The organism is Pseudomonas chlororaphis (assembly GCF_001921865.1).
Lineage (GTDB): Bacteria > Pseudomonadota > Gammaproteobacteria > Pseudomonadales > Pseudomonadaceae > Aquipseudomonas > Aquipseudomonas chlororaphis_D.
The window spans coordinates 1-56,520 of sequence record NZ_MSCT01000022.1 but is presented as its reverse complement, the minus strand read 5'-3'; the positions used below and the strand labels follow the sequence as shown (position 1 = coordinate 56,520).

At 61.8% G+C, this 56,520-nt stretch carries 51 protein-coding genes, 2 tRNA genes and 2 rRNA genes (1 of these 55 only partly in view); 23 read left to right on the top strand and 32 right to left on the bottom strand.

Annotated features, from left to right (window positions below; genetic code table 11):
- Positions 1-133: the end of a heme o synthase gene (gene cyoE, locus BTN82_RS27575; RefSeq protein ID WP_075122182.1), read on the top strand. Its footprint begins 767 nt before the window's first position; the window shows 133 of its 900 coding nt (coding positions 768-900); its start codon lies beyond the left edge, outside the window; it ends in the stop codon at positions 131-133.
- Positions 130-765, top strand: coding sequence for an SCO family protein (locus BTN82_RS27570; protein ID WP_075122181.1), 636 nt, complete (start codon positions 130-132; stop codon positions 763-765). The genes cyoE and BTN82_RS27570 overlap by 4 nt, the downstream gene beginning before the upstream one ends.
- A 303-nt stretch (positions 766-1,068) precedes the next feature.
- Here BTN82_RS27570 and BTN82_RS27565 read toward each other — a convergent pair whose 3' ends face one another.
- The 7 genes from BTN82_RS27565 to zur form a co-directional block, all read right to left on the bottom strand.
- Entirely contained in the window at positions 1,069-1,842 is a 774-nt protein-coding gene (locus BTN82_RS27565; protein WP_075122180.1) for a MetQ/NlpA family ABC transporter substrate-binding protein, read from the bottom strand.
- Positions 1,843-1,897: 55 nt separating this feature from the next.
- Positions 1,898-2,572 carry a methionine ABC transporter permease gene (locus BTN82_RS27560; RefSeq protein ID WP_044460444.1) on the bottom strand — a complete coding sequence of 225 codons (675 nt, stop codon included), beginning with the start codon at positions 2,570-2,572 and terminating at the stop codon, positions 1,898-1,900.
- Entirely contained in the window at positions 2,572-3,579 is a 1,008-nt protein-coding gene (locus BTN82_RS27555; RefSeq protein ID WP_075122179.1) for a methionine ABC transporter ATP-binding protein, read from the bottom strand. The genes BTN82_RS27560 and BTN82_RS27555 overlap by 1 nt, the downstream gene beginning before the upstream one ends.
- Positions 3,580-3,819: 240 nt before the next feature.
- Positions 3,820-4,533, bottom strand: a complete 714-nt coding sequence (locus BTN82_RS27550) for a PA5502 family lipoprotein (protein ID WP_075122178.1) — start codon at positions 4,531-4,533, stop codon at positions 3,820-3,822.
- Between the two features lie 37 nt (positions 4,534-4,570).
- Entirely contained in the window at positions 4,571-5,359 is a 789-nt protein-coding gene (gene znuB / locus BTN82_RS27545; protein WP_075122177.1) for a zinc ABC transporter permease subunit ZnuB, read from the bottom strand.
- Positions 5,352-6,137, bottom strand: a complete 786-nt coding sequence (gene znuC, locus BTN82_RS27540) for a zinc ABC transporter ATP-binding protein ZnuC (RefSeq protein WP_075122176.1) — start codon at positions 6,135-6,137, stop codon at positions 5,352-5,354. The genes znuB and znuC overlap by 8 nt, the downstream gene beginning before the upstream one ends.
- Positions 6,137-6,619 (bottom strand): zinc uptake transcriptional repressor Zur, encoded by a 483-nt coding sequence (gene zur, locus BTN82_RS27535; RefSeq protein ID WP_075122175.1) that lies wholly within the window; start codon positions 6,617-6,619, stop codon positions 6,137-6,139. The genes znuC and zur overlap by 1 nt, the downstream gene beginning before the upstream one ends.
- Before the next feature lie 57 nt (positions 6,620-6,676).
- On the opposite strand from zur, the gene znuA reads away from it, so the two are divergent.
- On the top strand, positions 6,677-7,606 hold the full coding sequence (gene znuA / locus BTN82_RS27530; protein ID WP_075122174.1) for a zinc ABC transporter substrate-binding protein ZnuA: 930 nt from the start codon (positions 6,677-6,679) through the stop codon (positions 7,604-7,606).
- An 82-nt stretch (positions 7,607-7,688) separates the two neighbouring features.
- Here the strand turns inward: znuA and BTN82_RS27525 are convergent, their stop codons facing one another.
- Positions 7,689-8,639, bottom strand: coding sequence for a homoserine kinase (locus tag BTN82_RS27525; RefSeq protein WP_075122173.1), 951 nt, complete (start codon positions 8,637-8,639; stop codon positions 7,689-7,691).
- A 64-nt stretch (positions 8,640-8,703) separates the two neighbouring features.
- Positions 8,704-8,991 carry a DUF2782 domain-containing protein gene (locus tag BTN82_RS27520; protein WP_075122172.1) on the bottom strand — a complete coding sequence of 96 codons (288 nt, stop codon included), beginning with the start codon at positions 8,989-8,991 and terminating at the stop codon, positions 8,704-8,706.
- A 74-nt stretch (positions 8,992-9,065) separates the two neighbouring features.
- Here BTN82_RS27520 and polA point away from each other — a divergent pair, with 74 nt between their 5' ends.
- A complete protein-coding gene (gene polA / locus BTN82_RS27515; protein ID WP_075122171.1) occupies positions 9,066-11,873 on the top strand; it encodes a DNA polymerase I in 2,808 nt (935 codons plus the stop codon).
- 412 nt (positions 11,874-12,285) lie between these two features.
- Here the strand turns inward: polA and yihA are convergent, their stop codons facing one another.
- Positions 12,286-12,927: a ribosome biogenesis GTP-binding protein YihA/YsxC gene (gene yihA, locus BTN82_RS27510; protein ID WP_075122170.1), complete on the bottom strand. Its 642-nt coding sequence runs from the start codon at positions 12,925-12,927 to the stop codon at positions 12,286-12,288.
- Positions 12,928-13,118: 191 nt separating this feature from the next.
- Here yihA and BTN82_RS27505 point away from each other — a divergent pair, with 191 nt between their 5' ends.
- From BTN82_RS27505 to BTN82_RS27475, 7 genes are all read left to right on the top strand, one after another.
- Positions 13,119-13,409: a c-type cytochrome gene (locus BTN82_RS27505; RefSeq protein WP_075122169.1), complete on the top strand. Its 291-nt coding sequence runs from the start codon at positions 13,119-13,121 to the stop codon at positions 13,407-13,409.
- Between the two features lie 45 nt (positions 13,410-13,454).
- Positions 13,455-14,060, top strand: a complete 606-nt coding sequence (locus BTN82_RS27500; protein ID WP_075122168.1) for a c-type cytochrome — start codon at positions 13,455-13,457, stop codon at positions 14,058-14,060.
- Between the two features lie 193 nt (positions 14,061-14,253).
- On the top strand, positions 14,254-14,883 hold the full coding sequence (locus tag BTN82_RS27495; RefSeq protein ID WP_075122167.1) for a thiol:disulfide interchange protein DsbA/DsbL: 630 nt from the start codon (positions 14,254-14,256) through the stop codon (positions 14,881-14,883).
- Positions 14,884-14,896: 13 nt separating this feature from the next.
- Positions 14,897-15,775: an endonuclease/exonuclease/phosphatase family protein gene (locus BTN82_RS27490; protein ID WP_075122166.1), complete on the top strand. Its 879-nt coding sequence runs from the start codon at positions 14,897-14,899 to the stop codon at positions 15,773-15,775.
- Positions 15,772-17,952 (top strand): GGDEF domain-containing protein, encoded by a 2,181-nt coding sequence (locus tag BTN82_RS27485; protein WP_075122165.1) that lies wholly within the window; start codon positions 15,772-15,774, stop codon positions 17,950-17,952. Before BTN82_RS27490 ends, BTN82_RS27485 begins: the two co-directional genes overlap by 4 nt.
- A 106-nt stretch (positions 17,953-18,058) precedes the next feature.
- Entirely contained in the window at positions 18,059-18,838 is a 780-nt protein-coding gene (locus BTN82_RS27480) for an N-acetylmuramoyl-L-alanine amidase (protein WP_075122164.1), read from the top strand.
- A gap of 72 nt (positions 18,839-18,910) precedes the next feature.
- A complete protein-coding gene (locus BTN82_RS27475; protein ID WP_075122163.1) occupies positions 18,911-20,533 on the top strand; it encodes an EAL domain-containing protein in 1,623 nt (540 codons plus the stop codon).
- On the opposite strand, the gene BTN82_RS27470 is transcribed toward BTN82_RS27475, so the two are convergent.
- Both BTN82_RS27470 and algB read right to left on the bottom strand, forming a co-directional pair.
- On the bottom strand, positions 20,530-22,317 hold the full coding sequence (locus BTN82_RS27470) for an ATP-binding protein (protein ID WP_075122162.1): 1,788 nt from the start codon (positions 22,315-22,317) through the stop codon (positions 20,530-20,532). The two genes, BTN82_RS27475 and BTN82_RS27470, sit on opposite strands and share 4 nt — an antisense overlap.
- Positions 22,318-22,327: 10 nt before the next feature.
- The gene (gene algB, locus BTN82_RS27465) at positions 22,328-23,674 is read right to left on the bottom strand and encodes a sigma-54-dependent response regulator transcription factor AlgB (RefSeq protein WP_075122161.1); all 1,347 of its coding nucleotides are present in this window, start codon (positions 23,672-23,674) and stop codon (positions 22,328-22,330) included.
- A 447-nt stretch (positions 23,675-24,121) separates the two neighbouring features.
- On the opposite strand from algB, the gene BTN82_RS27460 reads away from it, so the two are divergent.
- The 5 genes from BTN82_RS27460 to BTN82_RS27440 all read left to right on the top strand — a co-directional run bounded on the left by BTN82_RS27460 (position 24,122) and on the right by BTN82_RS27440 (position 28,573).
- Positions 24,122-24,409, top strand: coding sequence for a hypothetical protein (locus BTN82_RS27460; RefSeq protein ID WP_075122160.1), 288 nt, complete (start codon positions 24,122-24,124; stop codon positions 24,407-24,409).
- A 71-nt stretch (positions 24,410-24,480) separates the two neighbouring features.
- Positions 24,481-24,645: a DUF1328 domain-containing protein gene (locus BTN82_RS27455; protein WP_003177151.1), complete on the top strand. Its 165-nt coding sequence runs from the start codon at positions 24,481-24,483 to the stop codon at positions 24,643-24,645.
- A 2-nt stretch (positions 24,646-24,647) separates the two neighbouring features.
- Complete coding sequence (locus BTN82_RS27450; protein ID WP_075122159.1) at positions 24,648-25,112, top strand: inhibitor of vertebrate lysozyme family protein; 465 nt, start codon at positions 24,648-24,650, stop codon at positions 25,110-25,112.
- Between the two features lie 722 nt (positions 25,113-25,834).
- Complete coding sequence (gene gltP / locus BTN82_RS27445) at positions 25,835-27,166, top strand: glutamate/aspartate:proton symporter GltP (protein ID WP_075122158.1); 1,332 nt, start codon at positions 25,835-25,837, stop codon at positions 27,164-27,166.
- Between the two features lie 177 nt (positions 27,167-27,343).
- A complete protein-coding gene (locus BTN82_RS27440; RefSeq protein ID WP_075122157.1) occupies positions 27,344-28,573 on the top strand; it encodes a nucleoside recognition domain-containing protein in 1,230 nt (409 codons plus the stop codon).
- Positions 28,574-28,652: 79 nt separating this feature from the next.
- Here BTN82_RS27440 and BTN82_RS27435 read toward each other — a convergent pair whose 3' ends face one another.
- From BTN82_RS27435 to BTN82_RS27395, 9 genes are all read right to left on the bottom strand, one after another.
- Positions 28,653-29,297 carry an ABC-type transport auxiliary lipoprotein family protein gene (locus BTN82_RS27435; protein WP_075122156.1) on the bottom strand — a complete coding sequence of 215 codons (645 nt, stop codon included), beginning with the start codon at positions 29,295-29,297 and terminating at the stop codon, positions 28,653-28,655.
- Positions 29,294-30,232: an MlaD family protein gene (locus BTN82_RS27430; protein WP_075122155.1), complete on the bottom strand. Its 939-nt coding sequence runs from the start codon at positions 30,230-30,232 to the stop codon at positions 29,294-29,296. Before BTN82_RS27430 ends, BTN82_RS27435 begins: the two co-directional genes overlap by 4 nt.
- A gap of 1 nt (position 30,233) precedes the next feature.
- Positions 30,234-31,037: an ABC transporter ATP-binding protein gene (locus BTN82_RS27425; RefSeq protein ID WP_075122154.1), complete on the bottom strand. Its 804-nt coding sequence runs from the start codon at positions 31,035-31,037 to the stop codon at positions 30,234-30,236.
- Complete coding sequence (locus tag BTN82_RS27420) at positions 31,034-32,182, bottom strand: ABC transporter permease (protein ID WP_075122153.1); 1,149 nt, start codon at positions 32,180-32,182, stop codon at positions 31,034-31,036. The genes BTN82_RS27425 and BTN82_RS27420 overlap by 4 nt, the downstream gene beginning before the upstream one ends.
- A gap of 70 nt (positions 32,183-32,252) precedes the next feature.
- Positions 32,253-33,281 (bottom strand): DUF5924 family protein, encoded by a 1,029-nt coding sequence (locus BTN82_RS27415; protein ID WP_075122152.1) that lies wholly within the window; start codon positions 33,279-33,281, stop codon positions 32,253-32,255.
- A gap of 63 nt (positions 33,282-33,344) precedes the next feature.
- On the bottom strand, positions 33,345-34,730 hold the full coding sequence (locus BTN82_RS27410) for a M16 family metallopeptidase (RefSeq protein ID WP_075122151.1): 1,386 nt from the start codon (positions 34,728-34,730) through the stop codon (positions 33,345-33,347).
- Positions 34,731-34,786: 56 nt separating this feature from the next.
- Positions 34,787-36,445, bottom strand: a complete 1,659-nt coding sequence (locus BTN82_RS27405; RefSeq protein ID WP_075122150.1) for a Na/Pi cotransporter family protein — start codon at positions 36,443-36,445, stop codon at positions 34,787-34,789.
- A gap of 214 nt (positions 36,446-36,659) precedes the next feature.
- Positions 36,660-37,427: a TerC family protein gene (locus BTN82_RS27400; RefSeq protein WP_075122149.1), complete on the bottom strand. Its 768-nt coding sequence runs from the start codon at positions 37,425-37,427 to the stop codon at positions 36,660-36,662.
- 70 nt (positions 37,428-37,497) lie between these two features.
- Positions 37,498-38,805: a CitMHS family transporter gene (locus tag BTN82_RS27395; RefSeq protein ID WP_075122148.1), complete on the bottom strand. Its 1,308-nt coding sequence runs from the start codon at positions 38,803-38,805 to the stop codon at positions 37,498-37,500.
- Positions 38,806-39,159: 354 nt separating this feature from the next.
- Here BTN82_RS27395 and BTN82_RS27390 point away from each other — a divergent pair, with 354 nt between their 5' ends.
- Positions 39,160-39,561, top strand: a complete 402-nt coding sequence (locus tag BTN82_RS27390) for a GFA family protein (RefSeq protein ID WP_075122147.1) — start codon at positions 39,160-39,162, stop codon at positions 39,559-39,561.
- 76 nt (positions 39,562-39,637) lie between these two features.
- Here BTN82_RS27390 and BTN82_RS27385 read toward each other — a convergent pair whose 3' ends face one another.
- From BTN82_RS27385 to BTN82_RS27335, 11 genes are all read right to left on the bottom strand, one after another.
- Positions 39,638-41,599 carry a DUF4105 domain-containing protein gene (locus BTN82_RS27385; protein ID WP_075122146.1) on the bottom strand — a complete coding sequence of 654 codons (1,962 nt, stop codon included), beginning with the start codon at positions 41,597-41,599 and terminating at the stop codon, positions 39,638-39,640.
- Positions 41,596-41,916, bottom strand: a complete 321-nt coding sequence (locus BTN82_RS27380; RefSeq protein WP_075122145.1) for a DUF2388 domain-containing protein — start codon at positions 41,914-41,916, stop codon at positions 41,596-41,598. Before BTN82_RS27380 ends, BTN82_RS27385 begins: the two co-directional genes overlap by 4 nt.
- A gap of 27 nt (positions 41,917-41,943) precedes the next feature.
- Complete coding sequence (locus BTN82_RS27375) at positions 41,944-42,252, bottom strand: DUF2388 domain-containing protein (RefSeq protein WP_075122144.1); 309 nt, start codon at positions 42,250-42,252, stop codon at positions 41,944-41,946.
- 107 nt (positions 42,253-42,359) lie between these two features.
- Positions 42,360-42,677 (bottom strand): DUF2388 domain-containing protein, encoded by a 318-nt coding sequence (locus BTN82_RS27370; RefSeq protein WP_075122143.1) that lies wholly within the window; start codon positions 42,675-42,677, stop codon positions 42,360-42,362.
- A gap of 164 nt (positions 42,678-42,841) precedes the next feature.
- On the bottom strand, positions 42,842-43,051 hold the full coding sequence (locus tag BTN82_RS27365; RefSeq protein ID WP_075122142.1) for a DUF1127 domain-containing protein: 210 nt from the start codon (positions 43,049-43,051) through the stop codon (positions 42,842-42,844).
- 276 nt (positions 43,052-43,327) lie between these two features.
- Positions 43,328-43,543, bottom strand: a complete 216-nt coding sequence (locus tag BTN82_RS27360; RefSeq protein WP_009041553.1) for a DUF1127 domain-containing protein — start codon at positions 43,541-43,543, stop codon at positions 43,328-43,330.
- Between the two features lie 319 nt (positions 43,544-43,862).
- Positions 43,863-45,356, bottom strand: a complete 1,494-nt coding sequence (locus tag BTN82_RS27355; protein ID WP_075122141.1) for an acetyl-CoA hydrolase/transferase family protein — start codon at positions 45,354-45,356, stop codon at positions 43,863-43,865.
- Positions 45,357-45,536: 180 nt separating this feature from the next.
- Entirely contained in the window at positions 45,537-46,973 is a 1,437-nt protein-coding gene (locus tag BTN82_RS27350) for an NAD(P)(+) transhydrogenase (Re/Si-specific) subunit beta (RefSeq protein ID WP_075122140.1), read from the bottom strand.
- Complete coding sequence (locus BTN82_RS27345) at positions 46,973-47,293, bottom strand: NAD(P) transhydrogenase subunit alpha (protein WP_003220416.1); 321 nt, start codon at positions 47,291-47,293, stop codon at positions 46,973-46,975. Before BTN82_RS27345 ends, BTN82_RS27350 begins: the two co-directional genes overlap by 1 nt.
- A gap of 15 nt (positions 47,294-47,308) precedes the next feature.
- Positions 47,309-48,430: a Re/Si-specific NAD(P)(+) transhydrogenase subunit alpha gene (locus BTN82_RS27340; RefSeq protein WP_075122139.1), complete on the bottom strand. Its 1,122-nt coding sequence runs from the start codon at positions 48,428-48,430 to the stop codon at positions 47,309-47,311.
- A gap of 449 nt (positions 48,431-48,879) precedes the next feature.
- Positions 48,880-49,779, bottom strand: coding sequence for a LysR family transcriptional regulator (locus BTN82_RS27335; RefSeq protein ID WP_075122138.1), 900 nt, complete (start codon positions 49,777-49,779; stop codon positions 48,880-48,882).
- A 157-nt stretch (positions 49,780-49,936) separates the two neighbouring features.
- Between BTN82_RS27335 and BTN82_RS27330 the strand changes: the two genes are divergently transcribed.
- The 6 genes from BTN82_RS27330 to BTN82_RS27300 all read left to right on the top strand — a co-directional run.
- Entirely contained in the window at positions 49,937-51,118 is a 1,182-nt protein-coding gene (locus tag BTN82_RS27330) for an acyl-CoA dehydrogenase (RefSeq protein ID WP_075122137.1), read from the top strand.
- 13 nt (positions 51,119-51,131) lie between these two features.
- Positions 51,132-52,352, top strand: a complete 1,221-nt coding sequence (locus tag BTN82_RS27325) for a CaiB/BaiF CoA transferase family protein (protein ID WP_075122136.1) — start codon at positions 51,132-51,134, stop codon at positions 52,350-52,352.
- 646 nt (positions 52,353-52,998) lie between these two features.
- A 16S ribosomal RNA gene (locus BTN82_RS27315) occupies positions 52,999-54,535 on the top strand.
- A 123-nt stretch (positions 54,536-54,658) separates the two neighbouring features.
- Positions 54,659-54,735: transfer RNA gene (locus tag BTN82_RS27310), tRNA-Ile, on the top strand.
- A gap of 10 nt (positions 54,736-54,745) precedes the next feature.
- Positions 54,746-54,821 (top strand) — tRNA-Ala (locus tag BTN82_RS27305).
- 233 nt (positions 54,822-55,054) lie between these two features.
- Positions 55,055-56,520, top strand: a 23S ribosomal RNA gene (locus BTN82_RS27300); the annotation flags it as partial.

The window sequence follows — 56,520 nt, the reverse complement described above, 5'->3', positions numbered from 1 at the left end:
GCAATGGGCCTGGGTGCTGTACCGTGGCAGTCGGCCGCATGCGGCGATCGACACCTTCAAGTACTCTATTTATTACTTGTTCCTGCTGTTTATCGCCCTGCTCGTAGACCATTACCTATTGTTGAACCTATGACTCGAACTCAGAAAACCGTCTTTATTCTCGTGGCGCTGGTGGCCCTGGTGCTGGGGCTTACCGTCAACAAAGTGCTGAGCGGCAAGAACCAGGGCGACCCCACCGCGCTGATTGACGCCGGGATCATCCTGCTGCCGCAAAGCCGTAACCTGCCGGACGTGAAAATGACCGACCAGGAAGGCCAGCCGGTGGTGCTCGACGAACTCAAGGGCAAGTGGAGCCTGCTGTTCTTCGGCTACACCTTCTGCCCGGACATCTGCCCGACCACCCTCGCCCAGCTGCGCCAGATCAAGAGCGAACTGCCCAAGGAGGCGGTGGACCAGTTGCAGGTGGTGCTGGTCAGCGTCGACCCCAACCGCGACACGCCGCAGCAGCTGAAACAGTACCTGGGCTACTTCGACAAGGACTTCAAGGGCCTGACCGCGACCTCGGTGCAAGACGTGCAGAAACTCGCCAACGCGGTGAGCATCCCGTTCATCCCGGCCGATACCAGCAAGCCCAACTACACCGTCGACCACAGCGGCAACCTCGCGGTGATCGGCCCGGACGGCACCCAGCGCGGCTTCATCCGCGCCCCGCTGAACAACCAGAAGCTGGTGGCCCAGCTGCCGGTGATGCTGCAGCGTAAATAACGACCTCTTTGTAGGAGCGAGCTTGCTCGCGAAAAGATCGTCGACGATGACGCCGTATAGCGAGATGAATCACCGCTTTGCGGCTATTGCGAGCAAGCTCGCTCCTACAGGTGATGGATCAGATTCCTGTAGCCGCTGCCGCAGGCTGCGATCGGGCGCGAAGCGACCGTAAACCAGGCGACCGCGTTCTGCCCTACGCACCGCGTTGGCAGGTTTATCGCTTGCGGCAGCGGCTATAGGGCGGGTGGAAACTGAAACGAAACGGGGCGCCCTGAGGCGCCCCGTTTGTATGGGTGCGATCGATCAGAACGCCGGCACTACCGCGCCCTGGTACTTCTCGAGAATGAATTGCTTCACTTCCTGGCTGTGCAGGGCGGCCACCAGTTTCTTCATGGCGTCCGAGTCCTTGTCGTCAGGACGGGCCACCAGGATGTTCACGTAAGGCGAGTCCTTGCCTTCGATCACCAGGGCGTCCTTGGCCGGGTCCAGCTTGGCCTCCAGGGCGTAGTTGGTGTTGATCAGCGCCAGGTCGACCTGGGTCAGCACGCGCGGGATGGTCGCGGCTTCCAGTTCGCGGAATTTCAGGTCCTTGGCGTTCTCGGTGATGTCCTTGACCGTGGACAGGATGTTGTTGGCGTCCTTGAGCTTGATCACCCCGGCCTTGGCCAGCAGGAGCAAGGCACGGCCGCCGTTGGTGGCGTCGTTGGGGATCACCACGGTGGCGCCGCCCGGCAGTTCTTCGAGCTTCTTGAACTTGTTGGAGTAGGCGCCCAGCGGCTCCAGGTGCACGCCGGCGACGCTCACCAGGTGAGTGCCCTTGGCCTTGTTGAACTCATCCAGGTACGGCTGGTGCTGGAAGAAGTTGGCGTCCAGGCGCTTTTCGGCGACTTGCACGTTCGGCTGGATGTAGTCGGTGAAGACCTTGACCTTCAGGTCCACGCCTTCCTTGGCCAGCGCCGGCTTCACGAATTCGAGGATCTCGGCGTGAGGCACCGGAGTGGCGGCCACGGTCAGGGTGTCAGCGGCGTGCGCGGAAAACGCGGCAACGGCGGCGAAAGCGACGAGTAGTTTTTTCATCCAGCTAGCTCCTTGTGAGGCGCCCGGTGCCGGACGCCCGCCGGCCAGGGCCGACTTATTTTCGGGAAAAGTGCACCACCAGCTTGTCGCCGACGGTTTGCAGAACTTGAACCAGCACCAGCAACAGCACCACGGTCACCACCATCACATCGGTCTGGAAACGCTGGTAGCCGAAGCGGATCGCCAGGTCGCCGAGACCGCCCGCGCCCACTACGCCCGCCATGGCGGTGTAGGAAACAAGGGTAATCGCCGTCACGGTAATGGCCGCGAAAATGCCCGGACGGGCTTCCGGCAGCAAGGCATTGGTGATGATCTGCCGGGTGCTCGCGCCCATGGACTGGGTGGCCTCGATGATGCCGCGGTCCACTTCGCGCAGGGCGGTTTCCACCAGGCGGGCGAAGAACGGCGTGGCGCCGACCACCAGCGGCGGGATCGCCCCGGCGACGCCCAGCGAGGTGCCGGTGATCAGCACGGTGAACGGAATCATCACGATCAGCAGGATGATGAACGGCAGCGAGCGCAGGATATTCACCAGCAGCGACAGCAGGGCGTAGAGGCCCTTCTGCTCCAGCAACTGGCGCGGGCTGCAGAGGAACAGCAGCACACCCAGGGGCAGGCCCAGCAGCACGGTGAACAGCAGCGAGCCGCCGAGCATCAGCAGGGTGTCGCCGGTGGCCAGCCAGATTTCGTACCAGTCGATATTGGCGAAGAAACTTGTCAGCAGTTCCATTAGCGCAGCACCTCCATGTGGACATCCGCCGCGCTGAAGTGGGCGAACGCCGCCTCCATGTCGCCGCCGGTGATGGCCAGGGTCAGTTGCCCGTAAGGGACGTCTTTGATGCGGTCGATACGGCCGGCGAGGATGCTGTAGTCCACCCCGGTTTCGCGGGCCACGGTGCCCAGCAGCGGCGCGTAGGTGGCGTCGCCCTGGAAGGTCAGGCGCACGATGCGGCCCGGTACGTGGGCGAAGTCGTCGCGCTGTTCGCTTTCGTCGACCTGCTCGTCCTCCTGGACGAAACGCTTGGTGGTCGGGTGCTTGGGATGCAGGAACACCTCGGCCACCGAACCCTGTTCGACGATAGTCCCCGCGTCCATCACCGCCACCTGGTCGCAGACGCGACGGATCACGTCCATTTCATGGGTGATCAGCACGATGGTCAGTTTCAGCTCGCGGTTGATCTCGGCCAGCAGTTGCAGGACCGACGCGGTGGTTTGCGGGTCCAGGGCGCTGGTGGCCTCGTCGCACAGCAGGATCTTCGGCTGGGTCGCCAGGGCGCGGGCGATGCCGACGCGCTGTTTCTGCCCGCCGGACAGCTGGGCCGGGTACTTTTTCGCGTGATCGGACAGGCCGACCCGCGCCAGCAGCTCGGCGACGCGCCGGTCGATCTCGCCGCGCGACAGTTCGCCGGCCAGGGTCAGCGGCAGCGCGACGTTGTCGGCCACGGTCTTGGAGGCCAGCAGGTTGAAGTGCTGGAAGATCATCCCGACCTGCTGGCGGAAGCGGCGCAGGCCGTTGGCGTCCAGGGCGGTGACTTCTTCGTTGTCGACGATGATCTTTCCGCCGCTGGGGTTTTCCAGGCGGTTGATCAGGCGCAGCAGGGTGCTTTTACCCGCGCCGGAATGGCCGATCAGGCCGAAGACCTGGCCATTTTCGACCGTAAGACTGGTCGGATGCAGCGCGGGAATATCCTTACCGGCGACCCGGTAAGTTTTATGGACGTTTTGAAACTCGATCACGTAGCGAACCTTGTGGGGCGCGTTGGAAAAGGATCAGCGGTTAGCCGGGCGCGCATTTTAGCCTGTCCGTATAGAGGTTCTTAGCATTTATTTTGTATTCATCCTTCGATTTGGCAATAACGCGATCAAAGGTCATACACAAGGACGGGCTGGAAACGAGGAGGGGGATGGATATCGCGAGCAAGCTCGTTCCCACAGGACGACGGGGTCGTGCAGGAGCGAGCTTGCTCGCGATCAGCGTCATTGGATCTTGCGCGGGCTCAACACCATCTGGGCCGGGATGTGGCGCAGGATCTGCCGTTCGATCTGCAGGTCGAACTCGCCGTCGAGCTTCTTCACCCGCTTGCTCAGCAGGGTCTTCAGCCAAGGGAAGTCCTCGGTGCGCGGGGCCTGGATGCTCACGGCGCACTGATAATTCACCACATCGGCGGCGATCGCGTCGAGTTGCCGGCGCAGTTGCTTGATATCGGTGAGGTTCAGCGCAACGGTGGTGCTTTCGGCGGCCGGGTCGATCAGCTTGGCCGGCGGCCGGGCTTCGGCGGCCTTGAGCGCCGCTTCGGCTTTTTCCAACTCGGCTTTGCGGGCCTGGGTGATGGCGCCGTTGACGCCGCCGGTCAGGGCCGGTGCCTTGGGCATCAACGCACGGGCACGGCTCAGGGCGGTGGCGGCGGCATTGACGTCGCCCTTTTGCAGCACGATCTGGCTGCGCTGCAGATAGGCTTCGGCCAGCTGGCGCTGGTAAGGCTCCAACTGCGGGTCGTTGGGCGACTGGGCCTGCAAGGCGCTCAGCTGGTCTTCGGCGGTGGCCAGTTCGCTGCTGGCGATATTTTGTTGCAGCTGCGCGATGGCCGTGGCCCGGGCGTCCGGGACTTCGGCTGGCGGCGTGCTCTGGCAGGCGCCCAGCAGCAGGGAAAATGCGACAAGGAGCAGATAACGGGAGGCGAACGGCTTCATTCCTGCGACTCTCTAATTGCGCAAAAAGCGAGCAAGTCTACACCCCTCGACGGGGCAGAACAAAACTCAGCAGAAACAAGGCGGCGGCCGTGACCACAATCGACGGACCCGCCGGGGTGTCCTTGAACCACGACAACGCCAGCCCGCCGCAGACCGCGAGCATGCCCAGCAGGCTCGCGCCCAGGGCCATCTGCTCCGGGGAGCGGGCGTGACGCTGGGCCGCGGCGGCGGGAATGATCAGCAGCGAAGTGATCAGCAACACCCCGACGATTTTCATCGCGACCGCGATCACCACCGCGATCAGCAGCATCAACGCCAGGCGCAGCGAAGCCACCGGCAAACCTTCGACCTTGGCCAGCTCTTCGTGCACGGTGATCGCCAGCAGCGGTCGCCACAAGGCCACCAACAGCAGCAGGACCGCGGCGCTGCCGCCGAGAATCCACGCCAGGTCGCCGGGGCTGATCGCCAGCAGGTCGCCGAACAGATAGGCCATCAGGTCGATCCGCACGTCATGCATGAAGCTTAGTACCACCAGGCCGAGGGAGAGCGTGCTCGGGGCGAGAATCCCCAGCAGCGTGTCGGAAGCCAGCGGCTGGCGCTGTTGCAGGGTGACCAGCAGCACCGCCAGCAGCAGGCAGCCGACGGTCACCGCCACCGCCGGGCTGACATCCAACAGAAAACCCAGGGCCACGCCGAGCAGCGCGGCATGGGACAGGGTGTCGCCAAAGTAGGCCATGCGCCGCCAGACCACGAAGGAGCCCAGGGGACCAGCCACCAGCGCCAGGGCCAGGCCTGCGAGCAGGGCGTAGAGCAGAAAATCAGCCATGCTTGCAGCTATCTCCGTGAACATGAACGTGACCGGCCGCGGCCCCGGTGACTACCGAGCCGTGCAGGTCGTGGGCGTGGTCGTGATGGTGGTGGTAGATCGCCAGGCTGGGCGCGTTCTGGCCGAACAACTCGACGAACGCCGGGTCGCCGCTGACCTGTTCCGGGTGGCCGGAGCAGCAGACGTGGCGGTTGAGGCAGACCACCTGGTCGGTGGTACTCATGACCAGGTGCAGGTCGTGGGAAACCATCAGCACGCCGCAGCCATGGCGGTCGCGCAGGCGCGTGATCAGGCTGTACAGCTCGGCCTGGCCGGCCACGTCCACGCCTTGCACCGGCTCGTCGAGCACCAGCAGTTCCGGTTCGCGCAGCAGGGCACGGGCCAGCAGCACGCGCTGCATCTCGCCCCCGGAAATGCTTTGCACCGGGCTGTCGATCACCTGTTCGGCGCCGACTTCCTTCAGCGCGGCGAGTGCGGCCGCGCGGTCCACGCCTGGCACCAGGCGCAAAAAGCGCAGCACCGACAGCGGCAAGGTGGGGTCGACGTGCAGTTTCTGCGGCATGTAGCCGACCCGCAGTTTCGGCTTGCGCCAGACGCTGCCGCTGTCGGGCTTGAGCAGGCCGAGCACGGCGCGTACCAGGGTGGTCTTGCCGGCGCCGTTGGGCCCGATCAGGGTGACGATCTGCCCCGGCTCGACGCTGAGCTGGATATTGTCCAGCACGGCCTGCCCGGCAAAGGTCACCGCGACTTGATCGAGGCGGATCAAGGCTGTGCTCATCAAGCCCCCTGGCAGCCCGCGCAGAGGCCGATCACTTCGACGGTCTGGCCTTCGACGACAAAACCGACGTCGTGCGCGCTGCTGATGATCGCATCGCTGATGGATTTCTGTTCAAGCTCGATGGCGGCGTGGCACGCGCGGCAGATCAGGAACTGGCCCTGGTGCGCGTGCTCCGGGTGGTTGCAGCCGACGAAGGCGTTGAGCGAGGCGATGCGGTGCACCAGACCGTTTTCCAGGAGGAAATCCAGGGCGCGGTACACGGTTGGCGGCGCGGCGCGGCGGCCGTCCTGCTCGCTGAGCACGGCGAGGATGTCGTAGGCACCCAGCGGCTTGTGGCTTTGCCAGACCAGCTCCAGTACCCGCCGACGCAGGGCGGTCAGGCGCAGGCCTTGGCGTGCGCACAAGACATCGGCCTCGGACAGCGCGCTGTGCACGCAGTGAGAGTGGTCGTGGGGGCGACTGGCGAGGGGAGTTTTAGGCATGGGCGGCGACGATCATTGTGAGAGACGTTATTATGTTACCCGTTCTCGCCTCTTCGAGTGGTCATCGTGTCCCGACTTTTTACCCTTTTTGTCGCTTTTACCACCAGTTTGTTCGTGATCGGCTCGGCCCAGGCCGAAGTCCGGGTCCTGACCAGCATCAAGCCCCTGCAATTGATCGCCGCCGCCGTACAGGATGGCGTTGCCGTGCCCGAGGTATTGCTGCCGCCCGGTGCTTCGCCGCACAACTATGCGCTGCGCCCGTCCGACGTGCGCAAGGTGCAGTCGGTGGAGCTGCTGTACTGGATCGGCCCGGACATGGAAAGCTTCCTGCCGCGGGTCCTCAAGGGACGCACGCAGTCGTCGGTGGCGGTGCAGGACTTGCCGGGTTTGAAACTTCGCCGTTTCGCCGAAGATAACCACTCCCACGCCGAAGAAGCTGACGAGCACGACCACGATCACCGCCCAGGCAGCCTCGATGCCCACCTGTGGTTGTCGCCGGTCAACGCCCGGGTCATCGCCGACCGCATGGCGGCCGACCTCGCTGCGGCGGACCCGGCCAATGCCGCGCGTTACCAGAGCAACGCCCAGGCCTTCGACAAACGCCTGGATGCTCTGGACGCGCGCCTGAAAACCCGCCTGGCACCTATCGCCGGCAAGCCGTACTTCGTCTTCCACGAAGCCTTCGATTACTTTGAGGACGCCTATGGCCTCAAGCACGCGGGCGTGTTCAGCGTGGCGGCCGAGGTGCAGCCGGGGGCGCAGCACGTGGCGGCGATGCGCAAGCGCTTGCAGGAAGTCGGCAAGACCTGTGTGTTCAGCGAGCCGCCGCTGCGTCCGCGCCTGGCCGAAACCCTGGTGGCCGGGTTGCCGGTGAAGTTGGCCGAACTCGATGCGTTGGGTGGCTACACCCCGGCTAGCGCGCAGGGTTATGAGCAAGTCCTGGAAAAGCTGGGCAACGATCTGGCGGGCTGCCTGGAGTCGTTGTAACTGTCGCTGACGCTATCGCGGGCAAGCCTCGCTCCTACAGAGCAGCATTGAACCTGTAGGAGCGAGCTTGCTCGCGATGCTGTTAAAGGGCGAACGGCAACGGTGCGCTGACCTGCTGACGCTGGGCCAGGCGCAGTTGGAATTCCATCGGATCGTGAATCAGCACATCCTGCCCGGCGAACGACTCGGCGGCGATCAGGCGCGACAGCCAGAAGCGCACGCAGGCCACCCGCAGCATGGTCGGCCACAGCTCGGCTTCGGCCGCGGTAAACGGACGCAGCGCCGCATAGGCGCCCAGCAGCGCCCGGGCACGCGGGCCGTCGAGCAGGCCGTCGGCGTCGGAACACCAGTCGTTCAGGGCGATGGCCACGTCGTACAGCATCGGTCCGGAACAGGCGTTGTAGAAGTCGATCAACCCGGTCAGGTGCGTGCCTTCGAACATCGCGTTGTCGCGGAACAGGTCAGCGTGGATGTTGGCCCGCGGCAGCGCGAGGATTTTTGTCTTCTGCTCGGCGATTTCGTCCAGCGCCCGTTGCAGCAGGTCCCGCGCCTGGGCGTCGAGATGGGAGAGCATCTGCGCGCCCTCTTCCTGCATCCAGTCCAGCCCGCGATCGGTCTTGCGCTTGATCATGTTGTCCCGGGTGGCCAGGTGCAGATGGCCGAGCAGCTCACCGACCTGGGCGCAATGCTGGGCGTTGGCGTCCTTGATGTGCTTGCCGGCCAGGCGCGGTTGCAGCAGCGCCGGTTTGCCGGCCAGTTCGCGCAGGGCTACGCCGTCGGTGGTGCGCAGTGCGTAAGGCACTGGCAGGTCGGCGTCGTGGAGCACGTCCAGCAGTTCGATGAAGAACGGCATTTCCTGGACCGGGCCGCGTTCGACCAGGGTCAGGACGAACTCGCCCTGTTCCAGGCTGATGAAGAAATTGGTGTTTTCGCTACCAGCGGCAATCCCCTGGAAGTCAAGCAGGCGGCCGAGCCCGTAAGGGGCGAGAAAGGTTTCCAGCTCGGGCCGAGCCAGGGGGGTAAACACAGACATGGTTCAAAGCTGCCAGTACGAGGGCGCTGCTGTCGAGCCAGCGCCGAGTGAAGTTAGGAGCGGTTTACCACTCGAAAATTTTCCATGACGGAATCAGCATATCCGGCTGGTCCGAACGGATGAAGTTGCCATCGGAACCGTCGGCGCGCACCAGAAAGTAGGGTTTGCCGCCCTTCGGTGTGACCTTGATGGCGTACAGGAAACCGTTTTGCCGGTACTCCTGGATGGTCTTGTCGCCTTCCGTGCGAATGGTCACTTCCGGATCCGCCGACGGCGCATCCTCCGCCGCAATCACGGCCATCGGTACGATTGCAATCAGGCCGGCCAGCAGCAAGCGATTTAGTGTACGCATGATAACCTTGTCCCTTTGTCGTCAACGGTCCCGCTATTCTAGCGCCGGACCCGCCGAAAAGGTTGATCCTGCTCATGAGCCAAGCCCCCCTCGTCCTGGTGGACGGTTCGTCCTACCTGTACCGCGCCTTCCACGCGCTGCCACCTCTGACCACTTCCAAAGGCCTGCCGACCGGCGCGGTCAAGGGCGTGCTGAACATGCTCAAGAGCCTGCGCAAGCAGTACCCGGACAGCCCGTTCGCGGTGGTGTTCGACGCCAAGGGCGGAACCTTCCGCGACGACATGTACGCTGAGTACAAGGCCAACCGCCCGAGCATGCCCGACGATATGCGGGTGCAGATCGAGCCGCTGCACGCCAGCGTGATCGCCCTGGGTTTTCCGCTATTGTGCGTCGAAGGCGTCGAGGCGGACGATGTGATCGGCACCCTGGCCCGCAGCAGCGCCGCCGCCGACCGACCAGTGGTGATCTCCACCGGCGACAAGGACATGGCGCAGCTGGTGGATGGGCACATTACGCTGGTCAACACCATGTCCGGTAGCAGCATGGACGTGGAAGGCGTGAAGGAGAAATTCGGCGTCGCTCCCGAGCAGATCATCGATTACCTGGCGCTGATGGGCGACTCTTCCGACAACATTCCCGGCGTGCCGGGCATCGGTCCCAAGACGGCGTCCGGCCTGCTGGTCGGGGTGAACGGCGGCCTGAACGAGCTGTATGCGCAGCTCGATATCGTGCCGAGCCTGCCGATCCGCGGCGCCAAGACCCTGCCGGCCAAGCTCGAAGAGCACAAGGAAATGGCCTTCCTTTCCTATCAGCTGGCGACCATCAAGGTCGATGTGCCGCTGGACGTCGGCCTGGACGACCTGCACCTGGGCGAGCCGGATCGCGACAAGCTGGCCGAGCTGTACAGCCTGCTGGAGTTCAAGAGCTGGCTCGACGAGTTGCAGCGCGACGCCAAGCGCCTTGAGCTGAGCGCCGCCGAGGTAGCCGAGCCGGCGGGTGACCTGTTCGCGGTCGTCGAAGCCGAGGCAGTGGCGCCGGAAGTGATCGAGGCGCGGTACGAAACCATCCTCGACCAGGCGCGTTTCGACGTCTGGCTGGAGAAACTGCGCAACGCCAAGCTGTTCGCCTTCGATACCGAAACCACCGGCATCGACGCGCAGCAGGCGCAGCTCGTGGGGTTGTCCTTCGCCGTGCAGGCCCACGAAGCGGCTTATGTTCCGCTGACCCACTCCTACATCGGCGCGCCGGAGCAGTTGGATCGCGATAGCGTGCTACGGGCGCTGAAGCCGCTGCTGGAAGACCCGGACAAACTCAAGGTCGGCCAGCACGCCAAATTCGACATGAACATCCTGGCCAACTGCGCCATTGGCGGCGATCAAGCCAACGGCATCACGGTGCGCGGCGTGGCCTTCGATACCATGCTCGAATCCTATGTGCTCAATTCCACGGCCACCCGCCACGACATGGACAGCCTGGCGCAGAAGTACCTGGACCACACCACCGTGAGTTTCCAGGACATCGCCGGCAAGGGCGCCAAGCAGCTGACGTTCGACCAGATCGCTCTCGAACAGGCCGGGCCTTATGCCGCCGAGGACGCCGACGTGACCCTGCGCCTGCATCAGGTGTTGCATGCCAAGCTGGCTGCGATCCCGAGCCTGGCCTGCGTGCTCAGCGACATCGAAATGCCGGTGGTGCCGGTGCTGGCGCGGATCGAGCGCCAGGGCGCGCTGGTCGATGCCGACCTGCTGGGCGTGCAGAGCATCGAGCTGGGCGACAAGATGGTGGCGCTGGAGCGTGAAGCCTTCGAGATCGCCGGCGAAGAATTCAACCTGGGCTCGCCCAAGCAGTTGGGGGGGATTCTCTACGAGAAGCTCGGCCTGCCGGTGTTGAAGAAGACCGCCAAAGGCCAGCCGTCCACCGCCGAAGAGGTGCTGGCCAAGCTGGCCGAGGACGACTACCCGCTGCCCAAGGTACTGATGCAGTACCGCTCCATGAGCAAGCTCAAGAGCACCTACACCGATCGTCTGCCAGAGCAGATCAACCCGCGTACCGGGCGCATCCACACCTCCTATCACCAGGCGGTGGCGTCGACCGGGCGCTTGTCCTCCAGCGATCCGAACCTGCAGAACATTCCGGTGCGTACCGCCGAAGGTCGGCGCATCCGCCAGGCCTTTATCGCGCCGCCCGGCTACAAGCTGCTGGCGGCGGACTATTCGCAGATCGAGCTGCGGATCATGGCGCACCTGTCCCGCGACGAAGGCTTGATGAATGCCTTCCGCAATAACCTCGACGTGCACACCGCCACGGCGGCCGAAGTGTTCAAGGTCGAGCTCAAGGACGTCAGTTCCGAGCAGCGCCGTAGTGCCAAGGCGATCAACTTCGGCCTGATCTATGGCATGGGCGCGCAGAAGCTCGGCAAGGACATCGGCGTCGATACCAAGACCGCCAAGGCTTATATCGACACCTACTTTGCTCGTTACCCCGGTGTGCGCGAATACATGGACCGCACCCGCGCCCAGGCCGCAGACCAGGGCTATGTGGAAACCCTGTTCGGGCGTCGCTTGTACCTGCCGGAGATCAACTCCAACAAGCCGCAGGAGCGCGCCGGCGCCGAGCGTACGGCGATCAACGCGCCGATGCAGGGCACCGCGGCCGACATCATCAAGAAAGCCATGGTGGCGGTGGACAACTGGCTGGAGAGCTCGGGCCTGGACGCCAAAGTCATCCTGCAAGTACACGACGAACTGGTGCTGGAAGTGCGCGAGGACCTGGTGGACCAGGTGCGCAACGAGATTCGCGACTACATGAGCAAGGCCGCGACCCTGGACGTGCCGCTGCTGGTCGAAGTCGGGGTGGGCAGCAACTGGGACGAGGCCCACTAAGGAGAAATTACTGTCGTTTTGCCGCGGCATGGTGTCGCGGCAAAAGCTGGCGAAGGGCTATTAGCACGGAAACTTTCATCGGCTATTGCCAATAGTTTTTGCAACCCGCCGGAACTTAATCGGTCCAAGCCCACTCAGAGTTACTGAATGGCTGGTGAAGCCCTTCGATGCTCCTATGTTGTGTTAAGTGTTGGCAGATATCTGGACCCCGCCCTAGCGGTCCGGAACTTGGACCCCGAACTTCCCCTCCCCATACGAAGTCCGGGGTTTTTTTTGCCCCAAAACTGCCTGTGATGCGTTCATGCTGCGTTAAAAACCGGCGGGAAATGCTCATTTAGGTCCCTAAACTCCGCTTTCCCGCCGGTTTTTGCCTTGCCTGACCGCACCACAGACAGTTTTATGCGTGCCTCTCTCAGGCTTCGGTTTCCGCGTCTTTGTTTGCCAGTTCCATCCAGCCGGCCAGGACGGTGTAGGCCTCTTCCAGGCCCATGCGCTTGGGGGCCGAGAATAGTTGAATGGTGACGTTGTCGCCCCAGCCTTTGCGGATCTGCGACTGCACTTTGAGCAAGGTGTTCTTGGCCGCGCCGTAGGTCAGTTTGTCGGCCTTGGTCAAAAGGACGTGCATCGGCATGCCGCTGGCAACAGCCCAGTCGAGCATCAGCAGGTCGAAATCGGTCATCGGATGGCGGATGTCCATCATCAGGATCAACCCTTTCAAACTCTCGCGGCTGCCCAGGTAAGCCTCCAGGTGACGCTGCCAGTGTTGCTTGAGCGGGATCGGTACTTTTGCATAACCGTAGCCCGGCAGGTCGACCAGTCGGCGATCGTCGTCTAGCTTGAAGAAATTCAACAGCTGCGTGCGGCCCGGGGTTTTCGAGGTGCGTGCCAGGCTGGCATGGGTCAGGGTATTCAGGGCGCTGGACTTACCGGCGTTGGAACGCCCGGCGAAGGCCACTTCAAAGCCTTCGTCATCAGGGCATTGATCGACTTTGGCGGCGCTGAGCATGAAAGTGGACTGTTGGCACAGACCAAGAATGGGGTTTTTCAGTTGCATGGGATTTCCGATAGGGGCGGTGCCGGGAGTGGACGCGGCGAGCGGTGTCGTTTCCGTTTCAGTGACGCCAGTATATAATGCCGCAGATTTTGTGTGCGCTTTGTCCCAGCGTAGGATGAAGTTCACGAGAGCGATAGACCTTGATTGCGCATTAGAACGCAGCACGCTCTCAACCCTGAAAAGGTCGTTTTATGACGAAATGGCTGCTAGCTCCCGGTCTCTTGATACCGCTTTACAGCGCTCAGGCTACACAGGATCCGGAAGCTGTGTACAACCGTGTTTGTGGGGCCTGTCATTCCGGCCAACTACCAACGGCCCCCCGCAAGGGAGACCAGGGAGCTTGGGCGCCGAGACTGGCGCAAGGTATGGAGACGCTGGTGCAACACGTGACCCAGGGTTTCAAGGCGATGCCGCCGCGTGGTTTGTGCATGGACTGCAGTGCCGAGGATTACCAAGCCATCATCCTTTGGATGAGCGAGTGATCCCGGTCCATAACTCTTAACCCTTAGCCGTAGTTGGATTAGCTGATGAACAAATTACTCGTGAGTCTGCTGTTGACCTTGGGCATCACAGGTGTCGCCCATGCTGCAGGCGACGCTGCTGCCGGTCAGGCGAAAGCCGCAGTATGTGGCGCTTGCCACGGTCCGGATGGGAACAGCATGGCGCCTAACTTTCCAAAGCTGGCGGGTCAGGGTGAGCGTTACCTGAACAAGCAGTTGCACGACATCAAGTCCGGCAAGCGCCAGGTATTGGAAATGACCGGCTTGCTGACCAACCTGAGCGATCAGGACCTGGCCGACCTCTCCGCCTATTTCGCCAGCCAGAAAGGCAGCGTCGGCGCGGCAGACCCGAAAGTCGTGGCGCGCGGCGAAGAGTTGTTCCGTGGTGGCAAGCTGGATCAAGGCATGCCTTCCTGCACCGGTTGCCACTCGCCAAGCGGTACGGGTAACGCCGCTGCCGGCTTCCCGCACCTGGGCGGCCAACACGCCCAGTACGTTGCCAAGCAGTTGACCGACTTCCGCGAAGGCAACCGCACCAACGACGGCGACAGCATGATCATGCGCAGCATCGCCGCCAAGCTGAGCAACAAGGACATCGAAGCCGTATCCAGCTACATCCAGGGCCTGCACTGAGGCCGGCAATCATGTTGCGAAAGGGTCTGTCCCGCGCAACGTTAATGATTGATTAATCTGTCGATGAAAGCATAAAGGGTGGCCCAGGCCGCCCTTTTTTATGGCGTCTGCCGCTACACTAGCGAACTCAAGCCCGCCATGACCTGTCTGTCGACAGGCCGCGCGAGGCGACCTACTTGTCCAGGAGTAAAGCATGCGTAATCTGATTCTCAGCGCCGCTCTCGTCACCGCCAGCCTGTTTGGCGTGACCGCTCAAGCCGCCGAGCCCCTTGAAGCCGGTAAACAATACGTTGAGCTGAGCAGCGCCGTTCCGGTTGCGGTGCCTGGCAAGATCGAAGTGGTCGAGCTGTTCTGGTATGGCTGCCCTCACTGCTACGCCTTCGAGCCGACCATCAACCCATGGGTTGAGAAGCTGCCGGCCGACGTCAACTTCGTGCGTATCCCGGCCATGTTCGGCGGTATCTGGAACGTGCACGGCCAACTGTTCATCACCCTGGAAACCATGGGAGTCGAGCACAAGGTCCACAAAGCGGTATTCGAAGCCATCCACGGCGGCAAGAAACTCGCGTCCCCAGAAGAAATGGCCGAGTTCCTGGCCGGCGAAGGCGTCGACAAGGACAAGTTCCTGAGCACCTACAATTCGTTCGCCGTCAAAGGCAAGGTCGAGGAAGCGAAGAAGAAGGCCCAGGCTTATCAGATCTCCGGCGTACCGACCATGGTCGTCAACGGCAAGTACCGCTTCGACCTGGGTACCGCTGGTGGTCCTGAAGGTGCCCTGAGCGTTGCCGACCAGCTGATCGCCAAAGAGCGAGCGGCCAAGTAAGCGAGCCCCTGCCATGCGACGTTGGGGTACGGAGCGCATCGTTGGCCTGCATGATCCGCGGGTCAACGAGCATCATGTAGCATCCTCCGGCCTGCCGGCAGACAGCCGTCTGCGGCTGCTCAGTTTCAATATCCAGGTCGGTATCAGTACCGAACGTTATCGGCATTACCTGACCCGTGGCTGGCAGCACCTGCTGCCGCACAACGGGCGCGCCGACAATCTGCAAAAGATCGGCGATCTGCTGGGCGACTTCGACCTCGTCGCCCTGCAGGAGGCCGATGGCGGCAGCCTGCGCTCGGGCTACGTCAACCAGGTCGAACACCTGGCCCAGCTCGGCGCCTTCCCCTACTGGTATCAACAGCTCAATCGCAACCTTGGCCGCCTGGCCCAGCACAGTAATGGCGTGCTCAGCCGCCTGCGTCCCTGGGCGATCGAAGATCATCCGTTGCCAGGCCCCAAGGGCCGCGGGGCGATCCTCGTGCGCTTCGGCGACGGGCCCGAGGCACTGGTGGTGGTGATGATGCACCTGGCCCTGGGCGCGCGTACCCGCACCCGGCAACTGGCGTATATCCGCGAGATGATCGGCGGCTACAAGCACCAGGTGCTGATGGGCGACATGAATACCCATGCCAGCGACCTGCTGGAACATTCGCCGTTGCGCGACCTCGGTTTGCTGGCTCCGCAACTGGAAGCGACGTTTCCCAGCTGGCGCCCGCAACGCTGTCTTGATCATATTTTGCTCAGCCCCAGCCTGACGCTGGAACGGGTCGAGGTTCTGGCCCAACCGATTTCCGATCACCTGCCGGTCGCGGTAGAGATTCGTCTGCCGGGTTCGCTCACGGCCGATGCATTGCCCGCGTTGAGTCCTGCCCCTCGCGGATCCCATGAATGAGCGACGACGCCCAGCGCTGGAAAGAGAAATACCTCAAGAGTATCGAGCAACAGGAAAAGCTCGAGCGGCGCTGGAACGCTCGTCTCGACCTGCTTCGCCGTGGCCTGGTGCGCAGTACGCTGGCGGCCGAGGGCACTGACCGGGCTGTCGACCAGTGCATGAAGGAAATGCGCGAGGTGGTGCGCAGCGACGATATGGACGCGGCCCTGGCCGCCCTGCTGCCGCGCCTGGAAAAAGCCGTGCTGGACTCCGAGCAGCGCCGCGAAACCCGTGTCGAGCAAATGAGCACTGCGCTGACCTCGCTGGTCAGCCAGTTGCAGAAGTTGCCGTTGCCGCGCGAGGTCAGTCGGCCACTGAAAAGTTTTGCCAAGCAGTTGGACGGTCGCGTTGGCCAAGCCCGCGAGATTCCGCTATTGCTGAGTGAGTTGAGCGGCCTGCAGAACAAGGCGCTGAGCCAGCTGGAAAGCCCCACGGAACCGAACCGCCCAGGCTTGCTGCAACGTCTGTTCGGCGGTCGCGAGGGTGACGACGCGTCGGCATCGATCGACGCCGAGCTGCCGGTGGCGGCGCCGAGCCCGGCTCCGGTTCAGCCGCCGCCCGCTGTTGAACCGGCTCCGGTGGCCGCGCCAGCATCCCGTAGCGAGGCTGCGCCCGTGCGCCCGCCCGCGGAGCCGTTACCGGCGTCCGCGCCGGTGCAGGAGAAAGCCGCTGCTGTTGTCAGTCAGCGGCTCGAACCGCAGCCGGAAGCCGTTCCTGAGAAGTCTGCCGCTGCCCAGGTCGCAACCTATGTACAGCCGGTATTGGAACGCGAAGAAGCTATCGCTGAGCCGACGCAGCAGGCCCCAGATTCGCCAGCACCAGCACCAGCACCAGCACCAGCACCAGCACCAGCACCGACAGCCGTCTCCGAGCCTGTCGAGGCCTTGCCGCCCACCGTTGTGGAAGCAGCGTCCGTCGCCGCCCCTTCCAACCCGGACGAGTGGGTCGTCGTTGCCCCCACCGAGATGGCCCCGGCGCCGGTGTTGCTGGACCGCCTGCCGTTGCCGGCGGCCATGGCCGAGGCGTTGGCGGCGATCAATCCGCAGCAGGTCGGGGATGTGCTGTATGCCCTGCCCGACTCGCCGGAGCCGTCCTACAGCTCGGTGGCCAAGCATATCGAGCACACCCTGCTCGGCCTGCTGGACGACCTGAGTTTGCCGGAACGGCATCGGCCGCAAGCCGAGTCGATGCGCGATCGATTGCAACATGGGTTGAACTGGTATGAATTGCTGCCGATCCTCGACGATCTGGCGGTGTTGATGCTGGCAATCACCGACAGCGGCCAGCATGAGTTCGAGGCTTATCTCAAGCAACTCAATGAGCGCCTGGAATCGTTCCAGAGCAACCTGCAGGCCGCCAGCGAGGGTCACGCCGACAGCCATTCGGCGGCGCGGGAGATGGATACGCAAATCCGCGAACAGGTCGATGGCCTGCAAAGCAGCATGCAGGAGGCGGCCGACCTGGACGATCTCAAGCAGGTGCTGGAAAGCCACCTGGAAGGCCTGCTTGGCACCATGGACCTGCACCAGAAGCAGCGTGACGAACGCGAGAAGGAAGTGGCCGGCCGTCTGCAGAGCCTGGTCGAGCGTGTGTCGAGCATGGAACAGGAAGCCCAGGGCTACCGCGAGCATTTGGAAGAGCAGCGGCAGAAAGCGCTGATCGATCCCCTGACCGGCCTGCCCAATCGCGCGGCCTGGAGTGAGCGCCTGGAGCAGGAAGTGGCCCAGTGGCAGCAGCATGGCAACACTTTGCTGCTGGCGATGCTCGACCTCGATCACTTCAAGAGCATCAACGACAACTATGGCCACCTGGCCGGCGACAAGGTGCTGAAGATCATTGCCGGGGTGCTGCGCAAGCGCCTGCGCGGCAGCGATTTCATTGCGCGTTTCGGCGGTGAAGAGTTTGTCCTGCTGATGCCCGATACCGCATGGCCCGTCGGGGCGCGTCTGGCGGAAACGCTGCGGGCGGCGATCGAGGCCTGTCCGTTCCACTTCAAGGGCGAGCGCGTGACGATCACCATGTCCATCGGCATGGCTGCGTTCAAGCCGGGAGAACGCAGCGAACTGGTGCTTAAAAGAGCCGATCAGGCGCTTTACCGGGCCAAGGATGCCGGGCGTAACCGGGTGGAACTGGGCTGACGGCTATTTTGTTCCATTTTTGTACAAACCGGTGCTTTTGCCGGTTTTCCGCGAAGGCAGTACGTTACACTGTTGCATTATTTTCTCCAGCGTACTGCCCTCCGCCATGAAAGCTCTTGTCCTCGGCCTGTCCCTTCTATTGCTCGCCGGCTGCGCCAGCGGCCCGCGTATCGACACCAGCCACCCTTCGGTCAACTTCGACCAACGGGTGCAATTCGTGGTGGTGCACTACACCTCGGCCTCGATGGAGCGCTCCCTGCAACTGCTGACCCACGGTCAGGTCAGCAGCCATTACCTGATCGGCGACGACAAGGCCGGGACCATCTACAAACTGGTGGACGAGCAATACCGCGCCTGGCACGCCGGCGAGAGCCAGTGGCAAGGCCGTACCTGGCTGAACTCCAGCTCCATCGGCATTGAAATCGTCAACCCGGGCTTTCGCGACCTGCCGACCGGCCGTGTCTGGTATCCCTACAGCGAGGCGCAGATCCAGAACCTGATCGTGTTGCTCAAGGACATCAGCAAGCGCAACAACATCGAGCCACGGCACATCATCGGCCACAGCGATATCGCCCCGCTGCGCAAGCTCGACCCGGGCCCGTTGTTTCCCTGGAAGCGCCTGGCCGACGCCGGCCTGGGCCTGTGGCCGAACGCCCAGGCAGTGGCGCGTCAGCAAGCGTTCTTTGCCGCATCGCTGCCGAGCATTGCCTGGTTCCAGCAAGAGCTGGCTCGCCTGGGTTATGAGACGCCGCAAACTGGCGAACTGGACGTGGCGACCCGGCACGTGTTGGCCGCGTTCCAGATGCACTATCGGCCGTCGCGTTTCGATGGTCAGCCGGACGCGCAAAGCGCGGCGATCCTGCAGGTTCTCAACCAGACAAAATAATGACGCCCGCCCGACGGTCAGGGCTTTTTCTCAATCAGTAGCTATAACTCATTGGTAACCTTCGGATATCCAATGATGCCGGCCGCTCGCGAACCCCTACGCAGTTGGTTCTATCGCCCCTGGCTGTTGGCGATGTGCGCGGCTGCGTTGAGCGCGGTCCTGCTGCTGGCGGCGAGCCTGGGCATCGCGATGCACGAGGTGCAACTGCGCGAAAGCGAGCAGATGAATGCCCAGGGCGAACGTTTCCTCGAGCGCCTGGAGCAGCTGTTCGGCCAGTTGCGCGAGGGGTTGGACGTACTCGAGGCGCAACCCCTGCGCGAATGCAGCGCCGACATGATCATGGCCCTGCAGCAGATCAGCTTCAGCTATCGCTTCATTTATGAAGCAGCCTACATCGATGCGTTCCAGGCCTGCACCAACTGGCCGCGCCAGGACAATCTGGCCATGGTGCGGCCGCCGGATATCCGTGGCCCGACCTACAGCTACTGGCTGAACACCTCCGAGGAGCCCGACGAGAACCGCGCCGTGCTGATGCTCGGGCGCGGCAATTTCCGGGTGGCGACGTCTCGCGGGCACCTGACGGATATGGTCGACCTGCCGGACAACAGCAGCCTGATGGTGGTGCTCGACCATGGCACGCGGGCCATCCCGGTGCTGGGGCCGGCGCTGGCCTGGCCGCCCGCCTGGCCCTGGCCGCCGAGCGGTCGCAGCCCGCTGCAAGTGACCCAGAGCCAGCTGATTTATCGGATGCCCACCACCAACCCGGAATACCAGCTGGTTCTCGTCAGTCCTCGCACCAGCATGCAGCGCGAAATGTTTGAAGGCTGGTGGTGGCTGCTGCCCAGCAGCCTGGTGCTGGCGCTCTTCATCGGCGGGCTGGTCTATCAGTTGGCCCGGCAGCGCCAATCCCTGGGCGCCGAGTTGCAAGGGGCGTTGCACCGGGGCGAGTTGCAGGTCCTGTATCAACCCATCTTCGACCTGCATACGCGCCAATGCGTGGGTGCCGAGGCCCTGCTGCGCTGGCGTCGTCCGGACGGCACCCTGACCAGCCCGGAGTTGTTCATTCCCATGGCGGAGAACACCGGGCAGATCCGCCAGATCACCGATTTCGTCTTGCAGCGCCTGCTCGAACAGCTGGGGCATCTACTGCGCGCCAACCCGCACCTGTACATCTCGGTCAACCTGGCCGCTTGCGATGTCATGGTGCCGCGGATCGGCAAGGTCATGGCGCGCCTGTTGGCGCTGCACCGTGTGGCAGCGCGGCAGATTGCCTTCGAGGTCACCGAGCGCGGGCTGATCGATGTGGTGGTCGCGCGGCATAACCTGCAAGCCCTGCGGGATGTTGGCCATCAGGTATTGATCGACGACTTCGGCACCGGTTATTGCAGCCTGGCCTACCTGCAGACCCTGCCGGTGGATTGCCTGAAGATCGACAAGGCGTTTATCGATGCCCTGGGGCATGACGCGGCCAGCAGCGGCGTGGCCCCGCATATCATTCGCATGGCCCATGCGCTACAGCTCAAGGTGATCGCCGAAGGTATCGAATTCGAGGACCAGGCGTTGCTGCTGAGCAGCGAGGGCGTGCGTTTTGGCCAGGGCTGGCTGTTCGCCCATGCCCTGAGCGCGGTGCAGTTCATCGACCTGATCACTCGCGGCCGCCGTCTGGTTTCGCGGCGTCTGGACGACGAAGCCTAGAGCGGCAGGGCCAGATAGAACTGGGTGCCCTGCCCGGGCCGCGAATAGACCCCCATGCGCCCGCCGTGCAATTGCACGATTTCCTTGCACAGCGCCAGGCCCAGGCCGGCGCCGCCTTTCTTGCGGCCGACCTGGACGAAAGGTTCGAAAATCCGCCCCTGCTGTCCGTAGGCGATGCCTTCGCCGTTGTCTTCGACACTGATGATGACCCGCTCGCCATGCCGACGCGCCTGCAAGCGGATCGAGCCGCCGCGGGCAGTGTGCCGCAGGGCGTTGTCGACCAGGTTGTCCAGCACCCGTTCCAGCTGCATGCGGTCGGCGTGCAGCCGCGGCAGTGGCGCCTGGATCTCCACCACGAGGTCGATTTCCTGGGCCGCGGCAGCCTCGGCGAAGCGGCTGCGGGCCTGTTCCAGCAACTCTTCGAGGGTGCAGGGGGCCAGGGTGAGTTTCTGCAGGCCGTTCTGGTAGCGCGAGAAATTCAGCAGGTCGTTGATCAGTTGCATCAGGCGCTGCATTTCTTCGTTGACGGTATTCAGCAGGTCGGCTTCGCGGGACTCTTCCGGGAAGTGCAGGCGCTCCTGCAGCAAGCCGAACGCCATGTGCATGCCGGTCACCGGGGTGCGCAACTCATGGGAGGCGCGCAACACGAACTCGCTGCGCACGCGCTCGAAGGCGCGCTGCTCAGTGACATCGTGCAACACCATCACCGCGCCGAGAATATGCCCCTGGGGATGGCTGACCGGGGTCAGGCTGTAGGTCAGCAGGCGCGATTCGCCATCGACCTCGACGCTGAGGTCTTCCGGCGCCCGTTCCAGGTTGCCGCCGCGCAGCACCAGTTGCAGCTGCTCGTCCAGTTCCGGTCGCTCGAGGGCGCTGCCCAACCCCTGCCCGAGGCGCTCCTCGTCCCAGCCCAGTTGCCGCTGAGCCACCGGGTTGAGGTGCTCCAGGCGGCCCTGGCGGTCGATCATCAGCAAACCGTCGTCGATGCTGTCGAGCACCGATTGCAGGCGTTGCTGGCCGGCGAGCAGTTCGTCGACGTTGGTCGCCTGATGCTCGCGCAGGGCCTGGGCCATGATCCCGAAGCGCCGGGTCAGCAGGTTCATCTCGGGCCCCGAAGACAGGGGCAGGGTCACGTCGAAGTTGCCTTGGCCGATTTTATCGGCGGCCTTGGCCAGGGCCTCGATGGGGCCGCCAAAGCGCCGGGCGATACCGTGGGCCGTGATGAACCCGATGATCAGCACGGCCAGCCCCACCAGGCCGAGCAGGCCGGCGATCAGCAAGGCACGGTCGCGGGCCCGGTGCTCGATGTCGTTGATCGTGTCCAGGGCCCGCTTGTGCTCGCTGATCAGGCCGTTGCGCAGGGTATTGAAGCGCTGGGTCAGCTCCGTGTTGCCGTTGGCCCCGGCCGAGGTCCCGTCGGCGCGCTCGAAGGCCTCGAAGAAACTCTGGTAGTCGTTGCGCGCCTGGGTGAAGCCGTTGTGCACATTGTTCTGCCGCTCGTGCTCGATGCCCTGGTCGAGCAGGGCCAGGTATTGCTGCCTGGACGCGTCCAGCGCGGCCCGGTCGGGGTTGCGATTGAGCATGATGATCAACTGGTCGCCCAGGGTCTGGCGCAGCTTGAGCCCCAGGTCCAGGGTGATGAAGTTGTCGCGGATCAGCACTTCCTGGGTCTTGGCCATCTGCATCACGCTGACCAGCCCGAGCAAGAGTCCGAGCAGCGCTACGGTGATCAGCGCGGAAATGCTCAGAAACAGCCGCGTGCGCAGTTTTATCGCCAGCTTCATGAGGGGCGGCTCACAGGTTGTACTGTTTGCGTTTGCGGTACAGCGTCGAGGCGTCGATGCCAAGGGTCTTGGCGGCCTGGTCGAGGGTGTCGCTGGTGGCCAGTACCGCACCGATATGGGCTTTTTCCAACTCGTCCAGGCTCAGCGCGGCGCCGATGCGCGGGGTGTTGTTGGCGGGTTGCTCGGCCATGCCCAGGTGGCTGATCTCGACCTTTTCCTGGGGGCAGATGATGCTGGCGCGCTCCACCACGTTGCGCAGCTCGCGGATGTTGCCCGGCCAGCGATAGTTGAGCAGCGCTTCGCGTGCTTCGTCGCTGAAAGCGCGGCCGGGCCGCGCGTATTCCTTGACGAAGCGTGCGAGGAAACGGTCGGCCAGGGTCAGGATGTCTTCGCTGCGCTCGCGCAGCGGCGGCAGGTGCAGGGTGATGACGTTCAGGCGGTACAGCAGGTCTTCGCGAAAGCGCCCGTCGCGCACCATGTCCTCGAGGTTGAGGTTGGTCGCGGCGAGGATGCGCACGTCGGCGCGGCGGGTCACCGGGTCGCCGACCCGCTCGTATTCCTTGTCCTGGATAAAGCGCAGCAGCTTGGGTTGCAGGGTCAGGGGGAAATCGCCGATCTCGTCGAGAAACAGCGTGCCGCCATCGGCCTGGTTGACCCGGCCCAGGGTGCTTTCGCTGGCGCCGGTAAAGGCCCCGCGGCTGTGACCGAACAGCTCGCTCTCCATCAGCTCGGCGTTCAGCGACGGGCAGTTGATGGTGACGCAGGATTTGCGCGCGCGTTTGCTCCAGCCGTGGATGGCCCGGGCCAGCTCGCCTTTACCGGTGCCGGACTCGCCGAGGATGAGGATATTGGCGTCTGTGCCGGCGACCTGGCGCGCGGTTTCCAGCACCACCTTCATGGCCGGGCTATGGGAGTCCAGGCCGTCCTTGGGTTTGCGCACCTCGCCTTCGAGGGCTTCCAGGCGCGCCGAGAGTTGGCGCACCTCCAGTTGCTTGGCGGTGGCCAGGCGCAGCTGGTCAGGGCTGCAGGGTTTGACCAGGTAGTCGGCGGCGCCGGCCTGGATCGCGTCCACCGCGGTATCGACGGCCGAGTGGGCGGTCACTATCACCACGCGCATCCAGGGGGCCTGGACCCGCATCTGGGCCAGCACGTCGAGGCCGTTGTCCTCGCCCAGGCGCAGGTCGAGGAAGCACAGATCGAACACCTGGCGCTGCAACAAGGCATCGGCCTGGGCGGCACTGTTGGCCGTGGCGACGGTGTAGCCCTCGTCCTCCAGGCAATAGCGGAACGTACGCAGGATCGCGGACTCGTCATCCACCAGAAGAATGCGGCCTTGATTTTCCGGTGTTGATTCCATGACCCAGGCTCCTAAAGTGAATGATCTTATTTAGTCCCGGAAAAATCGGGCGAGTTGCATGATTGATTTTGATTGATTCCAGGTCGTGCAGGTTAGCTATCTCCGGGGCTTATTGCTAATTCGTTGAAAACATTGGGGATTGTTTTGTTTTTGTGCCTGTTCGAAATGTTCCCCCGGCGGGGTCTCCGTACCCGACGTATTTCCCGTGATGTTTTTCCCTCTCCCGAACCGCCCGATCGTGCAAATCGCCCGATGTTCGCGGCCGCATCGTGCAGGATGCGTCTATATATTTTCTCTTTATGTTTGTAACTCATTGTTTTTATTGATTTTGTTTGTAGGAAAAAACTGGCATGCAGGGTGCAACAATCTGATCAGACCTGGCTGGACAAGCCACAAGCGCAGCCGTAAGCGCTAAAGAACAATGACCCGCGTGGGAGGAGCTTCAGGATGAATCGCCAACGTCTCGGCCAATTGCCCATTTCGCCTCGCTATCTGCAGCAGGGATTGTTCGCCAGCCTGGCATTGCTGGTAACCCTGATCGGCGGCCAGCAGTTTTCGCGTTGGGAGCAGAGCCAGCCGCAAGCAGCGCTGAGCTTGCCGGTTCATCACGTCAGCCAAAGCCATTTCAGTGCGGCCAGCAGCGGCTTTGCGGATTCCACCCCGACGCTCCTGATGGAGGTCGACCAGGCCCGGCCTGTCGTCGATATGCCCGATCAGCAGCGCTGGGTGTTCTAGGCAAGACAGCCGGCGCGCGATAGCGGACCGGTCAGGCAGCACCTTTAAATAGAAGCGTAAGGAGAATGACCATGTTGAGCTGGGCAATCACATTCCTGATCATTGCCATCATCGCCGCGGTACTGGGCTTCGGTGGTATCGCGGGCACCGCCACGGGTATCGCCAAGATTCTCTTTGTGGTCTTCCTGGTGATGTTCATCGCTTCCTTCTTCTTTGGCCGTCGCGGTCGAGGTTGAACATGAGCGTTTCCCTGAAAGCATTGGCCGCCGCCCTGTTACTGGGCGGCGCGGCCACGGCGATGGCGGCCAACGATGGGCAGGCGCGGGTCAACCAGTTGTTGAACAGCGACCCGCAATACCGTGAAACCTGGCAGCACGTCGTCAAGCAGGAAGAACGGCTGCCGGAATGGGTGATGAACCTCTCCGGCGATGCGCAGCAGATGAACGCGGTGACGGAAGACGGCGACCAGTACCTGGTCGGCCCGCTCTGCGAAACCCGCGATACCTGCCTGAACCAACGCCTGATCGTGGCGTTCAGTTTCGACAAGAAAGACGCCTACGCCATGCTGGTCGAAGTACCGGCGGGCTTGCCCGCCGACAAGTCGCCGACCCGGCATGCCGAATACCGTTTTCTCGGCAAACCGGATGCCGGCATGCAGGGCCTGCTCAAGGAGCAGCTGAAAAAGGACCCGAACTGGTACTGAGTTCGCGGTTTCGGGTTCGATGAGGGAAAGCATGCGCCCACCTGGCTTGCTTTCCGTTGCACCGCCCCGAGGAGGGGTAGCGCATGACCAGGGGGCCGGGACGTTCTGATCGATACGGGGTCGGAGTGACCTAGGGGTACAGGGAGTGCCTCCGCGAGGGCCGGGTCAGGAAAAAACGGCGACGCCAGTTCACCAGTCGCCAAGGCTTGGTGACTGGCGTCGTGCTTGAGCGGCATCAACCTTCGTGGCGCAGCGCGGGGTGAATGGCCGGGGAAGGGCTTGGCAAAGCCTGCCGAAGCGTTTCACCGTGTTTCCTTGTGACCGTACATCGAGAAACTTTTGTCTTTTTTCAGACGTTATTTCTGGTTCTAACGTAAGAACTTTCTCTTCTTTCAACAGTCATCCCCGACCCACTCAAAAACCCTGAGTGCCGCCTGAAATGGCCGTTTCACGGTACTTTGTCGTGCCGAAATGTCGCATTCGAACCGGTTGGGACGCCCGTTTTGTTTAGAAAAACTCATGCCGATTCGGCATAGGGTAGGCGTTTACGGCATTAGACGTGCTCCCCCTGCGTCGGAATAGTTGCGCCTTTTTTCGCCTGAAGAGAGCCGTAAATGCTCGCTCGGGGTGACCTTATACGGGGGCCGATGCACAGACTTTTCCGCCATTGAGCGTTCCAGTTCGCGCATCAGCCCGAGTCCAACTGAAGTAAGGGTAATGATATGAAGAAGGCAAAACTAAGCCTCGCCTGGCAGATCCTCATCGGTCTGGTGCTGGGGATTGCAATTGGTGCGCTGCTCAACCATTTCAGTGCCGAAAAAGCCTGGTGGATCAGCAACGTCCTGCAACCTGCGGGCGATATCTTTATCCGCTTGATCAAGATGATCGTGATCCCGATCGTGATCTCCTCGCTGATCGTCGGTATCGCCGGCGTGGGCGACGCGAAGAAGCTCGGGCGCATTGGCCTCAAGACCATCATCTATTTCGAGATCGTCACCACCATCGCGATCCTGGTCGGCCTGGTGCTGGCCAACGTGTTCCACCCGGGCGCCGGCATCGACATGAGCACCCTGGGGACCGTGGACATCTCCAAGTACCAGGCGACCGCCGCCGAGGTACAGCATGAACACGCGTTCATCGAAACCATCCTCAATCTGATTCCGTCGAACATCTTCGCGGCCATGGCCCGCGGCGAGATGCTGCCGATCATCTTCTTCTCGGTGTTGTTCGGCCTCGGTTTGTCGAGCCTGCAGGCCGACCTGCGCGAGCCACTGGTGAAGATGTTCCAGGGCGTCTCGGAAAGCATGTTCAAAGTCACCCACATGATCATGAACTACGCCCCGATCGGCGTGTTCGCCCTGATCGCGGTGACCGTGGCCAACTTCGGTTTCGCCTCCCTGCTACCGCTGGCCAAGCTGGTGATCCTGGTTTACGTGGCCATCATCTTCTTCGCGTTCGTGGTGCTGGGCCTGATCGCCCGCCTGTTCGGCTTCTCGGTGATCAAGCTGATGCGCATCTTCAAGGATGAGCTGGTGCTGGCCTACTCCACCGCGAGCTCGGAAACCGTGCTGCCGCGGGTGATCGAGAAGATGGAAGCCTACGGCGCGCCGAAGGCCATCTGCAGCTTCGTGGTCCCGACCGGCTACTCGTTCAACCTCGACGGTTCGACCCTGTACCAGAGCATCGCGGCCATCTTCATCGCCCAGCTGTATGGCATCGACCTGTCGATCAGCCAGCAACTGCTGTTGGTCCTGACCCTGATGGTCACCTCCAAAGGCATCGCCGGCGTACCGGGCGTGTCCTTCGTGGTGCTGCTGGCGACCCTGGGCAGCGTGGGCATCCCGCTGGAAGGCCTGGCCTTCATCGCCGGTGTCGACCGGGTCATGGACATGGCGCGTACCGCCCTGAACGTGATCGGCAACGCCCTGGCGGTACTGGTCATCGCTCGTTGGGAAGGCATGTACGACGACGCCAAGGGCCAGCGCTACTGGAACTCCCTGCCGCACTGGCGCAGCAAGGAGCCGCTGCCGGCCGGCGAGACCTCCAACAACTGAGGCCCTGCGGGCCTATCGCGAGCAAGCTCGCTCCTACAAGGACGATAGAGCGCCTGCAGGAGCGAGCTTGCTCGCGATCAGCGCCACTGGCGCTCTTCGACAAACCCCGGTCAATCCGGGGTTTGTCGTTTCTGTCCGCCCCGCTATCATTCGCCGCATCTTTGGGGGGAATAACTGATGCTCAATGGCCTGTGGCTTGGCTTCTTCATCGTGGCGGCCGTTTCAGCGCTGGCGCAGTGGCTGGTGGGCGGCAACGCCGGGATCTTCGCGGCGATGGTGGAAAGCATCTTCGCCATGGCCAAGCTGTCGGTGGAAGTGATGGTGCTGCTGTTCGGCACCCTGACCCTGTGGCTGGGCTTTCTGCGGATCGCCGAAAAGGCCGGGATCGTCGACTGGCTGGCCAAGGTGCTGGGCCCGCTGTTCACTCGCCTGATGCCGGAAGTGCCGCCAGGGCACCCGGCCATCGGCCTGATCACCCTGAACTTCGCGGCCAACGGCCTGGGCCTGGACAACGCCGCCACGCCCATCGGCCTCAAGGCCATGCGCGCCCTGCAGGACCTCAACCCCAGCGCGACCACCGCGAGCAACGCGCAGATCCTGTTCCTGGTACTCAACGCGTCGTCGCTGACCCTGCTGCCGGTGACCATCTTCATGTACCGCGCCCAGCAAGGCGCCGCCGACCCGACCCTGGTGTTCCTGCCGATCCTGCTGGCCACCAGCGCCTCGACCCTGGTCGGCCTGCTGTCGGTCGCGGTGATGCAGCGCCTGCGCCTGTGGGACCCGGTGGTGCTGGCCTACCTGATTCCCGGCGCGCTGGCCCTGGGCGGCTTCATGGCCTTGCTGGCCACGCTGTCGGCCACCGCGCTGGCGTCGCTGTCGTCGATCCTCGGCAACCTGACGCTGTTCGGCCTGATCATGCTGTTCCTGGTGATAGGCGCGTTACGCAAGGTCAAGGTCTACGAGGCTTTCGTCGAAGGCGCCAAGGAAGGTTTCGACGTCGCCAAGAACCTGCTGCCGTATCTGGTGGCGATGTTGTGCGCGGTGGGCGTCTTGCGGGCGTCCGGCGCGCTGGACTTCGGCCTGGACGGCATCCGCCACCTGGTGGAATGGGCCGGCTGGGACACGCGTTTCGTCGATGCCCTGCCGACCGCGCTGGTCAAGCCGTTCTCCGGCAGCGCGGCGCGAGCGATGCTGATCGAGACCATGCAGACCCAGGGCGTGGACAGCTTCCCGGCATTGGTCGCGGCGACGATTCAGGGCAGTACGGAAACCACCTTCTATGTACTGGCGGTGTACTTCGGTTCGGTGGGCATCCAGCGCGCGCGCCACGCCGTTGGCTGCGCCCTGCTGGCCGAGCTGGCCGGCGTGGTGGCGGCGATTGCGGTGTGCTACTGGTTCTTCGGTTAAGACGCGCGAGCGTTATCGCGAGCAAGCTCGCTCCTACAGGGACCCCGTTTTGTAGGAGCGAGCTTGCTCGCGAAAGAGGTCAGGGTTTTCGGGTCGGCGGCACCAGGCGCTGCCCCTGTGTCACTGTCCACTCCACTACCTGCCGGCCCAAGGCATCCGCGGCCTGGCCGAACCCGGCGACCACCGCCGGCACCTGGGTGTCGCTCAACGGCTGGCGCACTTCAAAGCGCTGGCTGGCGAGGATTTTCTGGTCGTAACCGCGCACCAGGCGCGCGTCCAGGCGGATCACCACCGCCACGGCCTGGCCCTGGTATTCGCTCTGGAACGCCTGCAGGTTGCCGCCCAGCTCCAGGTCGGTCTGCACGTTGCTGTCGTCGGTGCCCAGCAGCGGCACCCGGCCGTCGGCGAGGAACGCGTCCAGCAGGCGATTGCGCAGCAGTAGCGGTGCCGGATCGCTCCAGCGCGAGTCCTTGTAGCTGCTGATCACATCGCCATGGGGAATCACGGCGATTCTCGCGCTGTTCAAGGCGTCGCTCGCCTGGGGCTTGGTCAGGCGCAGCGACCAGGCCTGCGCATGGCCCGAAGGCCTGGCTGTGGCGTTTTGGGTCGTGGGCAGGCGGTAGATGTCCACCGGGTCGGCCTGGGGCAGGATCGAGCAGGCGCCGCTCAAGGCGAAGCCGGCGGCCAGGGCCAGCCAGCCGAAGGGGCGATAGGCACGCTTCATGGCGTGAACTCCTTGTTCTTGTCGCTGCCCAGCAAGTAGCCGCTGGGGTTGGCTTCCAGGCGGCGGGATATGGCCCGCAGCGAACTCAGGGTATCGCGCAGCTCACGCACCGCCGGCGCCAGGCCATTGAGGCCCTGGATACCGTTGTTCAGCGAGTCCTGGTTGTCGGTCAGCAGTTTGTTGATGGTGGCGCTGCTCTGTTCCAGCGATTGCATGGCCTGCTCGGCGCTGCCGAACATCTGCTTGCCCTGCTCGTTGAGCAGGCCGTTGGCGTTACGCATCAGCGCGGTGGTCTGCTCCAGGGTGGCGCTGGCCTGCTTGCCGATGGACGCCAGCTGCTGCATGGCTTGGCGCACGTCGCCACGTTGTTCGGCGATGGCCCCGGTGGTCTGCTCCAGGTGTTCAAGGGTGTTGCTGATGCGCTCGACGTTTTCGGGCGAGAACATGCCGTTGGCGTTGTGCAGCAGCAGGTTGACGTTGGTCATCAGGTCGTCGCTGTTGTTCAGCAGGCGGGCGATCGGCGACGGCGAGGCGACGATCAGCGGCAGCTTGCCGTCCTTGCCCTGGAGCGGCTGGCTTTGCGGAGTGCCGCCGCTGAGCTGGATGATCGAGGTCCCGGTGATGCCGGTCAGGGTCAGCTTGGCCTGGGTGTCTTCCTTGATCGGGGTTTCGCCGCTCAGGCGGATCCGCGCCAGGACCCGGCGCGGGTCTTTCGGGTCCAGGCGCAGGCTGACCACATCGCCGACCTTGATCCCGCTGTACTGCACGGAACTGCCTTTGGACAGGCCGCTGACGGCCTCGTTGAACACGACCTCGTAGTCCTGGAACTCGGTGTCGACGCTGGACTTGGCCAGCCACAGACCGAACAGCAGGGCGCCGACCACCACAATCACGGTGAACAGGCCGATCAATACATGATGGGCTCGGGTTTCCATGTCATACCTCGTTGAGCTGTGTAGCGGCCTGGTACGCCGCGCGGCCGCGAGGGCCATGGAAGTATTCGTGAATCCAGGCGTCGTCGGTCTCGGCGACCTTGTCGATGGCATCCGCCACCAGCACCTTTTTCTGCGCCAGCACCGCCACCCGGTCGGTGATGGTGTACAGCGTGTCCAGGTCGTGGGTGACCAGGAACACGCTCAGGCCCAGGGCGTCACGCAGGGTCAGGATCAGTTGGTCGAAGGCCGCCGCGCCGATCGGGTCGAGGCCGGCGGTGGGTTCGTCGAGAAACAGGATGTCCGGGTCCAGGGCCAGCGCCCGGGCCAGGGCGGCGCGCTTGATCATGCCGCCGGACAGCGAGGCCGGGTATTTGTCGGCCGCCGACAGCGGCAACCCGGCCAGCGCCAGTTTCACCGCTGCCAGGTGTTCGGCGTCGGCGCGGCTCAGGCCGGCGTGCTCGATCAATGGCAGGGCGACGTTTTCGGTCACAGTCAGCGACGAGAACAACGCGCCCTTCTGGAACAGCACGCCGAAGCGCCGTTCGATCAGCGAGCGCTCATGTTCGGACAGGCTCGGCAGGTTCTGGCCGAACACCCGCACCGAACCTTCGCTGGGCTGGCGCAGGCCGATGATGCTGCGCAGCAGCACCGACTTGCCGCTGCCCGAACCGCCGACCACGGCGAGGATCTCGCCCTTGTACAGGTCCAGGTCGAGGTTTTCATGCACGCTCTGCGGGCCGAAGCGATTGCACAGGCCACGGACTTCGATCACCGCCTCGGCGGGCGGACGCACTGCACGGCTCACCAGCTCATCTCCATGAAGAACAGCGCGGCGACGGCATCGAGGACGATCACCACGAAGATCGATTGCACCACGCTGGAAGTGGTGTGGGCGCCGACCGACTCGGCGCTGCCGCTGACCTTGAAGCCTTCCAGGCAGCCGATGGCGGCGATCAGGAAGGCGAAGATCGGGGCTTTCACCATGCCCACCAGGAAGTGCTGCACGCCGATGTCCGACTGCAACAAGGCCAGGAACATCGCCGGCGAGATATCCAGCGACAATGCACAGACCACCCCGCCGCCGACGATCCCCGAGAGCATCGCCAGGAAGGTCAGCATCGGCAGCGCCACCAGCAGCGCCAGCACCCGCGGCAGCACCAGCAGTTCCATTGGGTCCAGGCCCAGGGTGCGGATCGCGTCGATCTCTTCGTTGGCCTTCATCGAGCCGATCTGCGCGGTGAAGGCGCTGGCGGTTCGGCCGGCCATGAGGATCGCGGTCAGCAGCACGCCGAACTCACGCAGGAAGGAGAACGCCACCAGGTCCACGGTAAAGATGCTGGCGCCGAAACTCTTCAGCACCGTGGCGCCGAGGAAGGCCACCACGGCGCCCACCAGGAAGGTCAGCAAGGCGACGATGGGCGCGGCGTCGAGGCCGGTCTGCTCGATATGGGCGACCATCGGCGTGATGCGCCAGCGCTTGGGCCGCAGCAGGCCGCGGGCCAGGGTCTCGAGGATCAGGCCGACGAACCCCAGCAGCTGCAGGCTGTCTTGCCAGACGGTATCGACCGCCTTGCCGATTCGCGTCAGCAGCTGGATGCCGACCGATATTTCCGGTTCCTTGATCGGTACGCAGAAGTCGGTCAGCGAGCAGTAGACGGTTTGCAGCAGCGCGCGGTCGGCCGCGGAGAGGGTGCAGTCGGGGTGCTCGGCGGATTTGCCGAGGCGTTCGGCGCCCAGCAGCTCCACCAGCAGCGAGGCGCCCGCGGTATCCAGGGTGCCGAGCTGGTTGAGGTCAATGTGGGTATTGCCATCGTACTGCCCGGCGAGCTTTTCGCACTGGTGCTTGAGCTCGGTGTAATGGGCGAGCGTCCAGTCCCCCGAGACGCGCAATCGCGAGGGGGAACTCGAGGCATCCAGTTGGGCACTGCCGGCCGTCGCGCTCTGGGTCATAAGCTCCGTGCTTGTGTGGCTGTTACGCAGGGGGTACGTAATAGCATGATCGGCGGCCTTGTGGCTTGTCCTAATGTGTCGGGTTTTGATCCGTGCCGGTGATCTTGAAGCGCAGCACGCCGATCACTTGCCCGTCTTCGGTCAATACCCGGACCTGCCAGTTGCCTGTCGGATCGCCGGGGAAATTCTGTTTGTGCGACCAGGCGCGGTAGCCCTCCTTGCGCCCGCCGTGGATGTCCAGGGCCACCCGATCGACCTCTTGGCCGTTGAACTGCCAGACGTGATAGATGCGCTCGTCCAGCCCGCGCGGCGCATTGATCGCCGTGTAGGCATACAGGCCGGCGCTGCGCACGTCGCTGGCGCTGACCTCCTTGAGGCTCTTGCCCGGCGTGCGGTCCTGCAGTTGGGTGCTGATGGCGTCTTCGGTGATCCACAAGGTCGCCGGCGGCACCCAGGAACGCAGCAGCCAGCCGGTGCCGCCGATGGCCAGGGTCATGCCCAGCAGCATCAGCACGCCGCGCAGGTTACGGATCGGGAAGATCGACGCCAGGCTGGGGAACGACAGCAGCATCGCAATACCCAGGGCCAGCTTGAAACTTTGCGCGGTGGTCAGGTGCAGGATGATCGGCAGCGCGGTCAGCAAGGCGGCGAACAGCGTCAGGGTATGCAGGGCGAGAAACAGCCAGCGCCGCGGCGCCAGCCACTTGTAGTAGAGCGGGTCGATGATCGAGATCAGCGCCGCGGCCCCCAGCAGGCCGGTGAAGACCAGCTGCCCGCTGTTCCAGGCGGTGGTGATGAAGAAGAACGGCAGGACGAAAAACAGGCTCTCCTGATGAATCATCTGCGTTGCATAACGCAGCAGCGGCTGGGGAATCTCCCGTTTGAAGACCTTGGCGAACAGCTGGGTCAGGCTGTTTTCCAGCATCAGCCAGATCCAGCTCACCAGCATGATCACCGCGATCCAGGTGGCCAGGCCCTGTTGGCGGTCCACCAGGATGAAACTGCCGACGCCGGAAATGAAGCCGCCCAGCGCAATGACCCCTGGATAGCGCTTCATGAGTTCCAGGACGCGCTGTAGGTATAGAGTCAGGTTCGGCATTCGGCGATTCACACTAGAAAAAAATCCCCGACAGAATAACGGTTTAGCCCGGTAAAAGACGCATCAGCCGCTGTTTCGTTTGCGATGGATCCGCCAGCCGGTCAGCGCCAGGACCATCAGCGCCAGGGCCGCGAGAATCAGCCCGCTCAGGGCCGCATAGCTCAGCAACGATTTTTCGATGCGCAGGTAACCGGGTTGCGTCAACAGCTCGTGCAGGGCCAGGTTGGCCTGCTTCAGGCTGACCGCCTTCAAGCGCTCGGCCGGATCGCTGAAACGCCCATCCGCGTAGCCGCCCAGGGCGCCCCAGTAGTAGTCCGCCAGCGCGCTGTTGCCCTGCACCGCCCAGGCCTGGCGGGCAATGGCCGCCTGTTGCAAGCGGGCGAAGGTTGTCGGATCCAGGCCGTCCTTGAGCAGTCGCGCCTTGAGGTCTTCGATCGCTTGTCGGGCCTGGGGCACGTCCGCGCGTTCAAGGTCGGCGTTCAAGCTGAGAAAACCGACGCCGCCGAACACCTCTCGTTCGCTCGAAGGCCCATACGACAGTTCGTGCCGCAGGCGCAGCTTGCGGTACAGCGCCCAGTCCAGGTAGTCCTTGAGCAGGTCGAAGGTTTCATCGTGCTGCCGCTCGAGGGTCGGCTCCGGGAACAGCCAGTGCAGCTTGGCGCTGTCGCCGACCCAGCCATGGATCAGGCTGCGTTCGGCGGCGGCGGTCTGTTGAATGTCCGGCAGGCCCGGGTGTTCGCTGGGCTCCACCGGCTCCAGCTCGCCAAAGGTACGCTCCAGGTAGGCGGGCAGCAGGCGGTCAAGGTCGCCGACGATGATCAGGGTCATGTTGTTCGGCGCGTACCAGTCCTTGCGCAGTTGCTTCAAGCGCTCGAGGGTCAGGTGCCCGACTTCGGCGCGTTCGGCGCACTTGAGACCCAGCTCCACCGCCAGCTGGTTGCTGGCCGTGTGGCCCAGGTCCTGGCGGTCCAGCCAGCGTTGCAGGTGCGAGTAATGCCCGCCGTCTTCACGCTCGACCACCCGTTTTGCCGCTTGCAGCGCGCTGTCGTCGAGTTCGGTGCGGGTCAGTACCGCGAGCAACAGGTCGAGGACCTTACGCTGGTTTTTCGCCGGGGCTTCGATGACGAAGGTGGTATCGGCATTGCTGGTGTAGGCGTTCCACTCGCCTCCCAGTGTCTGCATGCGTTCTTCCAGCCCACCCTCGCCGCTGGCGTCGATACCGCTGAACAGCAAATGTTCGAGCAGGTGCGGCAGTTCCTTGTCGGCGCAGTCGAAGTCGTCCAGCCCTACTCCGACCACCAGGCGGATCGCCACATGGCCGCGTTCGGTGCCTGGCTTGAGCAGCAGTTGCAAACCGTTGGGCAACAGATAGCCCTCGACCTGGAAGCGATCCAGGGCAAACGAGGAGGCTGATCCGAGCAGCAGGCAGGCGAATAACAGGCAACGCATAACAGGTTTCCTTACGGCGCGCGTAAGTTCAACAGACTCCAGGCAACTCTGGATGTTCAGGGTGAATGGGTGATGTCAGCCATATCGTCCACGGCAAGCGCGCCGGTTTCGGAGCTGCCCAGCACCACGTAGGCGCTGCCGCAGAACAGCGAATTCAAGCGTTTCATGTCGGCGATCAGTTCCAGGTGCAGCGAGCTGGTCTCGATACTCTGGACGATTTTACGCTGCAGGCGGCTGACATGGGCATGGGCCAGGCGACGTTCCTGAGCGCGAAAACGGCGTTTTTCCCGCAGCAACTGCCGGGCGCTTTCCGGGTCGGCACTGAGGAACACCGACAGCCCCAGGCGCAGGTTGGCGATCAGTTGCGCGTGCAGGCTGGCCAGTTCCTCCAGGCCGACTTCGGAGAACGAGCGACGTTGCGCGGTCTTCTGCTGCTGGACCTTGCGCAGCATGCGTTCGATCAGGTCGCTGGCCAGTTTCAGGTTGATCGCCAGCTCGATGATTTCGGCCCAGCGCCGGCTGTCCTGCTCGCCGAGGTCTTCGCGGGGCATCTGCGCCAGGTAGAGCTTGATCGCGCTGTAGAGCACTTCGACGTCGTCGCTGAGGCTGCGCATTTCCTGGGTGATCGCGGTCTGCTTGCCGTGCAGCACATCGAGCATGGCTTCGAGCATGTTTTCGATCAGGTCACCGATGCGCAAGGTTTCCCGGGCCGCGTTGGCCAAGGCCAGGCTAGGGGTGGCCAGCGCCGTAGGATCGAGATGCCGCGGCTTGGCCCGGCCATTGGTTTCCGGGCGTTCCGGCAGCAGCCAGGCGCAGATTTTCGCCATTGGCCCGACCGTCGGCAGCAGGAGCAGACAGCGCAGGGTGTTGTAGAGCAAGTGGAAACCGATCACCACTTCCTGCGGGCTGAAGTCCAGGCTGTCCATCCATTGCGCGAGCGGGTCCAGCACCGGGATGATCAGCAGCAGGCCGATCAGCTTGTACAGCAGGCTGCCCAGCGCTACCTGGCGGCCAGCGGCGTTCTGCATGTTGGTGCTGAGAAAGGCCAGCACCCCGCTGCCGATGTTGGCGCCGATCACCAGGCCGATGGCCACCGGCAGGCTGATCACCCCGGCACCGGCCAGGGTCGCGGTGAGCAGCACGGCCGCCAGGCTGGAGTAGGAAACCATGGCGAACAGCGCGCCCATCAGGGCATCGAGCAGGATGTCGCCGGTCAGCGAGGCGAACAGCACTTTCACCCCCTGGGCGTGGGTGATGGGCGTGGCCGCCTCGACGATCAGTTGCAGCGCCAGGATGATCAGCCCCAGGCCGATACCCACCCGCCCAAGCTGGCCGGCCCGGGTCTGTTTGCGCGACAGGAAGAAAATCACCCCGAGAAAGATCAGCAGCGGCGACAGCCAGGACAGATCGAAGGTCAGCACCCGGGCCATCAGCGCGGTACCGACGTCGGCGCCCAGCATGGTCGCCAGAGCGGGCGTCAGCGCCATCAGGCCCTGGCCGACGAACGACGTCACCAGCATCGCCGTGGCGTTGCTGCTCTGGACCATGGCGGTGACCAGGATGCCAGCGGCGAACGCCAGTGGGCGCTTGGCCATGTTCTGGCCGATAACGTGACGCAGGTTCGAGCCATAGACCCGCAGGATGCCGGTACGGACGATGTGCGTGCCCCAGATCAGCAAGGCCACGGCGGACAGCAAATTGAGCAGGGTGAGCATGACGGCCCCCTGTGGTGAATAGCGCCCCAGAGGGGCAAGTTGACGGTGCCGCGCGTCTTTCTACGTTCTGTACTTAAGCTGTAGTTGGCTAACGGTCTGTGCGCCAGCATCGCATAGCTGACACGCCGATTGAAACAAAACCGTCATAAATAAGGCGGCTTTTTACAGGCGTGAAAAAGGGGCTCGAAAGCCCCTTTTTTGCTGCGCCCTCGGGTTATTGACCCGGGATGTCCTTGCGCAGTTTCACCGGCTCCTGCTGCTTTTTCTTTTTCGCGATGGCGGTACGCATCTTGATGTTGACCGCCTCCACTGCCAGCGAGAAGGCCATGGCGAAGTAGACGTAGCCTTTTGGCACATGCACTTCGAACGCCTCGGCGATCAGCACGGTACCGACCACCAGCAGGAACGACAGCGCGAGCATTTTCAGCGACGGGTGCTTGTCGATGAACTCGCTGATGGTGCCGGCAGCCAGCATCATCACCAGCACCGCGACGACGATCGCCGCGACCATGACTGGCACGTGGGAAACCATGCCGACGGCGGTAATCACCGAGTCCAGGGAGAACACGATGTCGATGATGGCGATCTGGATGATGGTGTAGAGGAAGTTGCCGCCCTTGCCGCTGGGCTCTTCGGCGGTTTCGTCCTCGCCTTCCAGGGCGTGGTACATCTCTTGGGAGCTCTTCCAGAGCAGGAACAGGCCACCGAAGAACAGGATCAGGTCACGCCCGGAAATACCCTGGCCGAACACCACGAACAGGTCCGCGGTCAGGCGCATGACCCAGGTGATCGACAGCAGCAGGAGGATCCGCGTGATCATGGCCAGCGCCAGGCCGAAAATCCGGGTCCGGGCCTGCATGTGCTTGGGCATGCGGCTGACCAGGATCGAGATCATGATGATGTTGTCGATACCCAGGACGATTTCCAGGGCGGTCAGGGTAAAGAAGGCAACCCAGATTTCCGGGTTAGTCAGCCATTCCATGTGTATTCCTTTGAGCGAATGTTAAACCGCGCCGCCAGCAATCGGCTGGTGGCGCAGTAGTTTGATCCGGTTACAACGTGCTGAACAGTGGGAAAGTCCCCAGCAACAATGCTGCAACCAGTATGCACAGGCAGACCAGCACTGCCCACTTGAGGGTGAAGCGCTGGTGATCGCCGAACTCGATACCGGCCAGTGCCACCAACAGGTAAGTCGACGGCACCAGCGGGCTCAGCAAGTGGACGGGCTGACCGACGATCGAGGCACGCGCCATTTCCACGGCGGTGATGCCGTAATGGCTGGCCGCTTCGGAGAGCACTGGCAACACGCCGTAGTAGAACGCGTCGTTCGACATGAAGAAGGTGAACGGCATGCTCACCAGCGCCGTGATCACCGCCAGGTACGGGCCGAGGAAGTCCGGAATCACTGCCAGCAGGCTTTTGGACATGGCGTCGACCATGCCGGTGCCGCTCAGGATACCGGTGAAGATACCGGCCGCGAAAATCAGGCTGACCACTGACAGCACGCTGCCGGCGTGAGCCGAGACGCGATCCTTCTGCATTTGCAGGCAAGGGTAGTTGACGATCATGGCAATACTGAATGCCACCATGAACAGCACGGGCAGCGGGAGCAGGCCGGCGATCAGGGTGCACATCAAGGCCAGGGTCAGCAGGCCGTTGAACCAGATCAGTTTCGGACGACGGGCATCCGGGAACTGCGAAACGCTGATTTCGCTGTGATCGATCTCATCGCCCACCAGGTGCAGTTCGCCCAGGCGCGCACGCTCGCGCTTGCCGTAGAAATAGGCGATGACCAGGATCGCCACCACGCCCGCGGCCATCGCCGGGATCATCGGTACGAAGATGTCCGACGGGTCGACATGCAGCGCGCTGGCTGCACGGGCGGTCGGGCCGCCCCAGGGGGTCATGTTCATCACGCCGCCGGCCAGGATGATCAGGCCGGCCATGATCCGCGGGCTCATGCCGATGCGGCTGTACAGCGGCAGCATGGCCGCCACGCAGATCATGTAGGTGGTCGCGCCGTCGCCATCCAGGGACACCACCAGCGCCAGCACCGCGGTACCGACCGAGACCTTGAGCGGGTCGCCCTTGACCAGCTTGAGGATCTTGCGCACGGCCGGGTCGAACAGGCCGGAGTCGATCATCAGGGCGAAATACAGGATGGCGAACATCAGCATCACGCCGGTCGGCGCCAGCTTGGTGATGCCTTCGAGCATCATCGGGCCGATCTTCGGCGCAAAGCCGCCGAACAGGGCGAACAGGATCGGGATGATGATCAGGGCGATCAGCGCGGACAGGCGCTTGGTCATGATCAGGAACATGAAGGTGATGACCATGGCAAAGCCAAGGAAAGTCAGCATGGGAATACTCCAGGCGTAGCGCGGCTAGGGAATGGCGAACCGGATGGGATCAGCGCAGAACGGGAAGCGCGGGACGTGCTGGAGGAAGCGGGGCGAAAAGGCGGGTAGGAACGGACATCAGAATCACCAAATTGTTGTTGTTAATTGGGCCAGGAGGCGTGCAACGCGCTCGTTGGCCAACCGGTCTGTTGCCGGTAGTGGAGGCGATCCTAATCGCGGAAGCTTTCAGCTACCTTTCGTTATGCAAAGCGTCGATGAGAAGTGCCGCGAGCCGACGTGCGGTCAAAAAATAACCAGGTCGGGCTGCCGTCGGGGTTTCCCCGCAGGGGCTGGCCGTTCGATGGAGGTCTTGGCATGAGCCTGATACATACCGGTGGTTGCCACTGCGGTCAGTTGCGTTATCAGTTCAGCGGGCCGCTGCGCGATATCGCCCATTGCCATTGTTCGATCTGCCGGCGGGTCAGCGGCGGCCTGGTGACCACCTGGATCACCCTGCCCTGCGCGGCGTTCCAGTGGCTGGCGGGGGCGCCGGCGCGCTACGACTCCTCGCCTGGTTGCGCGCGCTATTTCTGCCCTAACTGCGGGGCGCATCTGGCGCTGGTCAGCCAACTGAGCCCGAGCAGCATCGATGTGACCATCGCTACCCTGGATCATCCGGAGCAGGCCGCGGCCGATCGGCATATCTGGACCGACAGCCGTTTGCCGTGGCTGCACCTGGACGAGCAGTTGCCGGAAGAGGCCGAAGAGACGTTGTAGATTGGCGAGGGCTTATCGCGAGCAAGCTCGCTCCTACAGGAGGCTGTTTTGTAGGAGCGAGCTTGCTCGCGATGCGTCAGGGCAACTCCAGCCCACCCGCCGCCTTATGCAGGGCCCGCAGGTGTTCGCCGAGCTGTTTCAGGTTGGCTTCGTTGGCGGCGATTTCGGCGGCGCGGCTCGGTTCCAGCAGGGCCCGTACTTCCTTGTCCAAGTCGCCGGTCAGGGCTTGCAGGCGCTTCTGGCGCAGGCTGCTTTCCGCTTCCAGGCGCTGCCATTCGCCAGGCTGCGGCAAACCGTAGCCGCTGCTGCCCAGCAGCTCCGCCGGGCGGCTGAGGAAGCCGCTGTTGGCGAGGATTTCCCGCAGGGTCCCGTCGGCCTTGTCCATGCCGCCGTTCTGCAGGTCGCGGGCTCCCAGGTAGCGCTGCTTGACCTCGTCCTGGGCCAGCAGCAACTGGCGCCGGAAGCTCGCCTGCTCGAGCAGCAGCAAGGCGGCACTGGTGCGCAGGTCTGCCTGCTCGAACCACTGGCGACGTTGTTCGGCGCTCAGGGACAGCCAGTCTTCCACGCTGTCCTGTTTGATCGGCAGGTGCTTTTTCAGCACCGCGAACATGGCCTGGTAACGGTCGCGGAAGGAGTCGAAGCGATACCCCAGGCGCAAGGCTTCGCGAGGATCGTCCAGCACGCTGGTGTCGGCCAGGCCGCGGCCCTTGAGCACTTCCAGCAGGCCGTTGGGCATGATGCTGTCGAGTCCGGTGAGCTGGGCGTTGTTGCTGCCGCTGCGCAGCAGCTTCAGGCTTTCCACTGCGCAGTTATTGGACAGGAAGTAGTAGTTGCCGTCGTAGCTCCAGTGCATCTCCGCCGCGTGCTCGACCACCTCTTCGATCTCGCTGCGCGACAGATTCAGCGGCACCGATGCCAGGCTGCGCAGCTCGGTCTTGGTGTATTCGTCGATGACCTGGGCCAATGGCAGGATAAACAAGCGGGACGGGTATTTGCCGACCAGGCCGTCCCAGCTCGATAGCTGCACGTCGCCGACAAAGGCCCGGTAGGACAACACCAGATGCTGGTCGAGGTCCAGCCGGCAGTCCGGTCCGCGCGGCCGGCCCGGGGCGCAGATCACCAGGCGCAGCATGCTGTGCCCCCAGCGGCTGACCCAGTTCTGGTTGGCCTCGGCCAGCAGGTAATCCACGGCATAGACCCGTTCCGGGTCGACCTGCCCCAACGGTTGCTTGGCGAAGTCGTTGCCAGCGTTGAGGAAGGCGAAGGATTGCGCACAGGTGTCCTTGGCCTTCGGCGCCCAGCCGAAATGCTCCTGGTAATAGCGGTACAGCGCCGGTCGGCGGCAGGCGTAGCTCGGGTCCAGGAGAAAGTACTCCATGTTCACCGCGACAAACTCTTTCGGGTTGGTCGTTTCGTAGAGGTCCGGGCTGCGGGCGACCTGGCGGTTGTGTTGCTCGCGTTCGCCGCGGCGGCCGACGTATTGCGGCCAGCCGGCGAGATCGAGCAGGCGCGGGTCGTCGCTGAGGGTGAAGCGCCGCGTGGTTTGGCCGCGGCATTGATCCGGCAGCCCGATCAGGCCTGAGGCGTTGTTCTGGCGACTGCAGCGCTGGATCAGCGTGCGCTCGGCGCCTGACCACAGGCGCGAGCGATCATAGATATGGGTCAGTTCGTGCAGCACGGTGGCGAGCATTTCCCGGCGCACGGTGCCGTGGGGACGGGAGGTTTTCTGGGTGGCTGCGCTGCCGTCGGTGAGGCTGGCCAAGAGTTTACGGTTGAGGTCGAGTTCGGCCACCAGCGACGCCTGGCCATAGGCGTTATGAGGCATGTCGTCGGTCCAGCCAACGTCGATGCGCCGGTCCAACTGCTCGATGAAGCGCGGCGGCAGCGCCTGCATCGCTTCATCCAGCAGCGTCTGGCTGGCGCGCTGCTGTTCCGGGCTCAAACCGTCGGTCTTGAGCCGCAGTTGCAGGTCGGCCTGAGCGCTGTTGCCCACAAGCAACAGCGCCGCGCTCAGCAGCCAGGCAGCGAGCGGCCTCACAATGCGAGGATGGCTTCGGCGAGCACCTGATCGCTGGCGTCGCGGGCTTGCGGCACGCGGTCACGCAAGGTATCGAAAGCCGCTTCCAGCTGCGCGCCACGAATGTCGCCGTCGCTGGCGACGAAGCTGGCGGCGTCGTCATGGGCAGCACGCACGATTTTCGAGTCGCGGATGGAGGTGGTGGTGTCCGAGGTGAAATCGATGGTACGGCCAAAGGCACGAACGATGATGTTACTGGTGGCTACCAGGGTTTGCGCCTGGGCCACATCGGCCAACAGCAACAGGCCAAGGGTGGCAGCGAGCAGCGGGCTACGCATGGAACGACTCCGGGATGACAGGGATGGTTATTGGACGAGAATTGCCTGCGCCAGTTCAAGGTCGCCGGCATGAAGTTGCGGTTGGGTTCTACGCAGGTATGTCAGGGCTGATTCCAGCCGGGCTCCGCGCAGGTCGCCGTCGGTGGCGATGAAGGCCGCGGCGTCATCCTGGGCCGCGAGTATCCGCTTATTGTCGAAAGGTGCGGAGCTGACCTTGCTGGTGGCGTAGCCGCTAATGACCAGTCTTTCGGTGGTCAAGTCGAAAGCCGCGACCGAGCCGGTCCAGCACACAGCGATCAACGAAGGAACGATAAGCAAGGATCTGAAAAAACGCATGAGTCTCGACAGCTGGAAAACCAGCGGCAAGGCTAGCGTAATGCCCGGGCGAGAGCCAGCGCCCAGGGTTTCGGGCGCGCTGGGCGCACCCGTCACCGGACCGGCGGTCAGATCGTCAGGATGGCCTGGGCGAGCTGAGCGTCGGTAGCGCCCAGTTGTGGCAACTGTTGGCGGATATGGTCGAACGCGCTTTCCAGCTTCACTCCGCGAATGGCGCCGTCGGTGGCGACGAAACTGGCGGCGTCGTCACGAGCGGCGCGCACGATTTTGTTGTCGCGAAACGACGATGTGACGTCGGATGTCGCGTCCGAAGTGGCCTTGAGTGCGCCGACGACGGCATCGGTCGTGACGATAAAGCTGGTGGCGTGGGCGTTGGAAGCCAGGGCCAGCAAGGCAGCAGCGCTGAGCAGGCGAAGACGGGACATAGGTAGAACTCCTTGAGCAGGTAAGGGTGGTGCTGAGTGGGCACCGGGCAGCACTGTGGGGCAGATGAATCAAACGCCCCTTCAGGAAAATTGCTACGCGTTGCTGAATATTAGGCCCACCCTGCTCTGCTCGAATAGCCCTCTTCGCGTTGTCAGGCGGCGAATTAGCGCCAGAAAGGCTTTTCCAGTTCGGCCATGCGGTCGCTGTGGCTGATCCCGACATCGGACAATTGCTGGTCGTTGAGTCCTGCCAGTACACGACGCGTTCGGGCGTTCTGGAGCATCTGGCAAAAGATCTGGTACCCGCGTTTCCAGGCACTTGCCTGGGAATGGGAAAGGCTAAGAGGGGCAATACGTCCTGGTAAGTGATTCATGGTGCGGTCCTTTCGGCAGGCCGAAGTCAGGGACTTGGGACACCATATTGCTACTCGCGCAGGTGAGCATACAGATACACCACCATGAAATTGTACGGGTTCAGTTGTTTTTTAATTAAGACTGTACCTGTCCTGGGTAACCCTATCTGTACCGTGCCCTCCCTGCGTTACCGACCCTGAAACGACAAAACCCGTCGCGGTTACCCGCGACGGGTTTTGTTTTTTCAATTCGGGTGCTGGCGGTGGACCCAGTGGGTCAGGGCCAGCGACGCTGATTTAGCGCCAGAACGGCTTGCTCAGCTCTTCGTAGCGTTGAGCTTCGCTGATACCTGCGTCAGCCAGCAGGCGAGAATCCAGGCGAGCCAGTTGGTGGCGGCTGGAGATGCGGCGCTGCCACAGCATCAGGTTGGCGAGTACGCGCAGAGGCATGGAAGCCTGGGTTTTTGCAGCTTTGTCTTCGAAGAACAGTTCGGAACTGAGTGTACGTTCCATGGTGTGCATCCTTCCGCTTGTGGCGGGATTAGGTAGTGGTTTAACTGGTGCCCATGATCCTCCTCTCGCGCCAGTCTCTCTAGATACAGTTCATCTGTATTGTGAGGGGCCAGTTAACTGTTTATAGGTGCTGTACTGTTCAGAAATGATGCAACTGTACCTGTCGGCACCATTTAGGTGCGAATCTGTAGGTATTGATTAAAAAACGCTCAATTTTTGCGAGTAAAATACCAGTACAGTAGTACAGTTTTTTAAGGTCTATACAAGGTTGTCGAGGGGCTGACGCAACTGCATTTGCGCCAGCCCTCGACTGTACTCGTCACACAGCGAGCATGTGCCCGGTTTCTTCCAGGTTCATGTGCCAGCGCAGCGCATCACGCAGGATGTGTGGTGTATGCCCGCCCAGGGCGCAGGCCGCGGTGAAGTAGTCGTTCAGGGCCTGGCGATAGTCCGGATGCACGCAGTTGTCGATGATTACCCGGGCCCGCTCCCGCGGGGCCAGACCGCGCAGGTCGGCCAGGCCGACTTCGGTCACCAGGATATCGACGTCGTGCTCGGTGTGATCGACATGGCTGACCATCGGCACCACGCTGGAAATCGCCCCGCCCTTGGCAATCGACTTGGTGACGAAGATCGCCAGGTGTGCGTTGCGCGCGAAGTCTCCCGAGCCACCGATGCCGTTCATCATCCGCGTGCCGCAGACATGGGTGGAATTGACGTTGCCGTAAATATCGAACTCCAGCGCGGTGTTGATGCCGATGATGCCCAGGCGACGCACCACTTCCGGATGGTTGGAGATTTCCTGCGGACGCAGCACCAGCTTGTCCTTATAACGCTCCAGATTGCCGAACACATCGGCATTGCGCCGGCTCGACAGGGTGATCGAACTGCCCGAGGCGAAGCGTAGCTTGCCTGCGTCGATCAGGTCGAAAGTCGAGTCCTGCAGTACTTCGGAGTACATAGTCAGCTCTTCGAACGGCGACTCGATCAGGCCGCACATCACCGCGTTGGCAATGTTGCCGATGCCGGCCTGCAGCGGGCCGAGCTTGTTGCTCATGCGGCCAGCGTCGACTTCCTGCTTGAGGAAGTCGATCAGGTGGTTGGCGATGCCCTGGGTTTCGCTGTCCGGGGTCGAAACAGTGGATGGCGAGTCCGCCTGGTTGGTGATGACAATGGCGACGATCTTTTCCGCCGGGATCGGGATAGCCGTGCTACCGATACGGTCGTCGACCTTCACCAGCGGGATGGGCGTGCGGGTAGGCCGGTAGGTCGGGATATAGATGTCGTGCAGCCCTTCCAGGTTCGGGTTGTGCGCCAGGTTGATCTCGACGATCACGTGCTTGGCGAAGATCGCGAAACTGGCGGAGTTGCCCACCGAGGTGGTCGGCACGATATGGCCTTGGTCGGTGATCGCCACGGCTTCGATGACGGCGATGTCCGGCAACTTGAGCTGCTGGTTGCGCAGTTGTTCCACGGTTTCCGACAGGTGCTGGTCGATAAACATCACCTCGCCGGCGTTGATCGCCTTGCGCAGGGTGCTGTCGACCTGGAAAGGCATGCGCCGGGCCAGGACACCGGCCTCGGTGAGTTGTTTGTCGAGGTCGTTGCCCAGGCTGGCGCCGGTCATCAGGCTGATTTTCAGGGGGGTTACCTTGGCGCGCTCGGCCAGCGCATGGGGCACGGCCTTGGCTTCGCCGGCACGGGTGAAGCCGCTCATGCCGACGGTCATGCCGTCCTGAATCAGAGCGGCAGCGTCGGCGGCGCTCATCACCTTATCCAACAACGAAGGCAAGCGGATACGATCACGGTACATGGATTGTTATCTCGGGCAACGGAAGCAAGAAGCGCAGTCTAGTGATTTCAAAAAAAAACGCCCCGCGACAAAAGTCGAATGAAGGCCCCTGATTTAGAGCCTTCTGTCGGCTTTATGGAGTAAATAAAAAACCCCAGCCTACTAAAGGCTGAGGTTTGGGGTATTGCGCTGGAGCAGGGTTTATTCGACGGCCTTGACCATGTCTTCAATGACCTTCTTGGCGTCGCCGAACACCATCATGGTCTTGTCCAGATAGAACAGTTCGTTGTCCAGGCCGGCATAGCCGCTGGCCATCGAACGCTTGTTGACGATGATGGTTTTGGCCTTGAACGCTTCGAGAATCGGCATGCCGGCGATCGGCGATTTCGGGTCGTTCTTCGCCGCTGGGTTGACCACGTCGTTGGCACCCAACACCAGCACCACGTCGGCCTGGCCGAACTCGGAGTTGATGTCTTCCATCTCGAACACCTGGTCGTACGGCACTTCGGCCTCGGCCAGCAGTACGTTCATGTGGCCGGGCATGCGCCCTGCTACCGGGTGAATGGCGTACTTCACGGTCACGCCGCGGTGAGTCAGCTTCTCGGTGAGCTCTTTCAGTGCGTGCTGCGCCCGAGCGACCGCCAGGCCATAACCCGGGACGATGATCACGGTATCGGCGTTGGTCAGCAGGAAGGTCGCGTCGTCAGCCGAGCCGGACTTCACTGGACGGGCCTCTTGAGCGCCTGCAGGTCCACCCGCATCGGCAGTATTGCCAAAGCCGCCGAGCAGCACGTTGAAGAACGAGCGGTTCATTGCCTTGCACATGATGTACGAGAGAATCGCACCGGACGAACCCACCAGGGAGCCGGCAATGATCAGCATCGAGTTGTTCAGCGAGAAGCCGATCCCCGCCGCCGCCCAGCCCGAGTAGCTGTTGAGCATCGATACCACCACCGGCATGTCGGCACCGCCGATCGGGATGATGATCAGCACGCCCATGACGAAGGCCAGGGCTAGCATCAGGGCGAAGGCCGCGAGGTTGCCGGTGAGCATGAACGTCACGCCCAGGCCCAGGGTAGCCAGGCCGAGAATCAGGTTCAGCTTGTGTTGGCCGCTGAACTGTACCGGTGCGCCCTGGAACAGGCGGAACTTGTACTTGCCCGACAGTTTGCCGAAAGCGATCACCGAACCGGAGAAGGTGATGGCACCGATGGCTGCACCGAGGAACAGTTCCAGGCGGTTACCAGCCGGGATCGAGTCGCCCAGCTGCTTGACGATACCCAGGGACTGCGGCTCGACCACCGCGGCAATGGCGATGAACACCGCTGCCAGACCGATCATGCTGTGCATGAAGGCCACCAGCTCCGGCATCTTGGTCATTTCCACGCGCTTGGCCATGATCGAGCCGGCAGTGCCGCCGATCAACAGGCCGACGATGACGTAGCCGATACCAACGGTGGCCAGTTCCGCGCCGAGCTTGAACACCAGGCCGACGGTGGTGGCGATCGCCAGCGCCATGCCGAGCATGCCGAACAGATTGCCGCGCCGCGAAGTGGTCGGGTGCGACAGGCCTTTGAGGGCCTGGATAAAGCAGATCGACGCGATCAGGTAGAGCGTCGTTACGAGGTTCATGCTCATTACTTGGGCGCCTCTTCTTTTGCTTTCGGGGCTTTTTTCTTGAACATCTCAAGCATGCGGCGGGTGACCAGGAAACCACCGAACACATTGACTGCGGCCAGGGCCACGGCCAGGGTGCCCATGGTCTTGCCCAGCGGAGTCACGGTCAGGGCGGCGGCCAGCATGGCGCCGACGATGACGATGGCGGAAATGGCGTTGGTGACGGCCATCAGCGGAGTGTGCAGTGCGGGTGTGACGTTCCAGACCACGTGGTAACCGACATAAATAGCCAGCACGAAGATGATCAGGTTGTAGATACCGGGGGAGATAAGCTCTTCCATCGTCTGAATCCCTGCTTAGGCGTTTTTACGGATGACTTGGCCATCGCGGCACATCAGGCACGCGGCGACGATGTCGTCTTCCAGGTTGACCTCGAACTGTCCTTCTTTGGTGAAGACGAGCTTCAGGAAGTCCAGCAGGTTACGGGCGTACAGCGCCGAAGCGTCGGCTGCGACGGCGCCGGCCAGGTTGGTCGGGCCGACAATGGTCACGCCATTTTCGACGACTATCTGGTCCGCCACGGTCAGCGGGCAATTGCCGCCCTGGGTCGCGGCGAGGTCGACAACCACCGAGCCGGGTTTCATCTGGGCCACGGTTTCGGCGCTGAGCAGCACCGGCGCCTTGCGGCCCGGGATCAGTGCGGTGGTGATCACGATGTCGGCCTGCTTGGCGCGCTCGTGTACCGCCTGTGCCTGGCGCTGCATCCAGCTGGCAGGCATGGGGCGCGCGTAACCGCCGACGCCGACGGCGCACTCGCGCTCTTCGTCGGTTTCGTAAGGCACGTCGACGAACTTGGCGCCCAGGGACTCGATCTGTTCCTTGACCGCCGGGCGCACATCCGAGGCTTCGATCACGGCGCCCAGGCGCTTGGCGGTGGCGATGGCCTGCAGACCGGCGACGCCAGCCCCGAGAATCAGTACGCGCGCGGCTTTCACCGTGCCCGCCGCGGTCATCAGCATTGGCATGAAGCGCGGATAGTGGTGGGCAGCCAGCAACACAGCCTTGTAACCGGCGATGTTGGCTTGCGAAGACAGCACATCCAGGCTTTGGGCCCGCGAAGTACGGGGCGCGGCTTCCAGGGCAAAGGCAGTGATGCCGCGTTCGGCCATCTTGGCGATGGTTTCGTTGCTGAACGGATTGAGCATGCCCACCAGGACGGTGCCGCTTTTGACCAGGGCCAGCTCGCTGTCGCTGGGGGCGACAACCTTGAGAATCAGCTCGGCGCCGAAGGCGTCGTTGGCACTGCCAATGGTCGCGCCTGCCGCTTCATAGGCACTGTCGACAACACTGGCGTTAACGCCGGCGCCGCTTTGCACAGTGACTTTATGACCCTGGCCGATCAGTTTCTTGATGGTTTCCGGGGTTGCAGCAACCCGTGTTTCACCCGTCTGGGTCTCGAGAGGGACACCAATGTGCACGTCAAATCTCCTGCGTGATCTTATTGCTTTCGATCTTTTTTAGAAGGCCAGTGCACTACGGATGGTGCAGCTGGGGCGCGATCAGCACGACCCCGCCAGAATCAAGGCGGGGCGCGGCATTTTGCAGGCGAACATTGCACCCTTCAAGGGATTATGAGGGGTGACGGAAAATTAACTACAAGTCACCCCGTGACCGAATGTCGCAACGGTTGTACTCAATCCCTTATGGGACGTGCCTTGTAAGGATTTTTCCTGGGAAAAAACAATTTTTACATTGTCGACGTGAATGAGTGCTCATGTGCTCGTAAAAAACCCTACAAGCCACGTGGTTAGGCGCTTATAGGACGATTGTTCAGTTTGTCGATACAGTCTGCCTAAATGCGACATTTCATTATATCTGTAGTGCTTTTATTTGTTTGACTACGGGGTCAGTTTTCGTTGCTATCCTGCTATTTCTCTAGGCTGTAGCTTTGTGCCTGCTCCACCAACCAATCGCGAAAAGCCCGTAAAGACGCCGATTCGACCTTGCGCTCGGGAATCATCAGGTAATACGCCTTGATGCTCGCCAGTGCTTCAGGGTTGGCAATCACCAGGCGTTTCTCGCGCAGTTCTCGTTGAATCAGGAACGGTGGAATCAGGGCAATCCCCATGTCGTGCATGGCCGCCTGGGCCAGCATGGAGAATAGTTCGTAACGCGGGCCTGTCATGTCTCGCGGGATATTCAAGTGTTGTGAGTTGAACCATTGTCGCCAGGCATAGGGGCGTGTGGTCTGTTGCAGCAGCGGCAGTTCGGCGATTTCCTCGGCGCTCAGCCGGGCGCGACTGCCCAGAGTCGCCGGGCTGCAGACCGGCATTGGGTTTTCTCCCATCAGGCGATGGGATTGGGTGCCTGACCAATCGGCATCGCCAAAGTAGATGGCGCCGTCGAAGTCGGTATCGGCGAACAGGAAGGGCCGTGTGCGGTTGGTCAGGTTGACCGTGACTTCCGGGTGGCGGTGCTGGAAGTCCTTGAGGCGAGGCAGCAGCCATTGGGTGCCAAAGGTTGGGACCACCGCCAGTTCGATGACGTTGGCGCCCTGCTGGCCCATGACCGAAAGCGTGTCGCGCTCCACTGCATCCAATTGGGTGGCTACGCGGCGGCTGTAGGAGAGTCCGGCTTCGGTCAGCTTGACGCCGCGCCGGGATCGTCGGAACAGCTCGACGCCCAGGAACTCCTCCAGGCTGGCGATCTGCCGACAGATCGCACCCTGGGTCAGGGAAAGCTCTTGAGCGGCCTTGGTAAAGCTCTCGTGGCGCGCGGCTGCTTCGAAGCTGACCAGGGCGGCAGTGCTGGGGATCTTCCTGCGCATGTACGGCAATCTCACTAATATTTTGGCTAAGAGGCGTTTACAGCTGTTTCGGAGTGATAAATTAGCACAACAGTATGCGAAATCCTCGTTTGCCGTGGCCGGCAACCCGGCCTAGGATCAGCCCACGAACCTTGACCTATTTCACGAGGACTCACTCATGGGCGGCAAAGCAAGCTTCAACTGGATCGATCCCCTTCTGCTGGATCAACAGCTCACTGAAGAAGAGCGCATGGTGCGCGACAGTGCTGAGCAATTTGCTCAGGACAAACTGGCGCCGCGGGTGCTTGAAGCTTTCCGTCATGAAAAGACCGACCCGGCGATTTTCCGTGAAATGGGTGAAGTCGGCCTATTGGGGGCGACCATTCCCGAGCAGTATGGTGGCAGCGGCCTGAACTATGTCTGTTACGGCCTGATTGCCCGTGAAGTGGAGCGTGTGGATTCTGGTTACCGCTCGATGATGAGCGTGCAGTCTTCCCTGGTGATGGTGCCGATCAATGAATTCGGGACCGAAGCCCAGAAACAGAAGTATCTGCCGAAGCTGGCCTCCGGTGAGTGGATCGGCTGTTTCGGCCTGACTGAACCAAATCATGGCTCCGATCCGGGCGCGATGATTACCCGTGCCCGCAAGGTAGACGGCGGTTATAGCCTGACTGGCAGCAAGATGTGGATTACCAATAGCCCGATCGCTGATGTGTTCGTGGTTTGGGCCAAGGACGATGCCGGCGATATCCGAGGCTTCGTATTGGAGAAAGGCTGGAAAGGTCTGAGTGCTCCGGCGATTCACGGCAAAGTCGGTCTGCGAGCCTCCATCACTGGCGAAATCGTCATGGATAACGTCTTTGTGCCGGAGGAGAACATCTTCCCTGACGTGCGCGGCCTGAAGGGCCCATTCACCTGCCTGAACTCTGCCCGCTACGGTATTTCCTGGGGGGCTTTGGGCGCGGCCGAGTTCTGTTGGCACACCGCTCGCCAGTACACCTTGGACCGTCAGCAATTCGGTCGCCCTCTGGCGGCTACCCAGCTGATCCAGAAAAAGCTCGCGGACATGCAGACCGAGATCACCCTCGCCCTTCAAGGTTGCCTGCGTCTGGGGCGGATGAAGGATGAAGGCACGGCGGCGGTTGAAATCACCTCGATCATGAAGCGCAACTCCTGCGGCAAGTCGCTGGACATCGCCCGCGTAGCGCGCGACATGCTGGGCGGCAACGGCATCTCCGATGAGTTCGGTATTGCCCGTCACCTGGTCAACCTGGAGGTGGTGAATACCTACGAAGGGACCCATGATGTCCATGCGCTGATCCTGGGGCGTGCGCAGACCGGCATTCAGGCGTTCTACTAATAGGAGAGCGAGCATGGGCGCGTTATCGCATTTGCGGGTGCTGGACTTGTCGCGAGTGCTGGCCGGACCTTGGGCTGGTCAGATTCTTGCAGACCTGGGGGCCGAGGTGATCAAGGTCGAGCGCCCGGGCAGTGGTGACGATACGCGCGCCTGGGGCCCGCCCTTCCTCAAGGACGCCTATGGCGAGAACACCACTGAGGCTGCTTATTACCTGTCGGCCAATCGTAACAAGCAGTCGGTGACCATCGACTTCACCCAGGTGGAAGGCCAGCGGCTGGTGCGTGAGTTGGCGGCCAAGTCCGACATCCTGATCGAGAACTTCAAGGTTGGCGGTCTGGCGGCCTACGGGTTGGACTATCAGTCGCTGAAGGAGCTCAACCCTAATCTGATCTATTGCTCCATTACCGGCTTCGGTCAGACCGGGCCTTACGCCAAGCGTGCCGGCTACGATTTCATGATCCAGGGGCTGGGCGGGCTGATGAGCCTGACCGGACGCCCCGAGGGGGATGAGGGGGCGGGACCGGTGAAGGTAGGGGTAGCGTTGACGGATATCCTGACGGGGCTGTATGCGACAGTCGCGATCCTCGCTGCCTTGGCGCATCGGCAACATGACGGTGGCGGGCAGCATATCGATATGGCGCTGCTGGATGTGCAGGTCGCGTGCCTGGCCAACCAGGCGATGAACTACCTGACGACGGGCGTCGCTCCCAAGCGCCTGGGCAATGCTCATCCGAATATCGTGCCTTACCAGGACTTTCCTACAGCGGATGGCGATTTCATCCTTACCGTGGGTAATGACGGTCAGTTCCGCAAGTTCGCCGAGGTGGCGGGTCAGCCGCAGTGGGCGGATGATCCGCGTTTCGCCACCAATAAGCTACGGGTAGCCAACCGGGCGGTGCTGATTCCTCTGATCCGCCAGGCCACGGTATTCAAGACCACTGCCGAGTGGGTTGCCCAGCTGGAGCTTGCAGGTGTGCCGTGCGGCCCTATCAATGATCTGGCGCAGATGTTCGAGGATCCTCAGGTCAAGGCGCGTGGGTTGGCGATCGAGCTGCCGCATGCGTTGGCAGGTTTGGTTCCACAGGTGGCCAGCCCTATCCGTCTCTCCGAGACGCCGGTTGAATACCGTCATGCGCCCCCTCTATTGGGTGAGCATACCGCCCAGGTTCTGCAGAGGGTGTTGGGGCTTGAGCTTGAGTCCGTGGATGCCTTGCGAGCCTCGGGCGTATTGTGAATACGCTCTTCTATATATAGAGCGGCTGGTTTCCTTCTATATAGGTAGCCTGAAAACATCCCTTGTCGGGGTGTTTTCAGGTTTCTTCATAGTAAAAGCAAATTAAGTGTTGACGGCAGATTCCAGAGGTCTATAATTCGCCCCACTTCCGGCGCAGTCGAAACGGAAAACTCCTTGAGATTCAACGAGTTACATGGTTTTCGACAGCGGTTGCGCTTCGGTTCATCGAAGCCCGAAGGAGTTGATAAGGTAGTCAGTTTTCACCTTGTTAACGATTCGATCGTCTCGGTCGAAAGCGGAGAAAAAGAGGTGTTGACAACAGCGTGTAACGCTGTAGAATTCGCCTCCCGCTGACGAGAGATCGGAAGCGCAAGTGGTTGAAGTTGTTGAGGAAATCTTCAAAAACTTCTGAAAATAATCACTTGACAGCAAATGAGGCTGCTGTAGAATGCGCGCCTCGGTTGAGACGAAAGACTTAACCAACCGCTCTTTAACAACTGAATCAAGCAATTCGTGTGGGTGCTTGTGGAGTCAGACTGATAGTCAGAAAGATTATCAGCATCACAAGTTACTCCGCGAGAAATCAAAGATGTAACCAACGATTGCTGAGCCAAGTTTAGGGTTTTCTCAAAACCCAAAGATGTTTGAACTGAAGAGTTTGATCATGGCTCAGATTGAACGCTGGCGGCAGGCCTAACACATGCAAGTCGAGCGGTAGAGAGAAGCTTGCTTCTCTTGAGAGCGGCGGACGGGTGAGTAATGCCTAGGAATCTGCCTGGTAGTGGGGGATAACGTTCGGAAACGGACGCTAATACCGCATACGTCCTACGGGAGAAAGCAGGGGACCTTCGGGCCTTGCGCTATCAGATGAGCCTAGGTCGGATTAGCTAGTTGGTGAGGTAATGGCTCACCAAGGCGACGATCCGTAACTGGTCTGAGAGGATGATCAGTCACACTGGAACTGAGACACGGTCCAGACTCCTACGGGAGGCAGCAGTGGGGAATATTGGACAATGGGCGAAAGCCTGATCCAGCCATGCCGCGTGTGTGAAGAAGGTCTTCGGATTGTAAAGCACTTTAAGTTGGGAGGAAGGGTACTTACCTAATACGTGAGTATTTTGACGTTACCGACAGAATAAGCACCGGCTAACTCTGTGCCAGCAGCCGCGGTAATACAGAGGGTGCAAGCGTTAATCGGAATTACTGGGCGTAAAGCGCGCGTAGGTGGTTCGTTAAGTTGGATGTGAAATCCCCGGGCTCAACCTGGGAACTGCATCCAAAACTGGCGAGCTAGAGTATGGTAGAGGGTGGTGGAATTTCCTGTGTAGCGGTGAAATGCGTAGATATAGGAAGGAACACCAGTGGCGAAGGCGACCACCTGGACTGATACTGACACTGAGGTGCGAAAGCGTGGGGAGCAAACAGGATTAGATACCCTGGTAGTCCACGCCGTAAACGATGTCAACTAGCCGTTGGGAGCCTTGAGCTCTTAGTGGCGCAGCTAACGCATTAAGTTGACCGCCTGGGGAGTACGGCCGCAAGGTTAAAACTCAAATGAATTGACGGGGGCCCGCACAAGCGGTGGAGCATGTGGTTTAATTCGAAGCAACGCGAAGAACCTTACCAGGCCTTGACATCCAATGAACTTTCTAGAGATAGATTGGTGCCTTCGGGAACATTGAGACAGGTGCTGCATGGCTGTCGTCAGCTCGTGTCGTGAGATGTTGGGTTAAGTCCCGTAACGAGCGCAACCCTTGTCCTTAGTTACCAGCACGTAATGGTGGGCACTCTAAGGAGACTGCCGGTGACAAACCGGAGGAAGGTGGGGATGACGTCAAGTCATCATGGCCCTTACGGCCTGGGCTACACACGTGCTACAATGGTCGGTACAAAGGGTTGCCAAGCCGCGAGGTGGAGCTAATCCCATAAAACCGATCGTAGTCCGGATCGCAGTCTGCAACTCGACTGCGTGAAGTCGGAATCGCTAGTAATCGCGAATCAGAATGTCGCGGTGAATACGTTCCCGGGCCTTGTACACACCGCCCGTCACACCATGGGAGTGGGTTGCACCAGAAGTAGCTAGTCTAACCTTCGGGAGGACGGTTACCACGGTGTGATTCATGACTGGGGTGAAGTCGTAACAAGGTAGCCGTAGGGGAACCTGCGGCTGGATCACCTCCTTAATCGACGACATCAGCTGCTTCATAAGCTCCCACACGAATTGCTTGATTCATTGAAGAAGACGATAGAAGCAGCTTTAAGCTCCAAGCTGATAGCTCCAAGCTAACAGTTACAAGCTCGAAATTGGGTCTGTAGCTCAGTTGGTTAGAGCGCACCCCTGATAAGGGTGAGGTCGGCAGTTCGAATCTGCCCAGACCCACCAATTTTGTTATGGGGCCATAGCTCAGCTGGGAGAGCGCCTGCCTTGCACGCAGGAGGTCAGCGGTTCGATCCCGCTTGGCTCCACCATAAACTGCTTCGGAAAGCTTAGAAATGAGCATTCAAATTGAATGTTGATTTCTAGTCTTTTGATTAGATCGTTCTTTAAAAATTTGGGTATGTGATAGAAAGATAGACTGAACGTTACTTTCACTGGTAACGGATCAGGCTAAGGTAAAATTTGTGAGTTCTCTTTTAATTAAGAATGCAAATTTTCGGCGAATGTCGTCTTCATAGTATAACCAGATTGCTTGGGGTTATATGGTCAAGTGAAGAAGCGCATACGGTGGATGCCTTGGCAGTCAGAGGCGATGAAAGACGTGGTAGCCTGCGATAAGCTTCGGGGAGTCGGCAAACAGACTTTGATCCGGAGATCTCTGAATGGGGGAACCCAGCCATCATAAGATGGTTATCTTGTACTGAATACATAGGTGCAAGAGGCGAACCAGGGGAACTGAAACATCTAAGTACCCTGAGGAAAAGAAATCAACCGAGATTCCCTTAGTAGTGGCGAGCGAACGGGGACTAGCCCTTAAGTGGCTTTGAGATTAGCGGAACGCTCTGGAAAGTGCGGCCATAGTGGGTGATAGCCCTGTACGCGAAAGTCTCTTAGTCATGAAATCGAGTAGGACGGAGCACGAGAAACTTTGTCTGAATATGGGGGGACCATCCTCCAAGGCTAAATACTACTGACTGACCGATAGTGAACTAGTACCGTGAGGGAAAGGCGAAAAGAACCCCGGAGAGGGGAGTGAAATAGATCCTGAAACCGTATGCGTACAAGCAGTGGGAGCAGACTTTGTTCTGTGACTGCGTACCTTTTGTATAATGGGTCAGCGACTTATATTCAGTGGCGAGCTTAACCGAATAGGGGAGGCGTAGCGAAAGCGAGTGTTAATAGCGCGTTTAGTCGCTGGGTATAGACCCGAAACCGGGCGATCTATCCATGGGCAGGTTGAAGGTTGGGTAACACTAACTGGAGGACCGAACCGACTACCGTTGAAAAGTTAGCGGATGACCTGTGGATCGGAGTGAAAGGCTAATCAAGCTCGGAGATAGCTGGTTCTCCTCGAAAGCTATTTAGGTAGCGCCTCATGTATCACTGTAGGGGGTAGAGCACTGTTTCGGCTAGGGGGTCATCCCGACTTACCAAACCGATGCAAACTCCGAATACCTACAAGTGCCGAGCATGGGAGACACACGGCGGGTGCTAACGTCCGTCGTGAAAAGGGAAACAACCCAGACCGTCAGCTAAGGTCCCAAAGTTATGGTTAAGTGGGAAACGATGTGGGAAGGCTTAGACAGCTAGGAGGTTGGCTTAGAAGCAGCCACCCTTTAAAGAAAGCGTAATAGCTCACTAGTCGAGTCGGCCTGCGCGGAAGATGTAACGGGGCTCAAACCATACACCGAAGCTACGGGTATCACGTAAGTGATGCGGTAGAGGAGCGTTCTGTAAGCCTGTGAAGGTGAGTTGAGAAGCTTGCTGGAGGTATCAGAAGTGCGAATGCTGACATGAGTAACGACAATGGGTGTGAAAAACACCCACGCCGAAAGACCAAGGTTTCCTGCGCAACGTTAATCGACGCAGGGTTAGTCGGTCCCTAAGGCGAGGCTGAAAAGCGTAGTCGATGGAAAACAGGTTAATATTCCTGTACTTCTAGTTATTGCGATGGAGGGACGGAGAAGGCTAGGCCAGCTTGGCGTTGGTTGTCCAAGTTTAAGGTGGTAG

Excerpts from the sequence above, each read along its gene's own strand:
- BTN82_RS27325 (WP_075122136.1), top strand. The coding sequence starts at position 51,132 with ATGGGCGCGTTATCGCATTTGCGGGTGCTGGACTTGTCGCGAGTGCTG.
- BTN82_RS27475 (WP_075122163.1), top strand. The coding sequence starts at position 18,911 with ATGATGCCGGCCGCTCGCGAACCCCTACGCAGTTGGTTCTATCGCCCC.
- BTN82_RS27410 (WP_075122151.1), bottom strand. The coding sequence starts at position 34,730 with ATGCGTTGCCTGTTATTCGCCTGCCTGCTGCTCGGATCAGCCTCCTCG.
- BTN82_RS27335 (WP_075122138.1), bottom strand. The coding sequence starts at position 49,779 with ATGCGCAGGAAGATCCCCAGCACTGCCGCCCTGGTCAGCTTCGAAGCA.
- BTN82_RS27485 (WP_075122165.1), top strand. The coding sequence starts at position 15,772 with ATGAGCGACGACGCCCAGCGCTGGAAAGAGAAATACCTCAAGAGTATC.
- BTN82_RS27365 (WP_075122142.1), bottom strand. The coding sequence starts at position 43,051 with ATGAATCACTTACCAGGACGTATTGCCCCTCTTAGCCTTTCCCATTCC.
- BTN82_RS27390 (WP_075122147.1), top strand. The coding sequence starts at position 39,160 with ATGAGCCTGATACATACCGGTGGTTGCCACTGCGGTCAGTTGCGTTAT.
- BTN82_RS27370 (WP_075122143.1), bottom strand. The coding sequence starts at position 42,677 with ATGTCCCGTCTTCGCCTGCTCAGCGCTGCTGCCTTGCTGGCCCTGGCT.
- gltP (WP_075122158.1), top strand. The coding sequence starts at position 25,835 with ATGAAGAAGGCAAAACTAAGCCTCGCCTGGCAGATCCTCATCGGTCTG.
- BTN82_RS27400 (WP_075122149.1), bottom strand. The coding sequence starts at position 37,427 with ATGGAATGGCTGACTAACCCGGAAATCTGGGTTGCCTTCTTTACCCTG.
- BTN82_RS27375 (WP_075122144.1), bottom strand. The coding sequence starts at position 42,252 with ATGCGTTTTTTCAGATCCTTGCTTATCGTTCCTTCGTTGATCGCTGTG.
- zur (WP_075122175.1), bottom strand. The coding sequence starts at position 6,619 with ATGCCTAAAACTCCCCTCGCCAGTCGCCCCCACGACCACTCTCACTGC.
- BTN82_RS27500 (WP_075122168.1), top strand. The coding sequence starts at position 13,455 with ATGAACAAATTACTCGTGAGTCTGCTGTTGACCTTGGGCATCACAGGT.
- BTN82_RS27350 (WP_075122140.1), bottom strand. The coding sequence starts at position 46,973 with ATGAGCATGAACCTCGTAACGACGCTCTACCTGATCGCGTCGATCTGC.
- BTN82_RS27455 (WP_003177151.1), top strand. The coding sequence starts at position 24,481 with ATGTTGAGCTGGGCAATCACATTCCTGATCATTGCCATCATCGCCGCG.
- BTN82_RS27420 (WP_075122153.1), bottom strand. The coding sequence starts at position 32,182 with ATGACCCAGAGCGCGACGGCCGGCAGTGCCCAACTGGATGCCTCGAGT.
- BTN82_RS27380 (WP_075122145.1), bottom strand. The coding sequence starts at position 41,916 with ATGCGTAGCCCGCTGCTCGCTGCCACCCTTGGCCTGTTGCTGTTGGCC.
- BTN82_RS27360 (WP_009041553.1), bottom strand. The coding sequence starts at position 43,543 with ATGGAACGTACACTCAGTTCCGAACTGTTCTTCGAAGACAAAGCTGCA.
- polA (WP_075122171.1), top strand. The coding sequence starts at position 9,066 with ATGAGCCAAGCCCCCCTCGTCCTGGTGGACGGTTCGTCCTACCTGTAC.
- BTN82_RS27520 (WP_075122172.1), bottom strand. The coding sequence starts at position 8,991 with ATGCGTACACTAAATCGCTTGCTGCTGGCCGGCCTGATTGCAATCGTA.
- BTN82_RS27560 (WP_044460444.1), bottom strand. The coding sequence starts at position 2,572 with ATGGAACTGCTGACAAGTTTCTTCGCCAATATCGACTGGTACGAAATC.
- BTN82_RS27460 (WP_075122160.1), top strand. The coding sequence starts at position 24,122 with ATGAATCGCCAACGTCTCGGCCAATTGCCCATTTCGCCTCGCTATCTG.
- BTN82_RS27345 (WP_003220416.1), bottom strand. The coding sequence starts at position 47,293 with ATGGAAGAGCTTATCTCCCCCGGTATCTACAACCTGATCATCTTCGTG.
- BTN82_RS27440 (WP_075122157.1), top strand. The coding sequence starts at position 27,344 with ATGCTCAATGGCCTGTGGCTTGGCTTCTTCATCGTGGCGGCCGTTTCA.
- BTN82_RS27525 (WP_075122173.1), bottom strand. The coding sequence starts at position 8,639 with ATGTCTGTGTTTACCCCCCTGGCTCGGCCCGAGCTGGAAACCTTTCTC.
- BTN82_RS27570 (WP_075122181.1), top strand. The coding sequence starts at position 130 with ATGACTCGAACTCAGAAAACCGTCTTTATTCTCGTGGCGCTGGTGGCC.
- BTN82_RS27435 (WP_075122156.1), bottom strand. The coding sequence starts at position 29,297 with ATGAAGCGTGCCTATCGCCCCTTCGGCTGGCTGGCCCTGGCCGCCGGC.
- BTN82_RS27405 (WP_075122150.1), bottom strand. The coding sequence starts at position 36,445 with ATGCTCACCCTGCTCAATTTGCTGTCCGCCGTGGCCTTGCTGATCTGG.
- BTN82_RS27330 (WP_075122137.1), top strand. The coding sequence starts at position 49,937 with ATGGGCGGCAAAGCAAGCTTCAACTGGATCGATCCCCTTCTGCTGGAT.
- BTN82_RS27490 (WP_075122166.1), top strand. The coding sequence starts at position 14,897 with ATGCGACGTTGGGGTACGGAGCGCATCGTTGGCCTGCATGATCCGCGG.
- BTN82_RS27430 (WP_075122155.1), bottom strand. The coding sequence starts at position 30,232 with ATGGAAACCCGAGCCCATCATGTATTGATCGGCCTGTTCACCGTGATT.
- BTN82_RS27550 (WP_075122178.1), bottom strand. The coding sequence starts at position 4,533 with ATGAAGCCGTTCGCCTCCCGTTATCTGCTCCTTGTCGCATTTTCCCTG.
- BTN82_RS27395 (WP_075122148.1), bottom strand. The coding sequence starts at position 38,805 with ATGCTGACTTTCCTTGGCTTTGCCATGGTCATCACCTTCATGTTCCTG.
- BTN82_RS27470 (WP_075122162.1), bottom strand. The coding sequence starts at position 22,317 with ATGAAGCTGGCGATAAAACTGCGCACGCGGCTGTTTCTGAGCATTTCC.
- znuC (WP_075122176.1), bottom strand. The coding sequence starts at position 6,137 with ATGAGCACAGCCTTGATCCGCCTCGATCAAGTCGCGGTGACCTTTGCC.
- BTN82_RS27415 (WP_075122152.1), bottom strand. The coding sequence starts at position 33,281 with ATGCCGAACCTGACTCTATACCTACAGCGCGTCCTGGAACTCATGAAG.
- BTN82_RS27450 (WP_075122159.1), top strand. The coding sequence starts at position 24,648 with ATGAGCGTTTCCCTGAAAGCATTGGCCGCCGCCCTGTTACTGGGCGGC.
- BTN82_RS27565 (WP_075122180.1), bottom strand. The coding sequence starts at position 1,842 with ATGAAAAAACTACTCGTCGCTTTCGCCGCCGTTGCCGCGTTTTCCGCG.
- znuB (WP_075122177.1), bottom strand. The coding sequence starts at position 5,359 with ATGGCTGATTTTCTGCTCTACGCCCTGCTCGCAGGCCTGGCCCTGGCG.
- BTN82_RS27495 (WP_075122167.1), top strand. The coding sequence starts at position 14,254 with ATGCGTAATCTGATTCTCAGCGCCGCTCTCGTCACCGCCAGCCTGTTT.
- BTN82_RS27355 (WP_075122141.1), bottom strand. The coding sequence starts at position 45,356 with ATGTACCGTGATCGTATCCGCTTGCCTTCGTTGTTGGATAAGGTGATG.
- BTN82_RS27480 (WP_075122164.1), top strand. The coding sequence starts at position 18,059 with ATGAAAGCTCTTGTCCTCGGCCTGTCCCTTCTATTGCTCGCCGGCTGC.
- yihA (WP_075122170.1), bottom strand. The coding sequence starts at position 12,927 with ATGCAACTGAAAAACCCCATTCTTGGTCTGTGCCAACAGTCCACTTTC.
- algB (WP_075122161.1), bottom strand. The coding sequence starts at position 23,674 with ATGGAATCAACACCGGAAAATCAAGGCCGCATTCTTCTGGTGGATGAC.
- BTN82_RS27505 (WP_075122169.1), top strand. The coding sequence starts at position 13,119 with ATGACGAAATGGCTGCTAGCTCCCGGTCTCTTGATACCGCTTTACAGC.